The sequence below is a fragment of the Clostridia bacterium genome, from assembly GCA_017405765.1.
Taxonomy (GTDB): Bacteria; Bacillota; Clostridia; order Oscillospirales; family RGIG577; genus RGIG577.
This window is the reverse complement of the sequence record JAFQZS010000038.1, coordinates 1-47,163: the sequence shown is the minus strand read 5'-3', so window position 1 is coordinate 47,163 and position 47,163 is coordinate 1. Positions and strand designations below refer to the sequence as shown.

The window sequence follows — 47,163 nt, the reverse complement described above, 5'->3', positions numbered from 1 at the left end:
GTTCACAGAGGGCCAGACCGAGCCGCGCCGAATTTGAGAAAGCCTCGTCGCCTACGGCTCCTCGTCTTTCTCAAATTCGCACATATAACCTTCGTCATATTTTTTCGGGTGAAGTGTCACACATCATTGACGACTCTACACTTTTGTAAAATACATGAACTATTTTATGTTGACTTTAAAAGTGATACATCATAAAATTATATAAAGACAAAATTTTGGGAGTGTATTTTGAATGAGCGAAATCAACACAATAGTAGTAAAGGTCGGCTCCTCTACGATAACGCATAACGGCGGCGGGCTTGACCTTCTCCATATATAAAAGCTGGTGCGCACATTGTCCGATTTTCAGAATATGGGCAAAAAAGTAGTGCTCGTATCCTCCGGCGCCGTTGCCGTGGGCGTATCTAAGCTGGGACTTGACAAAAAACCGAAGGACACTCCCGGAAAGCAGGCCGCCGCGGCCGTCGGTCAATGCGAGCTTATGTTTATATATGATAAGTTCTTCTCGGAATACAACAATTCCGTAGCCCAAGTGCTTTTAACAAAGGACGCGACCGAGGATCCGATTCGTCGGCAGAACGTAATAAACACATTGAACCGCCTCATGGAATCGCGCGTTATACCCATAATCAATGAAAACGACACAGTTTCCACAGAGGAGCTTGAATTCGGCGACAACGACACGCTTTCGGCCATAGTCGCAACGCTTGTAGGCGCGGATACGCTAGTGCTTCTTACCGACGTTGACGGGCTCTACGACAAAAATCCGCAAAAGAACGCGCGAGCGCGCCGCATACCCGTAGTGCTCAAGATAAACGAAGATATAATGTCGCTTGCAGGCGATTCGGAAAGCGACGTAGGCACGGGCGGCATGATAACAAAGCTTCACGCCGCAAAGATCGCTACTTCTCACGGCATAGATATGTATATCGCGTCGGGCAGCGATCCGGCTATACTTTACGATATATTGGAGGGCAAGAGCGTAGGAACGCTCTTTGTAGCCAGCGAACTAAATGAAGAAAAAACCGAATAAAGGAGAAAACGCCATGCTTGAACAAATGGGAAAAAACGCAAAGCTTGCATCAAGGCAGCTTTCGGGCCTTTCGACAAAACAGAAAAACGACGCGCTTAAGCTCATATCCGACGAGCTTATGCTCCAAAAGGACAAGATCCTCTCTGCCAACGCAGAGGACATAAAAAAAGCTAAGGACAACGGCATATCCGACGTTATGATAGACCGCCTTATGCTCAGCGACAAACGTATAGAGGGAATGTGTTCGGCAATTGGCGAGCTTATCGCGCTTGACGATCCCGTGGGCGAGGTCATTTCCATGACAAAGCGCCCAAACGGTCTGCTTATCGGTCAGAAGCGTGTGCCGCTTGGCGTTGTTGCAATAATTTTTGAGTCGCGTCCCAACGTATCGGTAGACGCGGCCACCATATGCCTTAAAACTTCCAATGCGGTCATCTTACGCGGCGGCAAGGAAGCGATAAACTCAAATATCGCACTTTCCGAGGCGATGCGCGACGCGCTGAAAAAGGCGGGACTGCCGCGCGACGCCATTCAGCTGATACACGACACGAGCCGCGATACCGCAACAAAGCTTATGCGCCTCAATAAATACGTTGACGTGCTCATACCGAGAGGCGGCGCCGGTCTTATCCGCGCCGTTGTAGATAACGCCAATGTGCCTGTTATTGAAACGGGCGTGGGCAACTGCCACGTTTTCATTGACGAGACGGCGGATTTCGATATGGCGGTAAATATAACTGATAATGCCAAAACGCAGCGTCCCTCCGTTTGCAACGCGATAGAGAGTCTCCTTGTACATGAAAAGATAGCAAAAGAGATACTGCCGCTTGTGGATGCGCGCTTAAAGGAACACAATGTTGAGATACGCGGCTGCGAAAAGACGTGCGCTATACTCAGCGACGCAAAGGCCGCTTCCGACGAGGATTATTATACCGAGTTTCAGGGGTATATACTTGCGGTAAAGGTGGTTTCCGGCATTGACGAGGCGATAGCGCATATAAACAAATACGGCTCAGGTCACAGCGAATGCATAATAACCGAGTCGTATAAGAACAGCCAGAAATTTTTGGAGGATATAGACGCCGCAGCCGTTTATGTAAACGCTTCGACGAGATTTACCGATGGCGGCGAGTTCGGACTCGGCGCGGAAATGGGCATCTCAACACAGAAGCTCCACGCGCGCGGCCCGATGGGACTTTGCGCCATGACAAGCACGAAGTTCATCATTTACGGCGACGGACAGATAAGATAAGAGAGAAAATACGAGAAAAGAGACGCCGGTCGCGTCTCTTTTTTATATGCATTTTTTCCTGAAGTCAAGGGGGCTTTAAAACTGCGTTCCAAGACTTCCAAAATGGCTTCCCCTTTGGAGTAAGGCTTTGGCTTACTTTCGGCGGGGCCTTGTGTCGGGCGCACTGTGCGACGCGGCGATCTGTGATCTTTGGCTTTGGTGGCGTATTAGACCGCGCGCCCGAAGGGGTAACCTTCGGGCGCGCGTTGTATTATCTTACTTATCGCTTTCGTCTGCGGGCGCGTCGCCTGCGTCGGACTTCGGCGCGGGCTTCGGCACGTCGTCCTCGTCAAGCACGGGCTCGTTGTAATCCGTCACGTCCTCTTCAACGTCATCTTCGTCGTTATGCGGGCGCACCTTTCTTGCGCCCGGCGCGGGCGGATAATGCGACGGACGGCGCGACGCCGGCGGAATAGGTATCACACGGGGCGGCTCGCTCTTTTTCGGCTCGGGCTTCTTTATGAGCGACATCGGATCGTCGCTGTTCAAAAGCAGCTCGAAACGCTCGCCGTCCAGCTTTTCCTCCGCCATCAGCGCGGCGGCTATTATATGAAGCTCGTTCATATGCTCCGTAAGTATCTGTGTGCATTTCTCATAAGCTTCGTTTATAATGCGGCGTATCTCATCGTCGATCTCGCTCGTTATCTTTTCGCTTATATGCTTTCCGGTCGAAAAGTCGCGTCCTAAGAATACCTCGCCGCCCGTATCGCCGTAATTTATCGGGCCGATGCGGTCGCTCATACCGTAAGTGGTTACCATACTGCGCGCAGACGAGGTCGCTCGCTCTATGTCGTTCGACGCGCCTGTAGAGATATCGTCAAGCACGAGCTTCTCTGCGACTCTGCCGCCGAGCAGTACTACGATACTCTCGAAGATCTCCTTTTTCGACATATATGACTTATCCTCCTTAGGAAGCGACAGCGTATAGCCGCCTGCGCGTCCTCTGGGGATTATCGATATCTGATGGACGGGGTCCGTCGTAGTAAGATGGCGCGTAACTATCGCGTGTCCCGCCTCATGGTACGCGGTAAGCCGCTTCGACTTTTCGCTCATCACGCGCGAATGCTTTTCGGGGCCTGCAATGACCTTTATCATGGCCTCTTCAAGCTCCTGCATACCTATGGAGCGCTTATTCTTTCTTGCCGATAAAAGCGCCGCTTCATTTAAAAGGTTCGCAAGGTCGGCGCCCGTAAAGCCTGCCGTCGTCTTTGCCACGACCTCGAAGCTTACATCCTTGTCGAACGGCTTCCCGCGCGCATGAACGTGAAGTATCGCCTCGCGTCCCTTAACGTCGGGATATCCTACATATATCTGACGGTCGAAGCGTCCCGGACGAAGGAGCGCCGGGTCAAGTATGTCGGCGCGGTTCGTCGCCGCAATAACGATAACGCCCTCGTTCGCGCCGAAGCCGTCCATTTCAACGAGGAGCTGATTAAGCGTCTGCTCGCGCTCGTCATGTCCGCCGCCGAGTCCCGCGCCGCGGTGACGTCCCACGGCGTCTATTTCGTCGATGAATATGATACACGGCGAATTCTTCTTTGCCTGATCGAACAGATCACGCACACGCGATGCGCCGACGCCGACGAACATCTCAACAAAGTCGGAGCCCGATATCGAGAAGAACGGTACGCCCGCTTCGCCCGATACGGCCTTTGCGATAAGCGTTTTACCTGTTCCGGGAGGGCCTACGAGCAATACGCCCTTCGGTATGCGCGCGCCCAGCTCCGTGAATTTATGCGAATCTTTAAGAAAGTCTACGACCTCCTTAAGCTCCTCCTTTTCCTCGTCAGCTCCGGCCACGTCGTTGAAGGTGACCTTCTTCTGATTGTCCATAGCAAGCTTTGCCTTGGATTTGCCGAAGGACATGACCTTGCCTCCGCCGCCGCCCTGCGACTGATTCATCATGAAGAACCAGAACACTATGATTATGACCATGAACACCGCGTAAGGTATCATGCTCATCCACCATGACGGCTGGAATTCCTGCGGGAAGTCGAAGCTTTTTATTATGCCCTCGTCGTACTGACGGTTGTACGTCTCCTTAAAATCCTCGACGAACATATCCGCGCTTCTTAAGCGGAATATGAGCGTCTCGTCGTCCTTCGTCGTGACCGTGAGCGTAAGCCCGTCAACGACAAATTCCGATACCTGCTCATCCGCGAAAAGCTGACGCAGCTCGGAATAGGGCATTACCTTCGTCTCGGTCGTTGAAGGCTGGCGCATCGTAGAGATAGCCAAAACGAGAAGTATCATAAGTACTATATAGAAACCGTACGCCCGGAAATTCTTTTTCAAAATGCTTTCACTCCTTACTGTGTACCATGAAATACGCTAATTGTATATTTCGGGTTTGAGTACGCCGATATACGGAAGATTGCGATATCTGTTTCCGTAATCAAGGCCGTAGCCCACTATGAACTCGTCGGGTACGTCAAATCCGGTATATTCCGCTTTAAGCTCTGTGCGCCTTCTTGAAGGCTTGTTGAATATCGAGACTATCTTTACGCTTTTCGGATTTCTCGATAGAAGCAGCTTCTTTACATAGGAAAGCGTAAGCCCCGTGTCTATGATGTCTTCTATTATAAGTATGTCGTAACCGGAAATGTCGAAATTGAGGTCGCGCGTTATCTTTACATTTCCCGAAGTGACCGCGCCCGAACCGTAGCTCGACGCCGCCATGAACTCAACTCTCACGGGCAGCTCTATTCTGCGTATAAGGTCGCTCAAAAATACGGCGGAGCCATTCAGAATGCCTACGCAGAGAAGCCTTTTTCCTGTGTAATCGCGCGTTATCTCGGCGCCCAGCTCGCAGACGCGACGCGCTATTTCGGTCTCGCTGTAAAGTATGGTCTTTATATCTTCGTGCATAAGGATTAGCTCCTTTTTAGTTGAATTGTTTTATCGGCGACGCCTTGAAGCATATGACGCGCTTCGTGTCGGGCGTTACGGCGGCTTTCGCCGAGGGCCGCATCACAGGGCATACCCACAATATATCGCCGCCCGAGCGAAGCACCGGCAGACGCGCCCGGAGGAATGCGGGTATCTTCTCGTCCTGCATGAATCGTTTCACGCTGCGCTTTCCCGCGCCCGCGAAAGGATAAAAAACGTCGCCCTCTTTTCGCTCCGTAAAAAAAGCTTCAGAGGACATTATATCATAGTCCATATACAAAATTCCATTAATTTTTTTTAAATTCTGCGTATAATTTTTTACTTTATATGAAATTTTTATCCCCGCCGAGTAAAAATAAAGCGTATCCTCGCTTTTATCTACCGGAAAAACAAAACTTTCGGGCTTTTCTTCTTTTAAAAAGTATATGCGTCCGTAAGACGACTCGAGGCGTGCGCCGTGCGAGAGCGTCTCCGAATAATTGCCTTCTTTTTCGTATATCGCCCGCATCGCCCGTGAAACGGCAGTAAAATCGGGCTCTTCGCCGCATACGCGGACGCATGCAGCCGACACAAGGCGCGAAAGCACCGCCTCCGGCAAAACCGAAAGCGCGCCTCTCTCAAACGATATATAAGCGCCGCGGTCGTCGCTTTCTTTCATTATCTTTTCGGCCTCGGCGTGAAGATACGTCTCGTCGCGCGAAAAGATCGCAGCGCTGCGCGCGGCGGTATCGACAAACGAGGGATTCATTCTTTCGATAAGCGGTATAAGCTCGGCCCGCACGAAATTGCGCGTATAGGCCGTGTCGGCGTTCGTCTCGTCCGTCATGAATGAAAGTTTGGCTTTTTCTGCGTATGCAAGCACGTCCGCCTTTTTTATGTCTAAAATGGGGCGAATGACTGCGCCGCGCCTGTACGGTATGCCGCTAAGCCCGCGCGCCGACGCGCCGCGTACAAAATTTAAAACAAGCGTTTCGGCGTTGTCGTTTTTGTTATGCGCCGTGGCGCAGATGTTAAGGCCGCGCTCCTTCATTATTTGGGAAAACGCCTCGTATCTTACGTCGCGGCCGCATTCTTCAAGTCCCACTTTGCGCACTCTTGAAAGCGCGGGCACGTCGATACGCCTTATATGGAGCCTTACGGCGTATTTTTCGCACAGCTCTTTGCAGAACTGCTCGTCGCGCCCCGCCGTAGGACGTATCATGTGATTTATGTGCGCCGCCTCAAGCGTTATATCCCGCTCGGAGGCAAGGCGCAAAAACAGATGGAGCATAACGACGGAATCGCTTCCTCCCGAAAGCGCCAAAAGTACGCGGTCGCCGGTATTAACGAGCGCGCGCGAGTCTATAGTATTAAGAAACGTATCGTAAACCTTGTCATTCATCTGTGCGTTTCCATTCTATCGTATCAAAGCGAGTGTAGCGTCCGTCCCACGAAAGCTCTATCATGCCTGTCTCGCCGTGGCGGTTTTTTGAGACGATGACCTCGCAGACGTTCTGCTTCTCCGTTTCTTTGTTGTAATAATCCTCGCGGTAAAGCATGAGCACCATGTCGGCGTCCTGCTCTATTGCGCCCGATTCTCTGAGGTCGGAAAGCTGCGGACGCTTGTCCGTTCGAGATTCGGGGCCGCGCGAAAGCTGAGACAGGCATATAACGGGCACGGAAAGCTCTTTCGCCATGATCTTAAGCGAACGCGATATCTCCGATACCTCCTGCACGCGGTTCTCGTTTCGCTTTAAGCCCGACTGCATGAGCTGAAGATAATCGATAACTACAAGCCCCAAATTCTTGAAGCGGCGGCATAAGCTTTTCATCTCGGCAACGGTTATGGCCGAGGAGTCGTTTATAAATATCCGGCACTCGGAAAGCGCGGAGGCCGCGCCCGTCACCTTTGCCCAGTCCTCGCTTTTAAGCTCTCCTGTTTTTATGCGCGTCGCCTCAACGCGCGCCTCGCTTGAGATCATGCGCTGTACAAGCTGCATCGCGCTCATTTCCAGCGAAAATATAACTACTTCCTTTTTCGTTTTACGCGCCACGTTCTGCGCAATATTGAGAGCAAAGCTCGTTTTTCCCATTCCGGGACGCGCCGCAATAAGCACAAGGTCAGACGGATTTATGCCCGAAAGCTTCATATCGAGCGCCGAAAAGCCCACGTTTAGTCCCAAAAATGCCTCGGGGTTGCTTTGAAGCTCTCTTAAATGCATAAGCGACTCCATCATAACGTCGCGTATGCTCACAAAGCCGCGCGTTTTCTTGTCGTTTTGAAGCTCATATATGCGCTGCTGTGCAAAATCTATAAGGTTTTTCGCCTCATCGTCGGAAAGCGCGGCGTGTGCGCGTATTTCGTCAGAGACATCGATAAGGCGGCGCATCATGCTCTTGTCGCGCACTATGGCGGCATACGAGGAGGCGTTCTTTGTCGTGGGTACGGCCTCCATAAGCGAAAGTATGTATTTGAGCGTGAAGTCCTCGTCGTAATAGCCGGCAAGCTTCATCTGCTCTATGAGCGTGACGTAATCTATCGTAAGTCCCGCATCCTGCATTAAAAGGAGCGTTTCAAATATCTGTCTGTTCTCTTTTTCGTAGAAGTCGTCGGCCGATACAAGCAAAACGACTTCGTCAAGCACATTCGCGTCAAGAAGTATGGCGCCTAAAAGCGACATTTCCGCTTCCTTTGAGTAGGGCGCTCTCTCAATATCGAATGATTCCATTTAAAGCCTCCGATTTTTTTATTTGCGACTTAAACCTTATCGGGTATCTTTACAACTTCAACCTTTATTTTTGCCGATATCCCGGGGAAAAGCTTTGCGTCGAGCGTATAGGCGCCGAAGCTCTTTATCGGCTCGTCAAGCGTTATTTTTCTTTTGTCTATCTCAATGGCAAACTGCTTCTTTAATTCCTCCGCTATCTCCTTTGCGGTAACGGAACCGAAAATACGGTCGCTCGTGCCGCCCTTTTGGGGCACCTTTACGACTATATTGGAAAGCTTTTCGGCCGCTTCGCGCGCCGCCGCCTCTTCCATGTCGCGTTTATGCTGCTTCGAGGCTCTCTGCCCTTCGAGCACGTTCATATTTACTGCGTTCGCTTCCACTGCAAGCTTTTTGGGCAAAAGAAAGTTTTTTGCGTAGCCGTCGGACACGTTTACAACGTCGCCTTTTTTCCCCTTGCCGCGCACGTCTTCAAGTAAAATTACCTTCATTATATATCTCTCCTTTTACATGTCTGTGTTTATCTTTCAAAATATGCGTCTATTGCGGCCTTCAGCCTCTCAACGGCTTCATCCGCCGTTGTTTTAAGCTGCGCGCCCGCCATCGTCTGGTGACCGCCGCCGCCGAGCCGCTCAAGTATCATCTGCACGTTTACCTCGCCCATGGAGCGGGCGGAAATATGCGCGGTTCCTTCGTATTCGCCTATGACGAACGAAGCCTGCACCTGCGAGATCGAAACAAGCTCGTCTGCCGCCATTGAAAGCGACTCCTTAAATCGCGCAAGAGGCGTATTTTGCGGCGAGGCCTCGTATTCGGCAATGGCTGTGCATTCGCGGTAGATCTGCGCGCTCGATACGATATCGCTCTTTAAGCGATAATTGTTGAACTCCGTTGAGAAAAACCGCTTTACGGCTATCGTATCCGCACCGCAGCGCTTCAAATGCGCCGCCGCTTCAAACGTGCGCACACCTGTTTTAAAGGTGAAATTCTTCGTGTCCAGCATTATGCCGGCAAGCAGCGCCTCGGCCTCGTCTCTGTCTATGCGTCCCGAATCGCCTAAGTATTGAAGCATCTCCGTCACCATCTCGCAGGTAGAGGATAAAAACGGCTCATGATACAGAAGCGTTGCGTTGTCGATAAAGTGTTCGCTCTTTCTGTGATGGTCTATAACTGCCACATGCTTTGTGCGCCCGATAAGCGAAGGGGCCTCGCAGTAGTCGTATCTGTGTGAATCGACTATGCATAAAAGCGACTTTGAAGAAATATAGTCCTCAGCCGTTTCCTTGGTCATGAACGCGCCGGCGTAAAGCTCCTTCTTATTGAAACGCTCGAGCATCTTTCCGACCATGTTGCTTTGCGGGTCAATGACTATTTTCGCATTCGTATTAAGGTTGCGGCAGGCGCGGTAAAGACCTATCGCTGCGCCGAGCGCATCGTAATCGGCGTATTTGTGGCCCATTATTATCACGCTGTCTGCCATAACTATAAGCTCGCGCAATGCTGTGGCTACCACGCGCGAGCGCACCTTCGTGCGCTTCGACGTGCCCTCTGTCTTGCCGCCGTAATATTCAAACGAGCCGCGCGTTTTTATTACAGCCTGGTCTCCGCCGCGCCCGAGCGCCATATCTATGGCGCTTTTTGCCGCCTCGAATTTTTCGCCGAAAGAGTTAAGGTCGCGCCCTATGCCTACGCTCAGCGTTACGGGCAGGTGGTTCTGTCCTATCGTGTGCGTTTTTGCCGTCGCAAGTATGGAGAATTTATCCTCCATCGCCTTTTTCATAAACGTCTCGTCGGCAACGAAAAGATATCTGTCGCGCTCATATTTCTGTATTGCGCCGCCGCTCTCGGTCACCCACGCCGTTATAAGGTCGTCTATCTGCGAAAGCGCGATTGAAAGCGCCGACTCCTTCTGACCGGAGACGAGTTCCTCGTAATTGTCTATAAGTATAATGCCCACGGAGGACTTTTTTGCGGCTATTTCCTGCTTCAGCGCAATGTAGTCGGTATTTTCGTAAAAATATATCGTTATAAGAGAACCCGCCTGCGACTTCGTGACTGAAGGCTCGCTTGCGTAAGCGTTGAAGTATCGGTTGCCCATTATCACCTTTGCGGGCTGCTCAAGGCGCCCCTCAAGTAAGCTTTTTGTGTCAAGCTCAGGGAAAATATCTGATATCTTTCTGCTAAAAAGCTGAGCGGGTTCGCTGCCTGTCATGCGCGCGAACATTTCGTTGTGCCATGCAAGCTCACCCTGTCCGTCTATTACGGCGATAGGCAGCGGAAAGCTTAAAAGCGAGCTTTTTGCGGCGTTTCCCGCCTTATACGTTATGCTTTCCACATATTTTATCAGGTCTCGCTGCTTTGTGCGGGCAGTATATATATAAAATGCGAGAAGCACAAGCGTAACGACAAGCTCTATCCAGAAGACCACCGGGCTGAAAAACAGGCTTATCACTATAAACGCCGCCAATACTATGAATATTATCTTTGAGCCTGCGGTAAACGTCTTAAATATAAACTTATCCATTTCTTCGCGCACACCTCCTTATTATAATATGAAAAAACTTATATATCATTTACTCCCCGGCGGTACGTCCTTCGGCATGGTAAAAGGAACCAAGGCGTTCAGCGCACCGACATAAGATATTATTGACGATATGTTCAAAACGGGAATGATCGTAAGTATGCAGACGACGGCCGTTACCGTGCGCTTCGTTTTTTGCTTCGCGCCGTACATCGACATAAGCCTGTATATCGTGGCAACGCCGCCCAGCGCCAGCGGATACTGGAGTATCGCATAAAGGTTAGCGGCGTATATATTGGGATTTTCGCCCGCCGTCCATAAGTTTACTATGGCGCAGACAAGAAAAATTATGCCGCCGACGCGCGATATATTGAACAGCTTAAGGCTCTCAAAAAATCCGGGGCGCTTTAACTTTACTACGGTATTCAGCGCGCCGGCAAGCGCGTATGCGCCGAATACCTGCAAGATCATTGCGGAAACAAAGCTGCCTATCGCCGTGCTTCTGACAACAGCCTCTACCGAGGCCATATTTACCGACGCTTCCTGCCCGGCCGGCGAAGCATACTGCGAAAGCATATTAAATACAGGGGCCATAAGATAATCTATGGCGGCGTCTACGGTCCGCTCGGCTCCCATAAGCGTCAGGTCGTAATAAATCGAAAAAATGTTCACAATTACGAGAAGAACTACAGCGCATACCATATATTCGGCAAAGTCGCGCTTTTTCGTAAGCCCAATGCCGATACAAAGCCCCGGCAGGGCGAAGCCCAGCGTAAAGAGTATCGCCTGCAACGGATCGGCATATACCCAAAATCCCACCGCCGTCATTATAACGATTAGCGTAGCCGAAAGAAAAATGCGCGAACGCCCCGCATAAAGGCAAAAAAGCGTAAGCGCGCTCATCGCAATGATCTGAGCTGCCGTAATAAACGCCTGTGCCTGCGCCGAGATCGCGTATATAAGAACTGAGACAACTATCAATACGGCGAAGACAGCATGACGTTTTTTATCAAAAGAAGTTGTTGACATATATCCTCCGCTAAGCCGGCAAGCGGCTGCTGATTTATTGTTGCTTTCGTGCTCCCGCGCACAGTGTCTCACGCGAGGTAACGGGGGTTCGTGCTCCCCGGACGCCCAGAGGAGCGAAGCGACGCGGCGATCCGTACTCTTCACTCACGCCTCTCACGCAAGGCAGTGCCGAAATACTGCCCTTTTGGTAGGATTTGCGCGCATACTATGTATATAATAACATACGGACAAATTAAGTGCAATCTTTATTTATTACCGGCAAAACGTATGTTTTTCTTTGGCGAAAACCAAGCGGTTTCGTGCATCATTTTACATTACTTGGAAATATATATCATGAGATTGAATAAAACGCGCGTTTATGTTATCGTACTTACATATACTTATTAAAAACAGTATAATACTGCATGTTTTACGGGTGACGCGCAAAGGCGCGCAAGACAAAAAGCGCAATTTTTTGATTGATATCTCTTTATATATATGATATAATAAAAAGAATGAATAAAAGCGAATTACCCGACGTTTTACGAGACAGTTCATTGAAGGATCTGTAACGCGGGCTTTAATACATATTATATTTAAAGAAACACGGAGGATTATTTGTGGCAAAAAAAGAAAAACTGAAAATCATACCCCTGGGAGGCATAGGTGAGATCGGCAAAAACATCACCGTGCTCGAATATGGCGGGGATATGATGATCGTAGACTGCGGGATGGCCTTTCCCGACGACGAGATGCTGGGCGTAGATCTCGTTCTGCCTGACCTCACCTACATTGAAAAAAACAAGGAGAAGCTGCGCGCTCTTGTGCTGACGCACGGTCATGAGGACCACATAGGAGGTTTGCCCTTTCTTTTAAGACTGGTAAGCACGATACCGATATACGCAACCAAGCTTACGCTGGGCCTTGTACGAAAGAAGCTTGAGGAGCATCCCAACATTAAAAAGCCAAGGCTTTTCACAATAAAAGCGGGCGACCGCATAAAGGCGGGCGTGTTCGAGGTGGAAGCGATAAATGTGAACCATTCCATAGCGGACGCGGTGGCTTATGCGATAAAAACACCCGTCGGGACCGTAATATTCACGGGCGACTTTAAGATCGACACCACGCCCATAATGGGTAAAATGACAGACCTTGCACGCTTCGGCGAGCTGGGCAACGAGGGAGTGCTTGCGCTGTGCTGCGACAGCACCAACGTGGAGCGACCCGGCTATGCCATGAGCGAACGCAAGGTGGGACGGGCGTTCGAGCGAATATTCGCCGCGTCAAACCAGCGTATAATAGTCGCTACGTTCGCCTCAAACGTGCACCGCGTACAGCAGATAATAAACGTGGCCGTTAAGAACGGGCGAAAAGTCGCCGTGTCGGGGCGTTCTATGGAAAACGTTATAGACGTGGCGCGCGAGCTGGGATATCTCGACGTGCCTGACGGCGAAATAATCCCGCTTGACATGATAAAACGATATCCGCCCGAAAAGGTCGTGGTGATAACGACAGGTTCGCAAGGAGAGCCGATGAGCGCGCTTTACCGCATCGCCTTTTCCGACCATAAAAAGGTGGAGATAATGCCGGGCGATACTGTAATAATCTCCGCCCTGCCCATACCGGGCAACGAAAAGCTGGTAAACCGCGTAATAAACGAGCTGGTTCACCTGGGCGCGCAGGTAATAAGCGAGAGCGCCGACGATATACACGTATCCGGACACGCCTGCCAGGAGGAAATAAAAATACTCATAAATCTCGTTAAGCCCAAATTTTTCATACCTGTACACGGCGAACCAAGACACTTGAACGCAAGCCGACACTTGGCTCAGTCGCTGGGATATCAGTCGTCCGATATAATGATGATGGAAATAGGAAAGGTTTTAGAGCTTGATGCAAAATCGGCCAAGTTCAACGGTACCGTGCCCTCCGGCAAGGTATTTGTCGACGGACTTGGCGTAGGCGACGTGGGCAACATCGTGCTTCGTGACAGGATGCACCTTGCACAGGACGGACTTATAGTAATAGTCGTTACTCTCGACGCCGAGGGTCAGATAGTATCGGGACCCGACGTTGTGTCGCGCGGCTTTGTTTATGTGCGCGAAAGCGAGGAGCTCATCGAGGAAATACGCGACGTTGCTCTGTGGGCGTTTGAAAATTCCGATAAAAAGAACGGTCAGGCGAAAGACAAGAAAAACGGCGACTGGGCGCAGAAGAAGAATAAGGTACGAAGCGCCGTCTCCGAGGTCATATACGAGCGCACTAAGCGAAAGCCCATGATACTGCCGATAATTATGGAGATATAAACGAAAACAGCCCTGCCTTAAGCGGCGGGCTGTTTTTATGTTTAAAACGCATGACTAAGCCTTTTTACCGGTCCAAGGTTAAATGTGCGCCGCGCCAACAGGCGCAGAAGCTTATTTATCCATAATAAAAGAGAGCCTTTCGGCTCTCTTAAAAACTCAAAGCGGAGCTTTCTGTATCAGCGCATTTTTTCTCGGAAACTGTGCCGGCGTTGCGCGAAGTTTGCCTATCACGATAAGATGATGATTTACCTCGCTGTCCCTTATCTCTGCGGGAATGACCCGCATATTGCCGCCGCCCAGCGTGCGCACAGCCTTTTCGGCCGAAATTGCCTCGGCTTCGGCCTCAGACCCTTTCAGCGAAACGAACAGCCCTCCCGCGCGCACAAACGGCATGCAAAGCTCGCAGAGCTTAGGCAGCGACGCCACGGCGCGCGATACGGCAAAATCAAAAGCGTCGCGATAACCGCGCTTGCGCGACGCCTCCTCTGCACGCCCGCAAACAAAGTCTATACCCGAAAGCGAGAGAAGCTCAGCCGCCGAACGAAGGTAGCTTATGCGCTTATTTGAAGAATCGAGAAGACAAAGGCGTATATCGGGTCTGAGGATCTTCATAACAAGTCCCGGAAAGCCTGCGCCCGTGCCCACATCTATAACAGACGCATCCTTTTCCATCTTCACGGCCCAAAAAACGGCGGCGCAGTCGAGATAATGAAGACGCACAACGTCCATAGGCTCGGTGATCCTCGTTAAATTTACCTTTTTATTATATTCGACCATATATTCCGTAAGTCTGCGAAACGCTTCGACGGTCTCGTCGGAGCAGCTTCCGAAAATATCTGAAAGTCCCGCCTTTAAAAGCTCATATGCCTCCATCTTTATCCTCCCGCTTCATCTGCTCAATATATACAAGCAATACCGAAATATCTGCCGGAGTCACGCCCGGCACGCGCGAGGCTGTTCCTATATCGGCTGGGCGCGCCTGAGAAAGCCTTTGACGGGCCTCGACTTTAAGCCCCTTTATAGATAGAAAGTCTACGCCGTCCGGTATTTTTACGTGAGCGCTGCGAAGGAATCGCTTTATCTGAGCTTCTTGCTTTTTTATATAGCCGTCGTATTTTATACGTATCTCGGCCTGCTCAGTAACGCGTCTGTCTATCCCCTCGGGCCGCGTCTTATCTATCTCGGCAAGCGACTCCATATTAAGCTCGGGACGCTTCAAAAGCTCCACCAGGCGAATGCCCTCGGAAAGCGGCGCCGTCCCCATACGCATAAGGAAGTCGTTTATCTCCTCGGTCGCCGAAACGGTCGTCGCCGCTATACGCTTCTGTTCGGCCTTTACCTTTTCCATCATGGAAAGAAAGCGTCCGTATCGCTCCTTTGTTACGAGCCCCGCACGGCAGCCCTTCTCCATCAGTCGCTCCTCGGCGTTATCCTGCCTTAAAATCAGTCGGTATTCCGACTTTGACGTCATTATTCTGTACGGTTCGCTTATACCCTTAGTCGTAATATCGTCAATAAGCGTACCTATGTAGCTGTCGGCGCGCGTAAGTATAAGCGGGGGCTCGCCTTTTAATTTAAGCGCGGCGTTCATGCCCGCAACAAGACCCTGCGCCGCCGCCTCCTCATATCCGGAGGTGCCGCAAAACTGCCCCGCGCCGTAAAGGCCTTCCGAGCACTTGAACTCAAGCGTCGCTTTAAGCTCTGTCGGGTCCACACAGTCGTATTCAATGGCGTAGGCCGTGCGCATCATGCGAGCATGCTCAAGCCCAGGCAGAGAGTGCAGCATCTCTATCTGCACATCCTCGGGAAGCGAGCTTGAAAAGCCCTGAATGTACATCTCGTTCGTATTAAGTCCAAGCGGCTCTAAAAAGAGCTGATGACGGTCCTTGTCTGCAAATCTTACGACTTTGTCCTCTATGGAGGGACAGTACCTCGGACCTATGCCCTCTATCTTTCCGCCGTAAAGCGGCGAACGGTGCAGATTTGCGCGAATTATCTCATGCGTCTTTTGCGTCGTATACGTGATATGGCACACAACGCGGTTTTTAAGCTCCCCTCTTGTGTCGAACGAAAACGGAACAAGGCGCTCGTCGCCCTCCTGGATCGAAAGCCCGCTTAAATCTATATCGTTTACATTAACGCGCGGCGGAGTGCCGGTTTTAAAGCGGCGAAACCGCGCGCCCGTTTTTATAAGCGCGTCGTAAAGGCGCACGCTTGCAAACATCGAGTCGGGGCCGCTTTGGTAAGACACATCTCCTACAAACACCTTGCCGCGAAGAAAGGTGCCTGTACATACTATCGCGGCGCGCACTTTGTGGCGCGCGCCCATTTGCGTTGTCACGGCGCAAACACGCCCCTCACCGTCAAACTCCATATCTACTATCTCAGCCTGTCTGAGCCAAAGATTCGGCTCTTTTTCCAGCACATTTTTCATATATACATGATAGGCGTTTCTGTCGATCTGCGCACGCAGGGCATGAACGGCGGGACCCTTTCGTCTGTTGAGCATACGGCTTTGAATAAGCGTTGCGTCGGCGGCGCGCCCCATCTGACCGCCCAGCGCGTCTATCTCGCGCACGAGATGACCCTTGCCGCTGCCGCCTATGCTCGGATTGCACGGCATATTTGCCACAGAATCAAGATTCATCGTAAAAAGGGCTGTTCTCATACCGAGCCTTGCCGCCGCCAGCGCGGCTTCTATGCCCGCATGTCCCGCGCCTATAACAGCTATGTCATAATTTTCTGCATCGTACATTTTTATCACTTACCTATACAAAAGCGTTCAAATATCCTGTCTATTACCTCGTCGGCCGCGCTCTGTCCCGATATATCTCCCAGCGCGTCGGCGGCCGTCTGTATATCTATGCTCACCACGTCGAACGTCATGCCGGCTTCAAGTCCCGCCGTAGCGTCAAAAAGCGCCTCACGCGCGCGCGTAAGTCTCTCAAAATGGCGCTCGGCCGTTATTATATCATCCCGCGCAACATCAAGCGAGCTGTCTATGAACATATCCTCGATTTTTTGTTTAAGCTCCGAAAAGCCCTCGCCCGTCTTTGCGCTTACTTTTATCGTCTCGCCCAGGGCGCCATAGCCCGCGCCGAGAGCGTCGGAGGAAAGGTCGCATTTGTTTAAAACGACAATAACGGGCTTATCTTTTATGCGGTCTGCGATCTCGCTGTCCGGTCCGCGCGGATCGGTCATATCCGTTACATACAGTATAAGCTGCGCCTTATCCATTGACAAGAGGGCGCGTCTAACGCCTATCTGCTCAACCTTGTCGTGCGTCTCTCTTACGCCTGCCGTGTCAAGAAGATTTAAAACGGCGCGTCCGACAGAAACTGACTTTGACACGACGTCGCGCGTTGTACCGGCCACATCGGTAACTATGCTCGTCTCTTCTCCCGTGAGACGGTTCATAACAGACGATTTGCCCGCGTTCTCGCGCCCCACTATGGCGCAGTCGATGCCCTCCGTTATGGCACGGCCGCTTTTATATGTTGAAAGCAGCTCCTCTATCCTTGCCGCCGCGTCGGATATGAGCCTCATGACCTCGGCCTCATCTATATAATCGACGTCCTCGTCGGGAAAATCTATATATGCAAGTATATGGGACAGCACGTCGATAAGAGAAGCGCGTATGTCCTTTATCGTGCGCCCCGTGCCGCCCGAAAGAGCGCGCGCGGCTAAGACCTCGGCCGAATATGTGCGCGCGTTTATAAGCTCGATTATGGCTTCGGCCTCGGAAAGGTCCAGCTTGCCGTTAAAAAAGCGCGTTTTGAAAATTCGCCGGCTTCGGCCGCAGAGGCGCCGGCCCGTATCGTTTCCATGAGCACGCGGCGCGTTACGGTAACGCCTCCGTGACAGAATATCTCTACAGTATCCTCTCCCGTGAAGCTTTGCGGCGCACGGTACACTGCCGCAACCACCTCGTCGAGAACGATATCGGTTCCAAGCTCCTTTATATGCCCGTGATGTACGCTGTTTTTCGGCGCATCGGCAAAGGAAAAGGGCTTTTTCTTTTTGAAAATCTTATCGCATATCGAAAATGCGTCCGCGCCGGATACGCGCACCATTGATACGGCTCCCGTGCCGGGCGGCGTAGATATGGCGGCTATCGTCGTATCTATTGACATGACGCCCTCCTTTTAAAAAAACCTCCTGTGCGGAGGTTTGTATTTTTTTGAGACCAAAGTTCTGAAAATACGCCCTGCCTTCTATGATAAAGGCACATTGAGCTTTGGCGTTATAACCTTTATTCGCCTCTAAAGAAGACTCAGTTTTACCTTTTATATACCTTCGTTTCGAGAAAAAAGCATATAAAAGGTTTTTGAAAGCTCCCAAAGTCGGGAGCTTTCAAAATAAGTCTTTTTAATTATCATCGGAAGAAGTCTTCTCAGGTCTGGGGCGGTATCCTTTGCGCGAACGAGAGGAGCGCACAGGTCTCTTATATTCCGTGCTGCTTATAACGACTCTGCGGTTAGGCTCGGAGCCTATAGACGTAGTCGTAACGCCCTTGTAATCCTGCAGCGCGGCATGGATTATCCTTCTTTCGTTGGGATTCATTGCCTCAAGCGTTACGCTGCGCTTATTTTCTACCACCTTGGCTGCCAGCTTATTTGCAAGCTTCTCAAGCGTTTTTTCTCTCTTTTCGCGATAATTCTCCGCATCGAGCGTTATCTTTACATACTCCGACTCGCCCTTATTTACACAGAGGCTCAAAAGATACTGAAGCGCGTCGAGCGTTTCTCCGCGGCATCCTATTACGGCGCCTACTCCTTCGCCTTCTATATTCAAAATAAGCTCGCGCTCTGCCGATACGGCGTTTATTTCGCATTCGACGCCCATTTTAACAAGCATTTCGGAAAGAATTTTCTTTGCCCTTTCGGCCGTCTCGCCGGAAACGGGCTCTTCTTTAGCTTTTGTTTCCTTTTCGGCCTTTTTGTTTTCCTCCGTTTTTACGGAAGCATTTATCTCTTCTTTTATTTCTTCCTTTATAATTACCTTTTCTTCTTCGGGTTTTTCTTCCTCATACATAACGGCAACTACCGCGTCCGACATTTTAAGCCCTAAAAAGCCTGTTTTCTTAGGAACCGCCACTACTTCGATAGTAAGCAGATCTCTGTCAACTCCGGCTTTAAGTACGGCCGCTTCGGTAGCTTCTTCTATCGTCTTGCCCGAAGCTTCAACTCTTATCATCAAAAACCTCTCCTTCCTTAACGGTATCGGTTTTGGCCGCAGTCTGCACCGCATCTTTTGCGGCTGCCGACTCTGCGGCGGGCGCTTTTTTAACGTTTGCGTCCGAAAGCTCCTCCTCGGCGGGCTTGCGTCTCATAGGCAGTCCCTCGGGACGTTCGCCGGGCTTTCTTCTGGGCCTGGGCTTAGGCTCCTTCTTCGGCTGGGGCTTTTTCTTGGGAGCAGAATTTTCTTTTCTTCCTCCGCTGCCCGAAGAGCTTCTCTGTCCCGCGGCAGGGTCTACCCTCTGGCCGGGCATTCTCTGAAGCTTGGGCTTTGCGTTCTCGGCCGCCTCGGCCGCGCTGCCTGCCGTTTTCGACGCAGGTCTCTGTCCTGCGGGTCTTTGTCCTGCGGGTCTCTGTCCCGGCGGTCTTTGCCCCGGCGGACGCTGCCCTGCGGGTCTTTGTCCCGCCGGTCTCTGCATTACTATACCGCCGTCACTTTGACGCGCGCCCTTCTTTTGTCCCTGTCGTCTTACCGCGCCGTCCTCGATCTGCGGTCTTTCCCTTCTCGGCTTCTCCATGAGCTTATCCGTCTTAAGCGGCGGAAGCGGCTTTAACATCTTGTTTATGGCAAGCTGCTGGAAACCTGCCAAAAGGTTTGCCACCGCCCAGTAAAGACCTACGCCGGCGGGGAGTATGAACGAAAAATAAAGCGACATAATAGGCATAATGAACATCATGTATTTACTCATCTTTGCCGTCTGAGCCGCCATCGGATTGTCCTTATCCTCGACCACAGGCATCATCTTTCTCGTCATGATCGCCGTAAAGATACCCGTAGCAAGCGCGAGGAACGGAATTATCCAAAGATTGTCGGCGCTCCCTACGAACGTTGAAAAGTTAGTAAAGTCGGGCTTTGCGGGCGTGCCGCCGAGGTTAAGTCCCAGGAAGTTAAAATCAATAAAGTCAAACGAAGACGCATTATCCAAAATTCCGGACATTGCGGACGGGGAATCCTGCATCGAGGACAAAATAGTCGCCTCGTTTGCCGAGGATTCGAGACCGTATACGTCCTTAAGTGAGGTTATCTGATCGTTAGACAGACCATAGAAATATCTTAGCGGTCTGTATATCGCCTGATAAAGACCCATTATGACGAACATCTGAATGACCATAGGCAGACATCCGCCGGTCGTAGATACGTTCTCGCGCTTGTAAAGCGCCATCGTCTCCTGCTGGATCATCGCTCTGTCGCCCTTATAACGCTTCTCTATATCCTTGACGAGCGGCTGAAGACGCTGCATCTCGCGCTGCGACTTCATCTGCTTTAAGGTCAGCGGGAAAAGAAGAAAACGTATAACGACAGTCAAAATGATAAGTGCAAGGCCGTAGGACCCTATAAGGTGGTAAAGCCAAACGAGGACCCACGCTATCGGCCAGGCAAGTATCCCGAAAAATTCCATCATTCGGTTTTTCCTCCAAATCGGTTTGGATTTGAATATTTTTTATATGCCCGCTCTTTTACGGAACGGGATCGTATGTCCATCCGCTCTTATTAAAGGGATGACATTTTAAAAGCCTTCGAATAGAAAGATAAGTGCCTTTTAAGGCGCCGTATTTCTGTAAGGCTTCAACGGCGTACTGCGAGCATGTAGGTCTGAACCTACAGCACGAAGCGCCCTTTAAGGGAGAAATATACTTCTGATAAAACCTTACTATATAAATAAGCAGCTTTTTCATTTTTATATCCCTCGTTTTAAATTGCCATGTGAAAAAATAAAGGCGGCGAAAAAAACAAAGTCGCCGCATATGTTGGTTTTTCGCGTATGCGAAAATAAGGGGTCATGCCGAAAGCAGTCCGTTTTTTGAAAGCAGCTCGTTCATACATAGAAGCACGTCGTTCATCTTTGCCGTTACTGCTCTCGTTCTCCCCACGACAACGAAGTCGTAGCCTTTCTTTTGAGAGTCCGCCGAAAGACGAAAGCTCTCCGCTATCAAGCGCCTGACGCGGTTTCTTTTAACGGCGCTTCCGAGCTTACGACTCACCGTTATTCCGAGTCTGTTATAATCTCTTTGTGTCTTAACGACATATATGATTATAAACTTTCCCACAAGCGGCGTTCCCTTTTTATATGCTCTTTTAAATTCACTGTTTGTTTTAAGCTTTACGATCCGCATGATTTAAAGCTTAATGAGTAAGTCTCTTTCTGCCTCTCGCTCTTCTTCTTGCAAGCACCTTTCTTCCGTTCTTTGTATGCATTCTTTTTCTGAAGCCATGCTCCATCGAACGATGTCTCTTTTTAGGCTGATACGTTCTAAGCATTTTAAAACACTCTCCTTTTTATAAAATAATGTAGTTTATATCTGTTTTCACATAGCGTATTTCTTATTATATAATATAAAATTTTTTTCTGTCAACATAAAATATAACATTTGATGACATCTTTTATCTAATATAAAGAAATGTCATTTGAATTTTTTAAACTTTTGTGATAAAATAGAAAAGCATATAATATGCACAGGAATTTTTAAGGAGGGTATTATTAAATGTCCGCCGACGGATATGCAAATTTCCTTATAACCAAATTAAAGGAGGAGCGTCCCGAGGAATACGAGGCGCAAAAAAACATAACGTCAAGCTTTATTGACATGGTGCGCACACATCTTACCGCTATAGAAACGGAAATGTGGATAAAGGATTCCTTCGTTCTTCTTTATGAGCGCGGCATGTTTCTTCTTGCGTTCACAAATAATCTGCAATACGACACCGTAAAAGACCAAAAGCTTGAAAAACTCTCGCTTGTAACCGATATATTCACAAAGCAAAACGCAACGCTCTACATTATGAATTCCGACGGCTCGGTATATGACGTAAAGGGAAAAAGAGATCTTGATTACAACGACTGTCTCTCCGAAAGAAAAATAACGAAAAGCGAAGGAAACAAACAAAAAACAGAAACCTCTTATCTTTCGGAATATACCTTCGATACTTTCGTTGTAGGCGCACAGAACCGTTTTGCTCATGCGGGAGCTTTTGCCGTTGCCGAAAATCCTTCGTTCGATCTGAATGAAGACAGCGAAAAACAAGTATACAATCCTCTGTTCATTTACGGCGGGAGCGGCCTGGGAAAAACACATCTTCTCTATGCCATAATGAACAGAATAAGCGAAAAGTTCCCAAACGCAAAGATACTTTACATAAAGGGCGACGAGTTTACGAACGAGCTCATACTTGCCATAAAAAATTCCGAGCAGCTCAAATTCAGAAACAAATACAGATACGTTGACGTGCTGCTTGTGGACGATATACAGTTCATTGCCGGGAAGGATATGACCCAGGAGGAGTTTTTCCACACTTTCAACACTCTTTTTGAAGCAAAAAAGCAGATAATTCTTACAAGCGACCGTCCGGCCAAAGATATAATAATGCTTGAAGAAAGACTTGCCACACGCTTTGTATGGGGTCTTACGGCCGATATACAGCCGCCCGATTATGAAACGAGAATGGCAATAATAAGCCGGAAGGCCGAGAGCCTCGGGATCGAGCTTTCAAAGGACGTTATGTCTTTCGTTGCGGAAAACGTGAGCAAGAATATTCGCCAGATAGAAGGCGCCGTAAAGAAGATGAAAGCGTATCAGTCTCTTACCGGAGAAAAAGTTACTATAAATATAGTAAGCGATATACTGAAAGATATTTTAAATGAAATAAAAGGCGCTCCCATCACAATAAAAGACATAATGAGTGCCGTAGGCGAATTTTATTCGCTTACAGACGAAGAAATGCAAAGCGTTTCAAGAAAGGCCAATATCGTATACGCCCGCCAGCTCGCCATGTACCTTGCACGTGAGCTTACAGACATGTCTTTACCTCAGATAGGCGAGGCTTTCGGAAAAAACCATACTACGGTAATACACAGCGCTAATAAAATAGAAGAAGAAATGCGCACAAATATGCGCCAAAAAAAGATAGTAGAGGATCTTATAAAAAATATAACCGAAAAATAAGAAAAAAGCCATGTCAATTATGTGCAAAAGCTTTTAACATCAGTTGATTCATATCGACAGTTTCAACACAGGTTTTAAAACTTTTTGAACAATTTTCTGTCTTATGAACAAAGCATATTTTTTTGTGTGGAAAGCTTTTAATATTTTTCCTATCGATATAAACAGGAAAAACCTGCTTTACAAAAATGATTTTAGGGCTTTTAAAGAGAATTGACATCTCTGCTTCTTACGTCTTTAATTATTATTATTTTTATTATAATAAAAAAATATAATAATTAAAAATTGTATGAACAAAGTTTTGATCGTTTGTTCAAAAGTTTTTTAATTTTAAAAGACGAGTATAGAAAAAGCTTTTACTTTAGTTAAAAGAAAAGAGGAATATTATATATGGAAATATATTGCAATAAAAATCTTTTGGAGCAAGCCATTTCAAAAACACAGCGCGCCGTTATGCAGCGTTCAAGCGTTCCCGCTCTTACGGGCCTTCTTTTAGACGCTTACGACGGGGAGCTTTTGATCACCGGCTACGATCTTGAGACGGGAGTAACGAGTAAGACCGAAGCAAACATTAGAATAGAAGGTTCCGCAATAATACCGGCGCGTGAATTTTCGGATATAGTAAGAAGCCTTCCCGACGATGAAGTAAAGATCACAGTAGACGGAAGCCACGCCTCCATATCGTGCGGAATGTCGGAATATTCGTCATTGGCCGCATATGATGCGGAAGATTTTCCCGCTCTACCCGAGGTAACGAGCGAAAAAACGCTTTTTGTTCCGAAAAAGACGCTGAAAGATCTGATAAGACGCACAAGCTTTGCTGCAGCTCAGACGGCGACGACTGAGCGTGAAAAGATACTTTGCGGAGTTAAGCTTGACTTTGACGGCGAAACTCTTTCTGCTTCCGCGTTGGATCGTTTCCGTATAGCTTTGTGCCGTGCAAAGGTACGACCGCAAAGTCCGATATCTTTTGTAGTTCCGGCAAAGGCGCTGGGTGAGCTCGTCCGTCTCGTTGACGACAGCGAAGATGAGGTAGAGATAATTTTGGGCAGAAAGCATATTCTTATGCGCGACGGAGATACCACGGTAGTATCCCGCCTTATAGAGGGCGAGTTTTTAAATTATGAAAATGCCATCCCGAAGGAGCCCGTATTGAAAGTTATCGTTGATACGAATGAGCTTCTTATGAGAGTAGACGGAGCGGGAGTACTTATATCCGATAAACGAAAAAGCCCTATTATAATGAATTTTGAATACGACACTCTAAATATAAAGACGGCTACTCAGACAGGGCGATTTGAGTCTACCATTCCTATAGAAAATTCCGGACAGACGATGAAGATAGGATTTAATGGCAAGCTCTTTTCCGATGCTCTTAAAGCATGCGAGACAGAAAAAGTAATGATAGAGCTTACGAGTCCGCTCATGCCCGGCGTGATTCGCCCGCTTGAGGGAGACGAATTTTTGCATCTTATTCTGCCCATAAGGCTTATGGAGGAATAAGTATAAATGGAGAAAATAGAGATAACTACGGAGATGATAAAGCTTGAGCAGGCTATAAAGCTTTCGGGAGTTACTTCTACAGGCGGCGAGGCAAAGCTGCTTATAAAAAGCGGCGCTGTCAAAGTAAACGGCGAGGTTTGTTCTCAGCGAGCAAGAAAGCTTTATTCCGGCGATAAGCTTACAGTATCATACGGCGACGAGCCTGAGTATTTTGTGATAGAAAAAGCATAGGAATTTTTCATGGAAGCTTTAAAACTTTATCTTAAAAATTATCGTAACGCAGATGAGATGTCGCTTGAGTTTGAAAAGAACGTAAACATTTTCATCGGCAAAAACGGACAGGGAAAGACGAATATTTTGGAGGCTATTTATTATTTTGCCTGCCAGAAGAGCTTCAGAGGCGTAAAGAACCGCGAGCTTATAAAATGGGATAAGGATTTTTTGGAAATAACGCTCGATTTTTTAAGCGAGGGACGTGATTTTCACGCCGTTACGCGAATAAAGAGAACATCGGCGCGCGAAAATTTTTTAAACGGAGTAAAAAAGCGGCGCGCGCATGAAATGATAGGCGTATTTAACGCCGTCATATTCGCGCCGGAGCATCTGGGTCTTATAAAGGACGGTCCTTCTGTGAGACGGGCTGTTATAGATTTTTCGCTTTCACAAACAGACGCGCAATATTTTGAGGCGCTTGACAAGTATAAAAAGATACTTGAGCAGAAAAATTCGTTTTTGCGCGCATCGGAGGGAAGAGCCGATCCGGATATGCTGGCCGTATGGAACGAGCAGCTTTCAAAGCCTGCAGCTGTCATTATAAAACGAAGAGCCGAATTCATATCGGCGCTTGGCGAACTTTCAAAATCGCGTCAGCTCGACATATCGGGCGGCGCGGAAAGTCTGGAGCTTTCATATATGCCCAGCCTGGATATTTTCGATGAGAATGAGATTTTTGAAGAGTTAAATTCACGCGCCGAAGCGGAAGGCCGCGCCGGAGTGAGCCTTTTCGGTCCTCACCGCGACGACATGGATATATTTATAAACGGCAGGCCGGCAAAAACATTCGCTTCTCAGGGACAGCAACGAAGCGCCGTACTTTCTTTAAAGCTTTCGGAGTGCGATCTTTTTTATAAAAAACGAGGCGAATATCCCGTGCTGCTTTTAGACGATATTTTAAGCGAGCTCGATAAGTTAAGACAAAGCTATATAGTAGAGGCAATACGCGACAGACAGATCTTTCTTTCCTGCTGCGACGAGGAAAGCATTGAAAAGATAAAAAACGGACGCCGCTTTTATATAAAGGACGGCGCAGTCGAAGATAAATAAGAAGGATAAACTATGTATTTACATTTAGGCGGCGACGTTGCCGTTAGTCAAAAAAGCATAATAGGCATATTCAATCTTGAAACAGCTTCTCTTTCAAAGATCACGCGGGAATTTTTAAAGAGCGCGCAAAAAAGAGGAGAGGTCGAGGACGTGGGCTATGAAATACCGGCGTCGTTCGTCGTGTGCAGCGACAAGCGCGGGAATAAAGTCTATACGACGCAGATATCGTCGCAGACGCTTCTTAATCGCACGCGCCAGACAGGGCAAAAGCCTTTCCCCGTGAGTGAAAGCGTCACATAATAAGATATAACGAATAAGGGGTCTTCCCCGTTAGGAGAACAAAAGTTAATTTTCAGATAAAAGCAAACAAACGAACGCCCCGCCGACGGCGGCGGTAAAACATTCGGAGGAAATTATGGCGGACATTAAGAATACAAATGAAAGCTACGACGAAAATCAAATACAGGTGCTCGAGGGCCTTGAAGCCGTAAGAAAGCGCCCCGGTATGTACATCGGATCAACTAGCGCGAAGGGACTTCATCATCTCGTATATGAGATAGTAGACAATGCGATCGACGAGGCGATGGCGGGCTACTGTACCGAAATAACCGTAGAAATAGAGCCCGGAGATATAATATGCGTATCCGACAACGGACGCGGCATCCCGACCGGCATACAGCATCAAACCGGAAAGCCCGCCGTTGAGGTCGTATTCACGATACTTCACGCGGGCGGCAAGTTCGGCGGCGGCGGATATAAGGTCTCCGGCGGTCTTCACGGCGTCGGCGCATCCGTCGTGAACGCGCTCTCCGAATGGCTCGAAGTAGAGGTCTGCGACGACGGAAAGACGCTTCACCGTCAGCGTTACGAGCGCGGCAATCCGACAGGTCCGCTTTCAAAGGCGGGCATATGCGAAAAAACGGGCACCCGTGTCCGCTTTAAGCCGGACGCCGAGATCTTCGAGGAGACCGTGTTCGACTTTGCGACTCTCCTTCACCGTCTCCGCGAGCAGGCGTTTCTCACCGCCGGAGTAAAAATAATCCTAAGCGACTTAAGAGGCGAGGAGCCGAAGGTAAAAGAGCTTAAGTACGAGGGCGGCATCGTATCGTTCGTAGAGCATATAAACAAATCGCGCGCGGCCGAAACGCTCCATGAGCCTATATATATGAGAACGCAGAAGGACGACCGTATAGCCGAGGTTGCGCTCCAGTATAATGATTCGTATAACGAGCTTATCCTTTCGTTTGCGAATAATATAGCGACGACTGAAGGCGGTATGCACGAAACAGGCTTCAAATCGGCACTCACAAAGGTGTTCAACGAATACGCACGCAAATACAATTTCTTAAAAGAGGCCGATAAGAACTTAAGCGGCGAGGACGTGCGCGAGGGTATAGTATGCGTTATAAGCGTAAAGCTCTCGGAGGCGCAGTTCGAGGGACAGACTAAAACGAAGCTCGGCAACTCCGATATACGAAACCTGGTAGAAACGATGGTCACCGATAAGCTTACGGCGATTTTCGAAGAAAAGCCGCAGCTTGCAAAGACTATACTTGAAAAGTCGCTCATGGCGGCGAGAGCCAGAGAGGCGGCAAGAAAGGCGCGCGAGCTTACCAGAAGAAAAAGCGTGCTCGAATCGTCTTCGCTGCCCGGAAAGCTTGCCGACTGCAACGAGCGCGACCCGCAATTTACCGAGATATACATAGTCGAGGGCGACAGCGCGGCGGGCAGCGCAAAGCAGGGACGCGACGCAAAGTTCCAGGCTATACTTCCGCTTTGGGGCAAGATGCTCAACGTTGAAAAGTCGCGCCTTGACAAGGTGTACGGAAACGATAAGCTCATGCCCGTAATAACTGCGCTAGGCGTAGGCATAGGCGAAGAGTTTGACATATCTAAGTTAAGATACGGTAAGGTCATACTTATGGCCGACGCAGATGTGGACGGCTCTCATATAAGAACGCTGCTTCTTACATTCTTCTTCAGATTCATGCGCCCGCTCATTGAGGAAGGCCATGTATTCATAGCGCAGCCGCCGCTCTTTAAGATAGTGCGCGGCCGCGACGAGCCGAGATACGCATACAGCGACACGGAGCGCGACGCCATACTTTCCGAGATGCGCGAAAAGAATCCCAATGCAAAGATAGAAGTGCAGAGAAACAAGGGCTTGGGTGAGATGAATCCGCAGGAGCTGTGGGACACGACGATGAATCCTCAGAACCGCACGATCCTCAGGGTCGATCTTGAAGACGCCGTAGCCGCCGACGAGATCTTCACGGTGCTCATGGGCGACAAGGTCGAGCCGAGAAAGGCATTCATAGAGGAGCATGCGAAATACGTTCAGAATCTCGACATATAAGTTTTAGACGGAATTTTCAAAAAAGCATAAAGACGCCGTGCCTTCTGTTAGGGCACGCAACTTAAAAAAACATACGAATATACGTCTGTACGTATATTCGATCGAGCATACATCATAAACGGCCGCCGAAGGCGGCGCCAAAGAGGTATACCATGAATTACGAAGAACAAAAGATCATACCGGTAGAAATAAGAGCCGAAATGCAAAAATCGTATATAGATTATGCGATGAGCGTTATAGTAGGGCGCGCGCTGCCGGACGTGCGCGACGGATTAAAGCCCGTACACAGGCGAATTCTTTACACAATGTACGAGGCGGGACTTACTTTTGACAAGCCCTATTCAAAATCCGTTGCAACCGTAGGCGACGTTTTAAAGAAGTATCACCCTCACGGCGATGCTTCCGTTTACGACGCGCTCGTGCGTCTCGCGCAGGACTTTTCACTGAGATATCCGTTAGTTGACGGACGCGGCAACTTCGGTTCGGTCGACGGCGACCCGCCGGCTGCATATCGTTACACCGAGGCGCGCATGGCGAAGATAGCCGACTGGCTTCTTATGGATATCGAAAAAGAGACTGTGGATTTTACGCCCAGCTTCGACGACCAGAGAAAAGAACCCGTCGTACTGCCCACGCGCCTGCCGGCGCTCCTTTTAAACGGCTCCATGGGCATAGCCGTCGGCATGGCTACGAATATCCCGCCGCACAACCTCTGTGAGGTGGCCAACGCGCTTTTATGCATCATCGACAACCCCGAAGCGACGCTTGACGATATAATGGAGCACTTAAAGGGCCCCGACTTCCCCACCGGCGGTATAATTTTAGGGCGCTCCGGTATAAGAGAGGCGTATTATACGGGACGCGGCCGCATAACCGTGCGCTCGCGTACCGAAATAGAGGAATTCAAAGAGGGACGCTACCGCATCGTCGTAACGGAGATACCATACGGCGTCAACAAATCGCGCCTTATAGAGAGCATGGCCGACCTCGTGAAGCAAAAGCGCATAGAGGGCATATCCGATCTCAGAGACGAGTCCGACAGAAAGGGCATGAAGATAATCATCGAGATAAAGCGCGACGCTAATGCGCAGGTAGTCTTAAATCAGCTCTTTAAGCACTCCCAGCTTCAGGACAACTTCTCCGTTAATATGCTCGCGCTCGTTGATAATCAGCCGAAGACGCTCGGCATACGCCAGATACTCGATAACTTTATACGCTTCCGCGAAGAGGTAGTAGAGAACCGCACGCGCTTCGAGTTAAAGAAGGCGCGCGACCGCGCCCATATATTAGAGGGCTTAAAAATAGCCATAGACTTTATCGACGAAGTAATAAATATCATAAGAAACAGTCCCGACGTTGCAGGCGCGAAAGCAGCCCTTATGGAAAGCTTTGCCCTCTCCGACGTGCAGGCGCAGGCCATTGTCGATATGCGTCTCGGCCGTCTTGCCGGTCTCGAACGTGAGAAGATAGAGGCCGAGCTTATGGAGATGCGCGCGCTCATAGAGCGCTGCGAACAGATACTTGCCGACGAAAGCCTCGTTCTCGGCATAATACGCGACGAGCTAAATGAGGTAAAGGGCAAATTCGGCGACGAACGCCGCACCGAGATATCGCCGGTAGAGAACGAGATAGACATAGCCGACCTTATACCAGAGGAGGACTGCGCGTACTTGCTTACGCATTACGGCTATGTAAAGCGTATGCCCGTATCGGCGTACAAGGCGCAGAGGCGCGGCGGACGCGGCATAACCGGCATGACGATGCGCGAGGAAGATTTCGTTGAGCGCATCGTTACGGGCAGCTCGCACGAATACATTCTTTTCTTTACCAACAAGGGCAGAATGTTCAAAAAGAAGGGTTACGAGATACCCGAGGCGGGACGCACCGCAAAGGGCATGAACGTCGTCAATCTGCTGGAGATAGACTCCGATGAAAAGATAACGGCAATGATAATCCTTAAAAGTCTTGACGAAGGCTTTATGACGATGATAACGCGCACCGGCACGATAAAGAAAACGGCGCTTTCAGAGTTCAACAAGAACCGCCGCGGCGGCCTTATAGCGCTTTCATTGGAGGAGGGCGACGAGCTTATCTGCGCAGAACATACGGACGGAAACGCCGAGATAATGGCGGCAACGGCTCTGGGCAAGGCAATACGCTTCAGCGAGAGAGACGTGCGCCCGATGGGACGCGCCGCAAGAGGCGTGCGCGCGATAAGCCTCGGACGCGGCGACAGCGTTATAGGCGCGGCCGCAGTAAAACCGGAGGACGACCTTCTCACCGTGACCGAGAACGGCTTCGGCAAGCGCACGAGCGTCTCCGAATACAGGTTCCAGACGCGAGGAGGCAGCGGCGTTCTGAATTACCGACTGACCGACAAGACGGGCAGCATAGTAAGCGTTGCGGCGATACGCGAAGGCGAGTCGCCCGACCTGCTTCTTATCTCGTCCGACGGCGTTATCATAAGATTTTCTTCGGAAACGGTCTCCCGCGTCGGCAGAGCCACGAGCGGCGTAAAGCTCATGCGCCTTTCCGACGGCGTAAAGGTCGTACATATGGCGGCTGCCGAAAAGGAAGAGGATAAAGAAGGAGAAAGCGTCGAAGAAGCGCCGCAAAACGCTGAATAACGGCGCAATATATACAAAATACACAAAAAACCGCCGCAAATCACACGATAAACTTAAACGACTGCATTGATTTTTGAATATCAACGATATTGCAATTTTAAGCGGCGTATGATAATATAGACTAGGTATGTTGGCAATAAGCTTTCTTTGGCTGTCCGAAAAAGGGCAGACGTACGGTGTCCCTTTTCTGACTTCCGAGACGAAAGCTTCCGCCGAATATTACCGAAATAAAAATTTTATTTAAAACGGAGGAAAAAAATATGTCCAGCCCTTTTAGTCAGGATCTGCTCATCTCTGAGGAGCAGAAGGAACTCGTAGCATTAGTTAAAGAGTTCGCAGAAAAGAAAGTTAAGCCCGTAGTTGAGCAGTGCGACAGAGACGACACGCTTCCCATGGAAGTATATGAAGAAGCTATGGAAATGGGTCTTCATATGACCGTTCTTCCCGAAGAAGTTGGCGGCATGGGTCTTGACCATCTTACCAACTGCCTCATCATGGAAGAGCTTGCAAAGGTAGATCCCGGTTTTGCAGTAGGTTGCTCCGCTAACGGCCTCGCATGCGAGCCTATCATGATCGGCGGCACCAAAGAGCAGCAGAAGTATTTCGCAAGCGTTCTTTCCCAGAAGAAGTTCGCAGCATTCTGCCTTACCGAGGCTGATGCAGGTTCCGACGTTGCAGGCGGCAGAACCAAGGCTGTTTTCGACAAAGAGAAGAACGAGTGGGTTATCAACGGTACTAAGTGCTTCATCACCAACGGCGGCGTTGCAAGCATCTACGTAGTATTCGCTATCACCGAAGAGGGCGAAGACGTTAACCCCTACAAGTCGATGTCCGCATTCATCGTTGAGAGAGATCTCCCCGGCGTATCCGTAGGTAAGAAGGAAGACAAGATGGGTATCCGCCTGTCCTCCACGACCGAAGTTATCTTTGAAGACGTTAGAGTTCCCGCTGACCACTTAGTAGGCGGCGAGGCTGCTCGCGGCAAGGGCTTCAAGCTTGCTATGCAGGTTCTTGACTCGTCCCGTCCGACCGTTGGCTCCATGGCTTGCGGTATTGCACAGCGCGCAATCGACGAGTGCGTAGAATATGCTAACACCAGAAAGACCTTTGGCAGACCGATCTCCAAGTTCCAGGCTATCGCATTCAAGATCGCTGACATGGAAATGACCACTCAGGTAGCAAGACAGTACTGCCACTATGCAGCAAAAGTTCAGGACAGCGGTATTAAGCCGTACTCGAAGCTCTCCTCCATCGCTAAGTGCTTTGCTGGCGACAACGCAGTAAGAGTTGCAACCGAAGCTATCCAGATCTTCGGCGGTTACGGTTATTCCAAGGAGTATCCGATCGAGAAGCTCCTCCGCGACGCTAAGATCTATCAGATCTTCGAAGGCACCAACGAGATCCAGAGAATCGTTATCGCAGGCGCTGTATTAAGCGGCAAATAATCCATAACGCAAAGCAAGTAACATATTCGGACAGTAGAGGGCGCACGCCCCTTACTGTCCGATAAAATACAATGAAATAGGAGAGAATATCGTGGAAATAGTTGTATGTATCAAACAAGTACCGGATACTACCGAAATCACCATCGATCCGGTTACCAATACTCTTAACAGAGCAGGCGTTCCCGCAATCGTTAACCCGTTCGACGCATATGCACTTGAGCTGGCTGTTCAGTACAAGGAAAAGTATGCTAACGACGCTACGATCACCGTTGTAAGCATGGGCCCCCCGCAGGCAAAGGCAGCTTTAAAGGAATGCCTTTCCGTAGGCGCTCAGGACGCATATCTCGTTACCGACCGTGCATTCGGCGGTTCCGATACGCTCGCTACCGGTTATATCATTTCGACCACGTTAAAGAAGATCTGCCAGCTTAAGGGTATCGATCATTTCGATCTTATCTTCTGCGGCAAGCAGGCTATCGACGGCGATACCGCACAGGTTGGCCCGCAGACTGCTGAGTACATGGATCTTCCGCAGGTTACCTACGCGGTTGATATGGAAGAGTGCCCGACTGCAGGCGCTGTTCGCGTTAAGAAGGAATGCGAAGACGGTTTCCGTGTAATAGAGCTTCCCATGCCCTGCATCATCACCGTTACGAAGCCGAAGTGGGAGCCTAGACTTGCTACCATTAAGAGCAAGATGGCTGCCAACAAGAAGGTTATAGCTGAGATCACCGCTGCAGATATGGAAGGTCTTATCGACACGAACCGCTGCGGTCTTAAGGGCTCGCCGACGAAGGTTAGAAAGACTTTCGTTCCGCAGAAGAAGCAGGGCGGTCTTAAGATTCAGGGCGAAGCTGCTGCTGACGCTGCTAAGAAGCTTGTAGGCTTACTCGCTGATGCGAAGATAATATAATGGGAGGAAGAAGTAAATGAGTTTCGAAGAATACAAGAATGTATGGGTGTACATTGAGACCAATAAGGGCGACGCAAAGAACGTAGGCCTTGAGCTTCTCAATCCCGCAAGAGGTCTTGCTGATTTCCACAAAGAGAACGTTATCGCTCTCGTAATCGGCTACAAGACCGAGGCTGCCGTTAAGAAGGCATTCGCATATGGCGCAGACGAAGTTTACGTAGTAGACGACGAAGTTTTTGACGAATATTCGACCGACGCTTATGTAAAGGCTATCGTTGATACCGTTAACCTCTACAAGCCGTCCGCATTACTTATAGGCGCTACGAACAACGGCCGTGACATGGGCCCGCGTATCTCCTGCCGTCTCCAGACCGGTCTTACCGCTGACTGCACGCAGCTCGGTATAGACGAAGAGAGCGGAAACGTAGCATGGACCCGTCCGGCATTCGGCGGTAACCTGATGGCTACCATCCTTTGCCCGAACCACCGTCCCCAGATCGGTACCGTTCGTCCCGGCGTGTTCAAGAAGAACGAGCCCGTTGAAGGCAAGACCGGCAACGTTACGAACATCACCGATAAGGTTAAGATCGCTCCCGCTGACGTTCGCACGAAGCTTATCGAATTCATCAAGGAAGAGGGCGCTGAGACCGTTAACCTTGAAGAAGCTGAGATCATCGTATCCGGCGGCCGTGGTGTTAAGGGTCCCGAGGGCTTCAACACCATCAAAGAGCTTGCAGACGCGATCGGCGGCGTAGTAGGCGCATCGCGCGCAGCAGTTGACGCAGGTTGGATCCCGCACGCACATCAGGTTGGTCAGACCGGTAAGACCGTTGGCCCGAAGATCTACATCGCTTGCGGTATCTCCGGCGCTATCCAGCACCGCGCAGGTATGTCCTCCTCCGAGTGCATCATCGCAATCAACAAGGATCCCGATGCTCCGATGTTCGACATCGCTGACTACGGTATCGTTGGCGACCTCTTCGAGGTATGCCCCGCACTCGCAGCAGAGATCAGAAAGCTGAAGGCTCAGTAAGATCTAACTCTTAATTAAAAAAGCTCCGTCCAAGCGACGGAGCTTTTTTGTGTTTGATAAAGCGAAAGGCTTCCCCACGGATCCACCCCCAAATATGATGCATTTGGGGGTTAAGACAGACGACGTCTGCAAAGCAGATGGATAAGGCGCAGGCGCACACGCCTCTTACGCGAAGTACGGCGAGTTTTGCCCCCTCGCTTCTCCGGGCGGCATGAAGAATTATTGCCGAAGAAGCACCATTCCCGGCATAGCAATGAAATCTTTAGAACACGTTCCGAAAAAATAAAATCCCGCCGCGCCGACAAAACACGACGTATTTGACCGAGATTGATATAAAATAAACAATCGTTGACATTATCGTTTAGTTGCGCTAATATGTATTTGAAATTGGAAGACGTATGCTCTTCCGATAAAAAAAGACTCATTTTGAAAGGAAGGACCTAAAATGAACAAGAAACTTTTAAGAAGCATCCTGTGCATCGTACTGGCTCTTTCGCTGGTATTTGTATTCGCAGCATGCGGCAGCCAGCAGAAGGCTGAAGAAGCAGCAGATCAGGCAGAGCAGGAAATCGACGAAGCTCTCGATGAGCTCGACGCAGCTATCGACGAAGCAGACGCAGCTCTTGACGAAGCAGAAGCCCCCTTCATGGATGCAGTTGTAACGCTCACCGAAGACGAGCTCTTAGTTGATCCCGACGTTGTTATCAATTACGGCGATTATGCAGCTATGAGCGACCTCGCTTCCGCTATCCAGAACGGTGAAATGGACGGCGCTCTCGTTGCTATCGACGGCGACGTAAGCCAGTTCTCGTCCGGTATGTCTTTCAGCATCACTGAGAGAGATGAAGAAGCAGGCCAGTCCATCGGTACTACGTTCCTCATCCAGGGCGCTCCCGAGTCTGCTTATCCGGCAGACGGCACTCGCGTAGTAATTATCGGTAAGGTTGCAATTGACCCCTCCGGCAACTTCTACTGCATCAACACTCTTCCGGACGCTGTTCAGGTAGTTCAGTAATTTAAGACTTTGTCTTTAAAAGTCCGCATTTGCGGAACGAATTAAGTAATAGAAGCCCTGCGCGTAATAACGTGCGGGGCTTTTTTCTGCGAAAATGCATAGTTTTCAGTCGGCGCCTCCTGCAAAAAAAGCGCAGGCATAATTTTATGCAAAACACACAAAAATTATAGTTGAACTCTGAGGAAAAATATAGTAAACTAAAAGCATAACATTGAGCGTATTGACTGAAGCGACAAAATGATAATGGAAAGGCGGGATTTTACAGTGAAATACGAAAAGCTCTTTCAAAAAGGCAAAATAGGCAAAATGGAGCTGAAAAACAGGATAGTCATGCCCCCGATGGGCACGGGACTTAACTCCGCTTCGGGCGAAGTAACGGAGCATATCATCAAATATTATGAAGAGCGCGCCAAGGGCGGCTGCGGTCTCATAATCACAGAGATTTCGCGTGTTGACGACGAGTGGGGCGTTGGTATGCCTAACCAGATACAGGTCACTCACAATAAGTATATCGCGGGTATCGAGCGTCTGGCAAAGGCAGTGCATAAGCACGATTCGAAGCTGCTTATTCAGCTTCAGCATGCAGGACGCGAGAACCGTTCGTCGCTCATCGAAGGCCGTCAGATCGTTGCTCCCAGCGCGATCCCCTGCAAGGTGGTCGGCGAAATGCCGCGCGCGCTTACAACTGCGGAATGTGAAATGCTCGTTGCGAAGTTCATAAAGGGCGCAGTTATCGCAAAAATGGCTACTGCCGACGGCGTTGAGCTCCATGCCGCTCACGGCTACCTCATCAACCAGTTCTTAAGCCCTTACACCAACAAGCGCGAGGACAAATCCGGCGGCAATTTTGAAAAGCGTATGCGCTTCATTCAGGAGATAATCGACGGCATCCGCTTAAAGTGCGGCCGCGACTTTATAATAAGCGTACGTATCTCGGCAGACGAGTTCGTCGAGGGCGGTCTGCGCATAGAGGATTCCGTTGAGATCGCGCGCCGTCTTGAATATATGGGCATAAACTGCATAAACGTATCGACGGGCATCTATGAATCGTCGTACACGATAGTTGAGGACTACGTTTTTGAGCAGGGCTGGAAGAGAAAGTATGCAGCGGAGATAAAGAAGGCCGTTAAAATGCCTGTTATCGCGTGCTGCAATATAAAGCGACCCGAGGTTGCAGAGGAGCTGCTCGAAACGGGCGTGTGCGACTACGTTGCTTTGGGACGTCAGCAGCTTGCCGAGCCCGAATGGGGCAATAAGTCAAAGGCAGGCCGCGAAGCCGATATACGTCCCTGCATCGGCTGCCTCTATTGCTTCAAGGAAATAGGCATGATGCGCACGATAAAGTGCACAGTAAATCCGAGGCTCGGCCGCGAAGTTGAGTTCGCGCGCTTTGAAAAGGACGGCGCAGGCCGCAAGGTAGTAGTTGCGGGCGGCGGCCCCGGCGGCATGGAGGCCGCAAGGGTGCTTGCAATACGCGGCTTTGACGTGACTCTTCTTGAGAAGTCGGATAAACTGGGCGGCACATTGAATATCGCGGACAAGCCGCCGCACAAGAAGTATCTTACGTGGCTTGCAGCCAACCTGGAGCATCAGATAAGAGAGCTTGGAGTTGACATAAAAACGGGCTGCGAGGCTACCGTTGACGAAATAAAGAAGTACGACCCCTACGCAGTTATCGTTGCGGCAGGCGGCACGCCCACAGTACCGCGCATACCCGGCATAGACAAGCCTAATGTAGTTTTGGCAGAGGAGCTTATCGTTAAGAAGCACGTTGACTTAAAGGGCAAGAACGTGGCTATTATAGGCGGCGGCGTAACGGGCCTTGAGGTTGCCGAAATGTTCGGCGAGGAGTGCAATGCGACCGTTTATGAGATGGCGCGCGCCGTAGGCACGGCGCTTTATCCCGTAATAGCGCGCAGAATGCTTATGAGACTTGCTCAGAACGGCACTAAGATAGAGACGGGCACAAGCGTTGTTTCCATCGGCGACGGCGAGATAACCGTTGCTACAAGAGCAGGAGCGAGAAAAGAAAAGGCTGACGTTGTTGTGCTGGCAGTAGGCATAACGCCGAACAGAGCGTTTGCGGACGAGATCGAGGCGTCGTTTGACAACGTTAAGGTAATAGGCGACGCAAAGAAAGCCGGACTTATCTCCGATGCTATACGCGAAGGCTTTGAAAAAGCATTCGTGCTTTGATAATGAAGGGAGGATATGACTGATGACTGAATTTAAAGGCAAGACCGCCGTTATATGCGGCGCGGCGAACGGATTCGGACGCGCGCTTGCGCGCCATGCTGCGTCCTTGGGAATGAATCTCGTTATAGCCGATATAGAGAAAGATAATCTTGAGAAGCTCTGCGAGGAAGTTAAGGCTGCGGGCGTTGAGGTCATAGCCGTTCACGCCGACCTTACGCTTTTCGACGAGGCGAAGAAGGTACACGAGGCTGCAATTGCGAAGTTCGGCAAATGCGACCTTTTAATGAACTGCGTAGGTACGCTCGTGCCGGGTCAGGTATGGGAGATCCCGCCGGACGATTGGGATTGGATAATCGGCGCGAACTTAAAGAGCCACGTTTATACGATGCGTCTCTTTATGCCCGACATGATAGCGCGCGGCGAGGAGTGCCATATCGTGAACATCGCGTCTCACGCAGGCATTATAGCGTCACCCACGTCCGTTGCGTACAGCACTACGAAGTTTGCCGCAGTCGGCTTAAACGAGGGTACGTACATGGCGCTTCAGGCGAAGGGATATAAGCATATCGGCATAAGCGTAGTATGCCCCGCGTTCGTTCAGACCGACTTTTACAGATCGGCTGAGCGCCGTCCCGAGCGTTATCCCATTACCGACGATCCTTATTATGCAGGCGTTTATAAGAACGGCTATAAGGCGCTTGAGAACTTTATAAAGAAGACGGGTCTTCCGGTAGACCACTTTGCAACGATAGTTTTCCGCGGCATAAAGGACAAGCAGTTCTATATCCACACGCACAACGATTTTTACCGCGCAGTACAGAACCGCGCGACGCAGATATTGAACGACGGCAACCCGAAGCCGTAAGGACGGGAATTAAGAAGCCTCCGCAGTCAGCGGAGGCTTTTTTTACTTTAAAGCAAGAGAATTATATTGAAGCGATCGCGCCGAAGAACACAGCGCACGGCTACATTTGTTCAATACCTGCGCACACTTCCCCACTGACAGGAGCCAAAAAGCTTAAAAAGAGCTTATATAATAATTCTTCATGCGGCAAAGTAAGATAAGTTATCAAAAGCGGCTGCTTTTGTATAATAAGCACGCCCCGTATTTTTTTATGCTTTTTTCTCAAAATATGATATACTGTAATCATATACGAAGAAACAAGACCGGAGGCACATATGACAAAGAAGCATACGTTTTCAAACGGTGTAAGACTCATATATGAAAAGCTTGAAGGCATCCGCTCAGTATCGGCCGGCATATGGGTGGACTGCGGCTCAAAAAATGAAACGCCTGAGATCAACGGGGTGTCTCACTTTATTGAGCATATGATGTTCAAAGGCTCGCACGCGCGAACAGCCGCCCGGCTTGCACATGATATGGACATGCTCGGCGCTTTTATGAATGCCTTTACTTCAAAGGAGCATACTTGCTTTCATGTGAAATGCTTAGACGAGGACCTCTATTCTGCGCTGGATATTCTCTGCGAGATGTTTTTAAATCCGCTGTTTGAGGCGGATGCGATCGAGCGGGAGCGGCGCGTGATCCTTGAAGAGATAAACATGTATCTCGACACGCCCGAAGATGTGGCTACGGAGGAGCTTACAATAAACGCCTTTAAGCCTCATGCTTTCTCTCTGCCCATATTGGGAACAAGAGAGACTGTGTCGCGCATTACGCGAGACGATCTCGTTTCATATATGCAGCGCCACTACTCTGCCGAAAATATCGTAGTAGCCGTGGCGGGCAGTTTTGATGAAGATAGGCTTATATCGTATATAGAAGAGGCTTTTGCAGATGTAAGAAAGAATAACGATTCGCCTGCAGCGGGACCGATTCATTTTAACGGCGGCGAAATATTTATACCGCGAAATATAGAGCAGAACCACATAAATCTCGGCTTCCAAAGCGTGGGACGCCTTGACAGACGCACTTATGCCGCCTCAGTAATGTCTCTTATTTTTGGCGACGGTATGAGCTCCCGTCTTTACCAGACTCTCAGAGAGCAAAGCGGCCTTTGCTATAATGTCTATTCCTTCAATATGCCGATATACGATACGGGGATGTTCGTCATAGGCGCGGCGTACAGTCCCGATTCCGAGGCGGAGCTTATAAATAAGCTCGACGAATGTATTAACGACTTTGCCCGTGAGGGCGCAAACGAAGAAGAGTTTATTCGCGCCAAAAAGCAAATAATAACCAATCTCATTATGAGCTTTGAAAGCTCCTCTTCGCGTATGCCGTATATCGCACGGGGCGAACTTTTGTACGGATATGTGCGCACTCCGGACGAGCTTATCAGTCTTATTGAAAGCGTAACGCGCGAGGAGGTGAATGCCATGGCGCACGATATACTTTCGGGACAGCGCATAAGGTGTATCGTTGGCCAAAAGGCATAAGCCAATGAATGATAAAGGTCTGCTTCGCTGCCCTGTATGTGCGCGGCCGCTTATAAAAACACAAAAAACCTACGTATGCGAAAAAGGTCACAGCTTCGACATATCCTCCCATGGTTATGTAAACCTTCTTACCGCGGGCGACAAGAATTCACGCTTTCCCGGAGATGATAAACAGATGGCAAGCGCGCGTCACAGATTCCTCTCGGGCGGATATTACGCACCGCTTGCGCATAAGATGGAGCGCCTTGTTATTTATCACGCGCCGCCGCGCGCCGTGATAATCGACGCCGGATGCGGCGAGGGCTATTATACGTCATCCGTTTGCGCCGCGCTTAAAGAGCAAAACAATGCGGCGCGCATCGTCGGCTTTGATATTTCCAAATTTATCTTGAAGTACGCCTCGAAGCGCGCGCCCGATATAGAGTTTGCCGTGGCCTCATCGTATAGAATGCCCGTGAATGACGAGTGTGCCGATATTCTCATAAACTGCTTTTCCCCGCTTGCGCTGGAGGAGTTTCGGCGCGTTTTAAAGCCCGGCGGAATTTTTATATATGTAGTTCCGGGGCGCGAGCATCTGTTCGAGCTGAAAGAGATACTTTACGACAAGCCTTACGAAAATGAAGAAAAGGAAACGCCGTATGAGGGCTTTTTATACGAAAGCATCGTACCGGTAAAGACGCGCTTTATGCTTTCGTCGCGCGAAGACATAGCGGATCTGTTTAAAATGACGCCTTATTATTGGAAAACGCCGCGCACGGGACGGGAGCGGCTTGCCGAAAAAGAAAGCCTTTGGGTGACGGCGGCGTTCAATATACATGTTTTTAAAAAAACAGGCGAAAAATAAGCAATGCCTCACGTCGGATATTATATGCCGTGCCTCTCACACGAGGCGCGGCGTTTTTTAATAACTGCGTTTTTATGCTTTTGATCGCCTGCCTTATGGTAATCAAAACGAAGATCCCCGAAGGCTTTTGCCTTCGGGGATCGTATTCGTTTACATGGTATGCTTCACGCGGTCACGCTCCTCCGCGAGTTTCGCGTCGTTCCAGCGTGTCATGTCGCCCACGAGATAACCTGTGATGCGCCTTATCCTCTCAAACGGCACCGCCGCCGTCTTGAACTTTTCGGTGCACGTGCCGTCGCCGTTGTCGTGAAATTCGGCTCTCGAAATATAAAGTCCTCTCGCCTCAAGACCCTGCTCCTTTTCGGCGTTCAGTATCTCGTCCATGATGAACTTGGCGTCAAGATTATCCGGATTTATTATATCTCTATCATACATATTGTATTACCTCCTCGCAATATGCTTAATTATAAACTATATATTGTGTGCGGTCAAGCATTTTTGCGAAATTTTCACGCAGCGGAACGTTTGAAGCTTACGCATTCTTTGCTCTGTAATCGGTTATATAAGCGTCGGCAATTATCATGCTGTCTGCGAGCATCTTTGCGGTAAGAGTATCCTTTAAAGTGGTAAGCTTTGCGGTCATGCCGTTTGCAACTACTTCGCAATTCTTTAAGAGGTCGTTCTTTATTTCGGCCTCGGTGATGCCCAGATCCTTGAACGTAAGCGGGATGCCTACATCGTCCGCAAAATCAATGTACTGATTTATTTCCTCCATCGGAGCGTTTGCCCAGAAGAGATACGGAACAACGCCCGCGCCTACTAAAAGACCGTGCAGCATTCTCGTGCACTGCGGGAACTGGATGATAACGTCGTCGATAAGGTGCGGATAATGTACGGCAACGGCTATCGAAAGCGGACCGCTCGTATGCGCGATAAGGTTGATTACGGAATCGTAAGCGTTCGACGGGATGTGCGTCTTAGCCGAAAGCATTGCCTTTGCGCCGTACTTGTAGAAGGTGTCGAAAACGCACTGGCTCAAAGCCCATGCGGGAGTGATTATATCCTTTTCAACGTTCTTGTCCTTTATCGTCTGGATGCCTTCGTAAGTCGTACCTATCATATCGGCCATAGCGGCTGCCAGCGTTATCGGAGGAGCCTGAATGGTCTGCTCGGTATCAACGAGTACCAGCTCCGGATGATACGGCATATACCATGCGCCTACAGTCTTGTCTTCGTCGTTGTAAATTACGGCGATGGTGCTTGCGGGAGCGTTCGTAGCAACGATGGTCGGGCAGAGAACTACCTTGATGGGACGGCCGATCCTGTGGAATACGCCGCGAACCATATCGAGCGCCTTGCCGCCGCCGATACCGATGATGCAGTCTGCGTTGAATTTGCGCGCAGCGCCGGTTAAAGCCTCGATGTTATCTTCGGTAACCTGTTGTCCGTCAATGTCAACTATGGCGTATTCGATCTTTTTGTCCATTGCATCGTACTGGGTCGCCAGTAGTGCCGACATACCTGCGCGAAGGTTCTTTTTGTTTACATTGTTGATCATAGGCTCGTCAAAGCTCTTCTTTACTTTTGCAAGAACCTGATCCTTAACGGGACCGCATGCCATAGCGATAAGAAATCTCGAGCCGAGATGGAAAGCGTACTTTTTGAGCTCTAAAAGCGCGCCCTCGCCCTGAATGTAGCTCGCGTTCGTTCTGTATTCAAAATAAGCCATAATGTTGTTCCTCCTTGTAATATGGTTTTGTATGGTTCGTTTGCTTTTATATTATTATACAACCCGTTTTGGTAATAATCAATAAGAAAGCTTAATTTTCAGAAAAATATTATGTGGTATTTGCCCTGTGCCCGTCCGCGCCCGTAAAAAAGAGCGAAGATGCACCAAAAAACCGCAATAAGAGGCAGCGGGCAAAAAACGAAAGAAAACTAGATTATATCAGCATTTATGCACGGCGCCGACAGGCAAAAACGACTAAAAAATTCAGAGCCTACATATTATATTTTATTAACCCCTACAAAATGTATTGAGAGAGTGTAAATTTTCTTGAAAATGTATTTTTCGGTGCTATAATATGAAAGATAAAATTAAGGAGGGGCATCAATAATATGTTCGATTTCACGCTTCTTGCACCCATAGGTGCAGTGGTAGCCCTGATTTTTGCCGTAGTAATGGCTAAGAGCGTACTCAAGAACTCCGAGGGTACCGAGCAGATGGCAAAGATCGCAGGCTCCATAAGAAAGGGCGCGATGGCATACTTAAAGCGTCAGTACATAACCGTCGCAAAGGTGTTCATCGTTGTCTTTGTAGTATTGCTGATACTCGCATTCTTGCATCAGCTCAGCTTCTTTACTCCGGTTGCCTTCTTAACGGGCGGTATCTTCTCCGCTCTGGCCGGCTTCTTCGGAATGAAGATAGCTACTTCCGCAAATGCCCGCACGGCATGGGCGGCTAAGGAAAGCCTTAACAAAGGTCTTCGCGTGGCTTTCTCGGCAGGCTCCGTTATGGGCTTCGTCGTAGTAGGTCTCGGCCTTGTTGACTTTTCCATCTGGTATTTCATATTAAAGGCTGTTTACGCAGGTCTTCCCGCTCCCGAGCAGGCAGCGCAGATCACCATGCAGATGCTTACGTTCGGTATGGGCGCGTCCACGATGGCGCTGTTCGCGCGCGTAGGCGGCGGTATCTTCACGAAGGCTGCTGACGTCGGCGCTGACCTCGTAGGTAAGGTAGAGGCAGGCATCCCCGAGGATGACCCGCGCAACCCGGCAGTTATCGCCGACAACGTAGGCGACAACGTAGGCGACGTTGCAGGTATGGGCGCAGACCTTTACGAGTCCAACGTAGGCGCGAGAGTTTCGGCCTGCGCGTTGGCAGTTACGGCAGGTCTCGGCTTTGAAGGCATAGCGGCAACGATGGCTATCGTAGCTATCGGCGTATTCGCATCAGTCATTGGTTCGTTCTTTGTTAAGACTAAGGAAGACGCAGATCAGAAGGCGCTTTTATCGGCTCTCCGCCGCGGTACATATATTGCGGCCGTACTCGTTGCAGTAGCGTCGTTCTTCGTAGTACGCGGTCTTCTCGGCATGGAGCACATCGGCGTATTCGGCGCTGTTATCTCCGGTCTTTTGGCAGGTATACTCATCGGTTACTTCACCGAGTATTATACGGCAGACGCTTACAAGCCTACTCAGAAGCTTGCAGGCACGTCTGAAACCGGTTCCGCTACGATCATCATCGGCGGTCTCGCGCTCGGTATGCGTTCGACCGTTATTCCGGTAGTTATCGTAGTAGCTTCCATTATGGCAAGCTTCTATCTCTCCGGCGGCATACACAGCTATGCGCTCGGACTTTTCGGCATAGCTCTTTCGGCAGTTGCAATGCTCTCCACGCTCGGCATCACGCTCGCTACCGACGCTTACGGCCCCGTTGCCGATAATGCAGGCGGTATCGCAGAGATGACCGGTCTTGGCGAGGAAGTAAGAAAGAGAACCGACGCTCTCGACTCGCTCGGCAACACCACCGCAGCTACCGGTAAGGGCTTCGCTATCGGTTCCGCAGCTCTTACCGCACTTGCACTGCTCGTTTCCTACATAGACCAGGTACAGGCAATAAGCCCCGATTATGTGCTGAACCTCCAGCTCACCAATCCGCCCGTACTCGTGGGCGTGCTCATCGGCGCGATGCTTCCGTTCATCTTCGCCGCTATGACGATGGAATCCGTTGGACGCGCAGCTCAGTCTATAGTTGTTGAGGTACGCCGTCAGTTCAGAGAGATCGCAGGTCTTATGGAAGGCACCGCAGAGGCTGACTATCACACCTGCGTTGACCTGTGCACCAAGAGCGCACAGAAGGAAATGGTAGCTCCCGCTATCTTAGGTATAGCAGTACCGATAGTTGTCGGCATAGTATTCGGCGTAAACGGCGTTGTTGGTATGCTCGGCGGCGCAACGGCTGCAGGCTTCGTGCTCGCTATCATGATGGCGAACGCAGGCGGCGCGTGGGACAATGCGAAGAAGTACATAGAGTCTGGCGCATTCGGCGGCAAGGGCAGCGACAACCACAAGGCTGCAGTAGTCGGCGATACCGTAGGCGACCCCTTCAAGGACACCTCCGGCCCGTCCATCAACATTCTTATAAAGCTTCTTTCGATCGTTTCCATAGTATTCGCAAGCGTTGTTATCAACTGCTCGCTTATAAAGTAAGATACGGTAATATTAAAAGGCTGTCCGCTAAGGGCAGCCTTTTTTAATAGACGATGCGTCTTTATAAGTGTTTATTATACCCGCCAAAAAGCTCGCTTTTTGGCGGGTATTCTCTATACGAAAGACACCCTGCGGCGTATTATGGTCACTCCGACGAGAATCGTTAGACGTATTCCCTTCTCCTTTTTTGGATCGTTTAGCCGACGTATCAAAAGAGTGCCTTTTTATACACTAAAGGCCGTCCGATACGGACAGCCTTTTTGTATGCTTTAAGATTATCATATCTTTTTTAGGCTCTTGCGCAAAAGGATCTTATGCGTTCGCGTTGACCGCGATGACGGCGATTCTTTAAGGCACGGCCTCAATAATACGGTTCGCCGCGCAGGCGGGCGCGCACACGCACGGTATGACGAAAAAAGACTTCCGCTTGGTGTGCGGAAGTCTTTTGATATTTATCCTCGTACTGCCGAATCTGCCAGGTGATTTAGCACAAGCTCATTTAAAACAGCCATTTTTATATACGGTTTTCCGTAGGTGTCTTCAAGTTCCTGATAATTCGTTGTCATGGTGTATTCCTCAAAGTAGCTGCTCACTGCTTCGTCGGTAGCCACGATGCCGTCCTTTTCGGCTACGGCCTGTATTATCAAGTTGTATTCGGCCTGTTCTTTTATGGTATCGGCCTGCTTCTCCTTTAATTCGTCGATGCTTGCGGCGTCCAAATAGGATGATAAGAATTCTTCAAATTCCATGCCGTAGCCTTCCGCCGTAGTCTTATAATATGCCGCCATCATATCGCCCTGATAATCAAGAAGCGACTCGGGGACCTCGGAAACGGTGCTGTTCTTCATGAGGTAATCGTTTATATAGGACGAAATGTTCGTCTTTTCCATATCGGCCTTCATTTTAGTGCGCATATCGTCAACAGAAGTCCAGCCGTAATTTGCAAAATTTATACGAACAAAGTCGTCTGTGAGCTCGGGGGTCGTTTCCTCGATAATGGAATTTATCTTTATCGTAAAGACGGCGTCAACGCCCGCCTTTGTGGGGTCATTCGGATATTCCTCCGGGAAGGTCACGTTTATGTCAAATTCCTCGCCGGGCTTATGACCGATTATCTGCTCCAAGAAGCCGGGGATAAACGAATCTACGCCGATCGTTATGCGCTGATCGGTCGCAGCGCCGTTATCAAAGGCCTCGCCGTCGATATATCCCGTATAGTCGATATTTATGATATCGCCGTCGGCCACGGCACGGTCAAGTATTTCAACGTCTTCGGTGTAGTTGTTCATCAAGTATTCTATGTTGTAGTCAATTACGTCGTCGCTTACCTCATACTCCTCCGGCGCCACTTGTATGGACGCATAATCTTCGGGAAGCGTTACGTAATCGAGCGCTTTAACACCCTTAAAGGTGCCGTCTTCATTTAAACCGGCACTGTAGTTTATTGTTCCGTCGTCATTAAATACTTTTTCATTGCCGCTGCTTTGGCATCCTGCGAAAAGACCTGCAAATACGCCTGCGGCCAAAACTGCACTGAGTATTTTTAGCTTTTTGTTCATTTTTTCCTCCATTTATAAAACGAGTAATTATGGAAACAGTATATACGCTTTCTGTGAACATTTTGTGAACGCAAAGGGAATTTTATTAGTTTTTTGTGCGGTAAAAATCAGATATACCGGCCTCAATTGCCTTTATTCGCAAGACCGATGAAAGCCGAAATCATATTCTAAAGGTTTTTCATGTATTTTTTCGGCAGATATAAAAAATCTCCATGATCACATGGAGATTTTTTTCAAATAATACGGCGTCACTGCTCGCTGCGCTCGAACGACGCTATAGTCTCGTCCGTGTCTGCGTTTACGTAATCTATAAGCGAAAGATTGCCTATAAGGCCGAACGCAGTCTCGGCACAGCCCTCAAAATCAACCGCTTCGGCAGCCGTTCCCTCTTCGGCTTTCAGATAAACGGTAAGACCGTATGGCTCCTCGTCCGACTGTATCGCAATATGGTCGTATGCGTATCCTTCGGGATACTCCGTAAGTCCGGCGATATTCGCAACGCTCGAGTTGTCGCCGACGTAATCTGTTCTGTACTGCTCGAGCGGGCTTTCCTGCGCTGCGGGCTCGCTGCCGTTTTTTTCGTCTTTTTGCGAATTGTCCGCGCAGCCGCAAAGGAGGAGCGAAAACGCGACCGCCAAAGCGAGCGCGAACGTGAATGCTTTTATTTTGCGGGTTGTCAAGTCAAGTGCAACAGTTGGTCTGAAAAGACCTCATAGGGAGTTGACCAATTAAGGCATTTGCGTGGTCTTAGGTTTATCAGTGCAACAAATCGGGATAATTCATCATCAGTCATGTCGCCTAAGTCTCT

The 47,163-nt window shown here is 49.6% G+C and carries 38 protein-coding genes and 1 pseudogene; 19 read left to right on the top strand and 20 right to left on the bottom strand.

The features are described 5' to 3' along the window. The first annotated feature begins 232 nt into the window (after positions 1-232). A pseudogene (proB, locus tag IJG50_06890) lies at positions 233-1,033 on the top strand (glutamate 5-kinase). A 13-nt stretch (positions 1,034-1,046) separates the two neighbouring features. After that, a complete protein-coding gene (locus IJG50_06885) occupies positions 1,047-2,285 on the top strand; it encodes a glutamate-5-semialdehyde dehydrogenase (protein ID MBQ3379575.1) in 1,239 nt (412 codons plus the stop codon). 255 nt (positions 2,286-2,540) lie between these two features. Here the strand turns inward: IJG50_06885 and ftsH are convergent, their stop codons facing one another. The 7 genes from ftsH to IJG50_06850 all read right to left on the bottom strand — a co-directional run bounded on the left by ftsH (position 2,541) and on the right by IJG50_06850 (position 11,468). Beyond that, positions 2,541-4,577: an ATP-dependent zinc metalloprotease FtsH gene (ftsH, locus tag IJG50_06880; protein MBQ3379574.1), complete on the bottom strand. Its 2,037-nt coding sequence runs from the start codon at positions 4,575-4,577 to the stop codon at positions 2,541-2,543. A 78-nt stretch (positions 4,578-4,655) separates the two neighbouring features. Further along, complete coding sequence (gene hpt, locus IJG50_06875; protein ID MBQ3379573.1) at positions 4,656-5,192, bottom strand: hypoxanthine phosphoribosyltransferase; 537 nt, start codon at positions 5,190-5,192, stop codon at positions 4,656-4,658. 16 nt (positions 5,193-5,208) lie between these two features. Further along, positions 5,209-6,594 (bottom strand): tRNA lysidine(34) synthetase TilS, encoded by a 1,386-nt coding sequence (gene tilS / locus IJG50_06870; protein MBQ3379572.1) that lies wholly within the window; start codon positions 6,592-6,594, stop codon positions 5,209-5,211. Then, entirely contained in the window at positions 6,587-7,921 is a 1,335-nt protein-coding gene (dnaB, locus tag IJG50_06865) for a replicative DNA helicase (protein MBQ3379571.1), read from the bottom strand. Before dnaB ends, tilS begins: the two co-directional genes overlap by 8 nt. A 29-nt stretch (positions 7,922-7,950) precedes the next feature. Continuing rightward, a complete protein-coding gene (gene rplI / locus IJG50_06860; GenBank protein MBQ3379570.1) occupies positions 7,951-8,409 on the bottom strand; it encodes a 50S ribosomal protein L9 in 459 nt (152 codons plus the stop codon). Between the two features lie 29 nt (positions 8,410-8,438). Continuing rightward, a complete protein-coding gene (locus IJG50_06855) occupies positions 8,439-10,442 on the bottom strand; it encodes a DHH family phosphoesterase (protein ID MBQ3379569.1) in 2,004 nt (667 codons plus the stop codon). A gap of 45 nt (positions 10,443-10,487) precedes the next feature. Then, the gene (locus IJG50_06850) at positions 10,488-11,468 is read right to left on the bottom strand and encodes a DUF2232 domain-containing protein (protein ID MBQ3379568.1); all 981 of its coding nucleotides are present in this window, start codon (positions 11,466-11,468) and stop codon (positions 10,488-10,490) included. Between the two features lie 599 nt (positions 11,469-12,067). On the opposite strand from IJG50_06850, the gene IJG50_06845 reads away from it, so the two are divergent. Then, a complete protein-coding gene (locus IJG50_06845) occupies positions 12,068-13,753 on the top strand; it encodes a ribonuclease J (protein ID MBQ3379567.1) in 1,686 nt (561 codons plus the stop codon). A 156-nt stretch (positions 13,754-13,909) separates the two neighbouring features. On the opposite strand, the gene rsmG is transcribed toward IJG50_06845, so the two are convergent. The 9 genes from rsmG to rpmH all read right to left on the bottom strand — a co-directional run bounded on the left by rsmG (position 13,910) and on the right by rpmH (position 21,250). Next, complete coding sequence (rsmG, locus tag IJG50_06840) at positions 13,910-14,626, bottom strand: 16S rRNA (guanine(527)-N(7))-methyltransferase RsmG (GenBank protein MBQ3379566.1); 717 nt, start codon at positions 14,624-14,626, stop codon at positions 13,910-13,912. Next, complete coding sequence (gene mnmG / locus IJG50_06835; GenBank protein ID MBQ3379565.1) at positions 14,613-16,508, bottom strand: tRNA uridine-5-carboxymethylaminomethyl(34) synthesis enzyme MnmG; 1,896 nt, start codon at positions 16,506-16,508, stop codon at positions 14,613-14,615. The genes rsmG and mnmG overlap by 14 nt, the downstream gene beginning before the upstream one ends. Before the next feature lie 5 nt (positions 16,509-16,513). Continuing rightward, entirely contained in the window at positions 16,514-17,371 is an 858-nt protein-coding gene (locus tag IJG50_06830; protein ID MBQ3379564.1) for a GTP-binding protein, read from the bottom strand. A 107-nt stretch (positions 17,372-17,478) separates the two neighbouring features. Beyond that, entirely contained in the window at positions 17,479-17,886 is a 408-nt protein-coding gene (locus IJG50_06825) for a hypothetical protein (protein MBQ3379563.1), read from the bottom strand. 235 nt (positions 17,887-18,121) lie between these two features. After that, positions 18,122-18,949 (bottom strand): protein jag, encoded by an 828-nt coding sequence (locus tag IJG50_06820; GenBank protein MBQ3379562.1) that lies wholly within the window; start codon positions 18,947-18,949, stop codon positions 18,122-18,124. Continuing rightward, entirely contained in the window at positions 18,936-20,393 is a 1,458-nt protein-coding gene (yidC, locus tag IJG50_06815; protein MBQ3379561.1) for a membrane protein insertase YidC, read from the bottom strand. The genes IJG50_06820 and yidC overlap by 14 nt, the downstream gene beginning before the upstream one ends. Positions 20,394-20,448: 55 nt before the next feature. Continuing rightward, positions 20,449-20,667 carry a membrane protein insertion efficiency factor YidD gene (gene yidD, locus IJG50_06810; protein ID MBQ3379560.1) on the bottom strand — a complete coding sequence of 73 codons (219 nt, stop codon included), beginning with the start codon at positions 20,665-20,667 and terminating at the stop codon, positions 20,449-20,451. Between the two features lie 102 nt (positions 20,668-20,769). Beyond that, positions 20,770-21,105 (bottom strand): ribonuclease P protein component, encoded by a 336-nt coding sequence (rnpA, locus tag IJG50_06805; GenBank protein ID MBQ3379559.1) that lies wholly within the window; start codon positions 21,103-21,105, stop codon positions 20,770-20,772. Between the two features lie 10 nt (positions 21,106-21,115). Then, positions 21,116-21,250 carry a 50S ribosomal protein L34 gene (rpmH, locus tag IJG50_06800; GenBank protein MBQ3379558.1) on the bottom strand — a complete coding sequence of 45 codons (135 nt, stop codon included), beginning with the start codon at positions 21,248-21,250 and terminating at the stop codon, positions 21,116-21,118. Between the two features lie 224 nt (positions 21,251-21,474). Here rpmH and dnaA point away from each other — a divergent pair, with 224 nt between their 5' ends. The 15 genes from dnaA to IJG50_06725 all read left to right on the top strand — a co-directional run bounded on the left by dnaA (position 21,475) and on the right by IJG50_06725 (position 40,584). After that, on the top strand, positions 21,475-22,932 hold the full coding sequence (gene dnaA / locus IJG50_06795) for a chromosomal replication initiator protein DnaA (protein ID MBQ3379557.1): 1,458 nt from the start codon (positions 21,475-21,477) through the stop codon (positions 22,930-22,932). Between the two features lie 387 nt (positions 22,933-23,319). Continuing rightward, positions 23,320-24,432: a DNA polymerase III subunit beta gene (gene dnaN, locus IJG50_06790; GenBank protein MBQ3379556.1), complete on the top strand. Its 1,113-nt coding sequence runs from the start codon at positions 23,320-23,322 to the stop codon at positions 24,430-24,432. A 6-nt stretch (positions 24,433-24,438) separates the two neighbouring features. Further along, positions 24,439-24,663: an RNA-binding S4 domain-containing protein gene (locus tag IJG50_06785; protein ID MBQ3379555.1), complete on the top strand. Its 225-nt coding sequence runs from the start codon at positions 24,439-24,441 to the stop codon at positions 24,661-24,663. 9 nt (positions 24,664-24,672) lie between these two features. After that, on the top strand, positions 24,673-25,755 hold the full coding sequence (gene recF, locus IJG50_06780; protein ID MBQ3379554.1) for a DNA replication/repair protein RecF: 1,083 nt from the start codon (positions 24,673-24,675) through the stop codon (positions 25,753-25,755). A gap of 12 nt (positions 25,756-25,767) precedes the next feature. Beyond that, positions 25,768-26,055 carry a DUF370 domain-containing protein gene (locus IJG50_06775; protein MBQ3379553.1) on the top strand — a complete coding sequence of 96 codons (288 nt, stop codon included), beginning with the start codon at positions 25,768-25,770 and terminating at the stop codon, positions 26,053-26,055. 115 nt (positions 26,056-26,170) lie between these two features. After that, a complete protein-coding gene (gene gyrB / locus IJG50_06770; GenBank protein MBQ3379552.1) occupies positions 26,171-28,111 on the top strand; it encodes a DNA topoisomerase (ATP-hydrolyzing) subunit B in 1,941 nt (646 codons plus the stop codon). 152 nt (positions 28,112-28,263) lie between these two features. Continuing rightward, entirely contained in the window at positions 28,264-30,738 is a 2,475-nt protein-coding gene (gene gyrA / locus IJG50_06765) for a DNA gyrase subunit A (GenBank protein MBQ3379551.1), read from the top strand. Between the two features lie 260 nt (positions 30,739-30,998). Next, the gene (locus IJG50_06760; GenBank protein ID MBQ3379550.1) at positions 30,999-32,183 is read left to right on the top strand and encodes an acyl-CoA dehydrogenase family protein; all 1,185 of its coding nucleotides are present in this window, start codon (positions 30,999-31,001) and stop codon (positions 32,181-32,183) included. Between the two features lie 91 nt (positions 32,184-32,274). Further along, positions 32,275-33,096, top strand: coding sequence for an electron transfer flavoprotein subunit beta/FixA family protein (locus tag IJG50_06755; GenBank protein MBQ3379549.1), 822 nt, complete (start codon positions 32,275-32,277; stop codon positions 33,094-33,096). A 16-nt stretch (positions 33,097-33,112) separates the two neighbouring features. Beyond that, the gene (locus tag IJG50_06750) at positions 33,113-34,129 is read left to right on the top strand and encodes an electron transfer flavoprotein subunit alpha/FixB family protein (GenBank protein MBQ3379548.1); all 1,017 of its coding nucleotides are present in this window, start codon (positions 33,113-33,115) and stop codon (positions 34,127-34,129) included. Between the two features lie 445 nt (positions 34,130-34,574). After that, positions 34,575-35,144: a hypothetical protein gene (locus IJG50_06745; protein MBQ3379547.1), complete on the top strand. Its 570-nt coding sequence runs from the start codon at positions 34,575-34,577 to the stop codon at positions 35,142-35,144. A 264-nt stretch (positions 35,145-35,408) separates the two neighbouring features. Continuing rightward, positions 35,409-37,340 carry an FAD-dependent oxidoreductase gene (locus IJG50_06740; protein ID MBQ3379546.1) on the top strand — a complete coding sequence of 644 codons (1,932 nt, stop codon included), beginning with the start codon at positions 35,409-35,411 and terminating at the stop codon, positions 37,338-37,340. A 22-nt stretch (positions 37,341-37,362) separates the two neighbouring features. After that, positions 37,363-38,205 (top strand): SDR family NAD(P)-dependent oxidoreductase, encoded by an 843-nt coding sequence (locus IJG50_06735; GenBank protein ID MBQ3379545.1) that lies wholly within the window; start codon positions 37,363-37,365, stop codon positions 38,203-38,205. Between the two features lie 314 nt (positions 38,206-38,519). Then, complete coding sequence (locus IJG50_06730) at positions 38,520-39,740, top strand: insulinase family protein (GenBank protein MBQ3379544.1); 1,221 nt, start codon at positions 38,520-38,522, stop codon at positions 39,738-39,740. A gap of 4 nt (positions 39,741-39,744) precedes the next feature. Further along, the gene (locus IJG50_06725) at positions 39,745-40,584 is read left to right on the top strand and encodes a methyltransferase domain-containing protein (GenBank protein ID MBQ3379543.1); all 840 of its coding nucleotides are present in this window, start codon (positions 39,745-39,747) and stop codon (positions 40,582-40,584) included. A 150-nt stretch (positions 40,585-40,734) separates the two neighbouring features. On the opposite strand, the gene IJG50_06720 is transcribed toward IJG50_06725, so the two are convergent. Continuing rightward, entirely contained in the window at positions 40,735-40,968 is a 234-nt protein-coding gene (locus IJG50_06720) for a hypothetical protein (protein ID MBQ3379542.1), read from the bottom strand. 148 nt (positions 40,969-41,116) lie between these two features. Further along, positions 41,117-42,313: an iron-containing alcohol dehydrogenase gene (locus tag IJG50_06715; GenBank protein MBQ3379541.1), complete on the bottom strand. Its 1,197-nt coding sequence runs from the start codon at positions 42,311-42,313 to the stop codon at positions 41,117-41,119. 389 nt (positions 42,314-42,702) lie between these two features. Here IJG50_06715 and IJG50_06710 point away from each other — a divergent pair, with 389 nt between their 5' ends. Next, entirely contained in the window at positions 42,703-44,796 is a 2,094-nt protein-coding gene (locus IJG50_06710) for a sodium-translocating pyrophosphatase (GenBank protein ID MBQ3379540.1), read from the top strand. Between the two features lie 452 nt (positions 44,797-45,248). Here the strand turns inward: IJG50_06710 and tig are convergent, their stop codons facing one another. Then, positions 45,249-46,355: a trigger factor gene (tig, locus tag IJG50_06705; GenBank protein MBQ3379539.1), complete on the bottom strand. Its 1,107-nt coding sequence runs from the start codon at positions 46,353-46,355 to the stop codon at positions 45,249-45,251. A 248-nt stretch (positions 46,356-46,603) separates the two neighbouring features. Then, the gene (locus IJG50_06700; protein ID MBQ3379538.1) at positions 46,604-47,035 is read right to left on the bottom strand and encodes a DUF4825 domain-containing protein; all 432 of its coding nucleotides are present in this window, start codon (positions 47,033-47,035) and stop codon (positions 46,604-46,606) included. Between the last annotated feature and the right edge of the window lie 128 nt (positions 47,036-47,163).

Coding starts and splice junctions, on each gene's coding strand:
- IJG50_06885 (MBQ3379575.1), top strand. CDS start 1,047: ATGCTTGAACAAATGGGAAAAAACGCAAAGCTTGCATCAAGGCAGCTT.
- ftsH (MBQ3379574.1), bottom strand. CDS start 4,577: ATGATACTTCTCGTTTTGGCTATCTCTACGATGCGCCAGCCTTCAACG.
- hpt (MBQ3379573.1), bottom strand. CDS start 5,192: ATGCACGAAGATATAAAGACCATACTTTACAGCGAGACCGAAATAGCG.
- tilS (MBQ3379572.1), bottom strand. CDS start 6,594: ATGAATGACAAGGTTTACGATACGTTTCTTAATACTATAGACTCGCGC.
- dnaB (MBQ3379571.1), bottom strand. CDS start 7,921: ATGGAATCATTCGATATTGAGAGAGCGCCCTACTCAAAGGAAGCGGAA.
- rplI (MBQ3379570.1), bottom strand. CDS start 8,409: ATGAAGGTAATTTTACTTGAAGACGTGCGCGGCAAGGGGAAAAAAGGC.
- IJG50_06855 (MBQ3379569.1), bottom strand. CDS start 10,442: ATGGATAAGTTTATATTTAAGACGTTTACCGCAGGCTCAAAGATAATA.
- IJG50_06850 (MBQ3379568.1), bottom strand. CDS start 11,468: ATGTCAACAACTTCTTTTGATAAAAAACGTCATGCTGTCTTCGCCGTA.
- rsmG (MBQ3379566.1), bottom strand. CDS start 14,626: ATGGAGGCATATGAGCTTTTAAAGGCGGGACTTTCAGATATTTTCGGA.
- mnmG (MBQ3379565.1), bottom strand. CDS start 16,508: ATGTACGATGCAGAAAATTATGACATAGCTGTTATAGGCGCGGGACAT.
- IJG50_06825 (MBQ3379563.1), bottom strand. CDS start 17,886: ATGTCAATAGATACGACGATAGCCGCCATATCTACGCCGCCCGGCACG.
- IJG50_06820 (MBQ3379562.1), bottom strand. CDS start 18,949: ATGATAAGAGTTGAAGCTTCGGGCAAGACGATAGAAGAAGCTACCGAA.
- yidC (MBQ3379561.1), bottom strand. CDS start 20,393: ATGATGGAATTTTTCGGGATACTTGCCTGGCCGATAGCGTGGGTCCTC.
- yidD (MBQ3379560.1), bottom strand. CDS start 20,667: ATGAAAAAGCTGCTTATTTATATAGTAAGGTTTTATCAGAAGTATATT.
- rnpA (MBQ3379559.1), bottom strand. CDS start 21,105: ATGCGGATCGTAAAGCTTAAAACAAACAGTGAATTTAAAAGAGCATAT.
- rpmH (MBQ3379558.1), bottom strand. CDS start 21,250: ATGCTTAGAACGTATCAGCCTAAAAAGAGACATCGTTCGATGGAGCAT.
- dnaA (MBQ3379557.1), top strand. CDS start 21,475: ATGTCCGCCGACGGATATGCAAATTTCCTTATAACCAAATTAAAGGAG.
- dnaN (MBQ3379556.1), top strand. CDS start 23,320: ATGGAAATATATTGCAATAAAAATCTTTTGGAGCAAGCCATTTCAAAA.
- IJG50_06785 (MBQ3379555.1), top strand. CDS start 24,439: ATGGAGAAAATAGAGATAACTACGGAGATGATAAAGCTTGAGCAGGCT.
- recF (MBQ3379554.1), top strand. CDS start 24,673: ATGGAAGCTTTAAAACTTTATCTTAAAAATTATCGTAACGCAGATGAG.
- IJG50_06775 (MBQ3379553.1), top strand. CDS start 25,768: ATGTATTTACATTTAGGCGGCGACGTTGCCGTTAGTCAAAAAAGCATA.
- gyrB (MBQ3379552.1), top strand. CDS start 26,171: ATGGCGGACATTAAGAATACAAATGAAAGCTACGACGAAAATCAAATA.
- gyrA (MBQ3379551.1), top strand. CDS start 28,264: ATGAATTACGAAGAACAAAAGATCATACCGGTAGAAATAAGAGCCGAA.
- IJG50_06760 (MBQ3379550.1), top strand. CDS start 30,999: ATGTCCAGCCCTTTTAGTCAGGATCTGCTCATCTCTGAGGAGCAGAAG.
- IJG50_06750 (MBQ3379548.1), top strand. CDS start 33,113: ATGAGTTTCGAAGAATACAAGAATGTATGGGTGTACATTGAGACCAAT.
- IJG50_06745 (MBQ3379547.1), top strand. CDS start 34,575: ATGAACAAGAAACTTTTAAGAAGCATCCTGTGCATCGTACTGGCTCTT.
- IJG50_06735 (MBQ3379545.1), top strand. CDS start 37,363: ATGACTGAATTTAAAGGCAAGACCGCCGTTATATGCGGCGCGGCGAAC.
- IJG50_06730 (MBQ3379544.1), top strand. CDS start 38,520: ATGACAAAGAAGCATACGTTTTCAAACGGTGTAAGACTCATATATGAA.
- IJG50_06725 (MBQ3379543.1), top strand. CDS start 39,745: ATGAATGATAAAGGTCTGCTTCGCTGCCCTGTATGTGCGCGGCCGCTT.
- IJG50_06720 (MBQ3379542.1), bottom strand. CDS start 40,968: ATGGACGAGATACTGAACGCCGAAAAGGAGCAGGGTCTTGAGGCGAGA.
- IJG50_06715 (MBQ3379541.1), bottom strand. CDS start 42,313: ATGGCTTATTTTGAATACAGAACGAACGCGAGCTACATTCAGGGCGAG.
- IJG50_06710 (MBQ3379540.1), top strand. CDS start 42,703: ATGTTCGATTTCACGCTTCTTGCACCCATAGGTGCAGTGGTAGCCCTG.
- tig (MBQ3379539.1), bottom strand. CDS start 46,355: ATGAACAAAAAGCTAAAAATACTCAGTGCAGTTTTGGCCGCAGGCGTA.